Source organism: Lacibacter sp. (genome assembly GCF_057361365.1).
In genome coordinates, this window is the sequence record NZ_JBMQSG010000010.1 from 57,672 (window position 1) to 115,342 (window position 57,671).

Consider the following 57,671-nt stretch of genomic DNA (forward strand, 5'->3'; position numbering starts at 1 on the left):
ATACAACACTTTACCCAATGTCGAAACAGTTGCCTGAAATATTTGTTCCAAAAGATTCTATTGCTGCTGCATTTCCAAGAACAAATGGTGCAACCGATCAACGATTTGGTGTTGATCCCAACACAGTGCAGCAGGTAATTTATACCAACTACTTTGAAAACTATAATGCAGCAGTTCCTGTGTTTAAAAAGATTAGAGTGGTTGATGGCAATGTAGGGAACACGGGACAGTTTGCAGTATTCAATTCGTCCATTGTATTTACACGTCTTGAAGAAATAAAATTATTGCGTGCCGAAGCATTAGCAGTGTTAGGAGAAACCGATGCTTCTTACCAGGAATTAAATGGTATCAGAACCAACCGTGGTCTTGCATCTATTTCACCATCGCCTTCAAGAGATCTGCTTTCAGAAGTGTTTGCTGAAAGAAGAAGAGAATTAATGGGTGAAGGATGGAGATGGTACGACCTCGTTCGCTTCAACAGGTTAAAACGTACGAATCCTGCTTTCAATCAATTGATCGATAGAGGCGGTATTTACTGGCCAATTGCACAGGAAGTGTTGAACAGGAATTCAAAGATCACGCAAAACACTTATTGGCATTAAGCAGGAAGTTGAAACCAAAAACTTTTTCAAAAAAGAAAAATTGCACAGAATGAGTTTTATAAGAAAAAATTATTTGTTGCTGGCTGCAGGGGTGTTGATGGCAGTTGCATTAATGAGCTGCAGCAAGACCGACAAAACTTATTACGACTACAACAACACTGCAGGTACATTCAAGGGAACTACTTACGATTACCTTACTGCCCAAACTGGCTTGTATGATTCGTTGTTGTTTGTTGCAAATCGTTTAACGGGCCTTGCCGAAGCATTAAAGACGGGCAACATTACGTTGTTTGCTGCCAATAACAGGAGTTTTGAACTGGCACTGTTTAACATTAACCAGGCACGCAAAGATTCTATTCCTGTAATGCCGCAGGTTTCATTGGCAACAATTGATTCGGCAGTGCTGGATTCATTCGTTTGCCGCTATTTTATTCCGGGTGTACAACATACCGACAGTCTTAAAGGATTTACCGATGGCAAGCTGTATGCATCGTATCGCTACGGTTACAACATGCAGTTGCAATATGTAGCAACAAACGCTTCGGGTTATTTAGGCGGAGGACCTAAAGCTATTACATTCAGCGATCCACGTAATTCAATTTTCACACGTAACTGGGTAAGAGTAAATACTATCACAGTTGATATAAAAACATCAAACGGTATGCTGCACCTGTTACCCGCCGGCCACGACTTTGGATTTGGAAACGATTTTATTAAACGAGTGAATAAACGATAAGGTTTATTGATCCTGTCATTTCTTATAAAAGAAGATAACGATGAATATGAGCATTAAAAAAATAGTACACAGTCGCCGTTACTACCTCATTGCCGCATTGGCGGTGTTGGCAGTGAGCGCTTGTAAAAAATATTTACCTAAAGAAAGGGAAACAGTTGGTGCCGATTCGCAATACACGATCGATACCTATCAACCCGTATTAGGTCGCACTACTTTCTTTACCGATAATTTTTACCAGGGAAGCACAACCTATCCCTCTGATTTTAAAATTGTAAATCCACGCAGAAGGAATGGTGATCCTGCTCCGGAGCTGACAGATGTTTTTCCCGTGATGGTTTGGAAAAAGGCCTACGATGGTAATGAAAAATCAGTTGCTGAAATTGAAGCCAAACGTGAAAAACAATATCGCACTTTATTTGAAATAGGACCACACTCAGGTGCATTTACATTATGGGCCGAAGCAAAAACTGCGTTCATCAGATCTCAACCCGATTCAGGTTATTTGTTTGATGTAGAGTTATCGAATTCAGGTGGCCGCCGCTTTTATCGCAACCTGAAGTTAATGCCGGTGAAAGAGCGTCAGTATGAACCATCTAATTACAATGCTTCAACAGGGCAACCAACAAGCAACGGTGTTTTCCCAACCTTGATCTCAGGCATTAAAGGGCAAAATACTAACCGTTATCTCTCTTATAATGATGTTGATGTGTATATCCGCAAGATTTTAAAAGTAGGCGTACCTGCAACTAACACATTAACCTTTCGTTTCCTCGATACATTATACAATCCCATCGACCCTGCAAAATTTGTTGAAACTGATTGGAACAATCTTGTGCATGGTTTTGATAAAGTGATGACGGCAACAGGTGTTACTTATAAGATGGCTTATCCGGTTCCAGCAGTTGAAGTGCCCACACGCTTTACATCATCTGATGGCCGCCGTGCAAAAACCCGCTTCGTTTATTCACGCCTTGGTTTTAACGGTGGACGAGAAACTGCGGTGCTGGGGCTCGACTTCGCTATTTATGAACCCGGCGATTGGGAAATAGTGTTTGCGTTCAAAAACGATAATCCAAAATTTACCAACGATTAACACAGGGAAAACATGTTTAGTATAAAAACAAAAAAACTAACGGCAATGAAATGGTTACCCTATATCGGGATGCTATCCCTTACGCTATTTTTATTTGCTAGTAGCTATGCGCAAAATAAAATAACGGTAAAGGGTGTTGTGAAAGATAATGCACAGCAAACGGCTATGCAGGGCGTAACAGTATCAACAAGCAAGCCTTCAAAAACAATTGCAACCACTGATGGCAACGGAGCTTTTTCAGTAACTATCGATGCTGGAACTGAACTTGTTTTTACACACTCTGGTTACACAGCTATCCGCAGAACTTTTTTATCAAGCAATTCATCAGTTAGTATATCACTTTCTGTAAAGGATAACACCATGCAGGAAGTAGTGATCCAGGGTTTCCGTCAAAAAACAAAAGAAACGGCGACAGGATCAAGTACCGTTGTAACCGGTAAAGCATTGCAGGATGTGCCTGTATCGAACGTTGTTGAATTATTGCAAGGTAAAGTGGCTGGGTTAAACGTACAGAATAACTCTGGTTCACCTGGTGGTATGGGTACCATCAACCTGCGTGGTATTTCAAACATCAACATCAGCAGCGATGGATTCTTAACACCAACATCTCCTTTGTTTGTAATTGATGGTGTGCCGGTAGATTTAAATACAAACTACGAATACGGATTCCAGGGTGGGGGTGCAGGTATTAATCCATTGGCATTGATTCCACCGGAAGATATTGAGCAAATGGAAGTATTGCGTGATGCGGCTGCAACATCAGTATATGGTGCAAGAGCTGCTTACGGTGTTATCATTGTTACAACAAGAAGAGGTAAATCAAAAGTACCTATTGTACAATACTCTACTAACTTCTTTGTAAAAGCGCCGCCTCGCCTGCGTGATGTTATTGGTGGAAAGGAGGAGCGTTTGTTCCGCATCAATACGATTCTTAATTACGATACATCTTATTCGGCAGCACAGGCCTTAATAAACCAAACCCCGTTTTTATCCGATAGCCTTAATCCTTATTATAATAATTCAACCAACTGGCAGGATTATTTTTACCGCACCACCTACAACCAGCAACATAACCTGAGTATTCGTGGTGGTGACGACAGGTTTAACTATAAAACCAACATTAACTATTACCAGGAAAATGGTATTGTGCAAAATACCGGCTTTAAACGCTATGGTCTTAGCATGAATGCACAATATGCTCCCACCAACCAGTTGCGTGTGCAAATGAACCTGGCAAGCCAGTTAGGTCAAAAACAAAATGGTAGTGGTGTTGGCTTAATACAAACTGGTGTAGCAAGCGGAGGTTCATCTTCTTCTTTATTGCCATCGCCTTCCATGTTCTCTGAAAACAACAGTGCGTTGGCTGCGGCGAGAGTTACCAATAATAACAAGACCGCAAATATTTCTACCAGTATTGATTTTTCATACGAACCAGTGAAGGGTTTGCGTCTTGGCAATTTGTTGAGCTACAATTTCACTTCAGGTACGGCCGACAGGTTTACCCCTTCTTTCCTCAGTGGTGGATCATCAGAATCGTATAGCTATAATGACAGAACGTACACGTTGTACAATCGGTCATTAATCAACTATACAAAAACTTTATACAACCTGCACAACTTTAATGCATATGTGTTTAATGAAATTAACACCTACGGTTTCCGTGCAAATGCTGTAACACTCGACCGCACCGCTAACGACCAGATAACTGGGCCCATCGGTTATGGCTGGGGATCATCACGTGGGGGCACATTAAATAATATTCGTGAAACAAGACAGCACGGTTATGGCGGAGCTATATCCTACAACTTCGATCGTAAGTATGTACTTGATTTCAATTTCCGTTTCGATGGTTTGTCAACAACAGGATCTAAACAACCTTATTCACAAAACCCATCAATGAGTGCACGCTGGAACTTTAACCGTGAAAAATGGCTGGAGAAAGTGAGCTGGCTAAGTTATGGTTCTGCAAGAGTATCATGGGGTCGTAATATCAAACCTACAGGTACCATCTTCGATACCTACGGTCGTTACATAGTTGGTTTGCCTTATAACAACAATCCAACCGTTGCCATTGATTATGGTGTTGTACCCAATGAAAACTTTTTACCGGAGACACAAACCCAAACAAATGCCGGTATAGAGGTAGGTCTTTTCAACAATGCATTACAACTCACTTACGAAACGTATTATCGATCTATCGATAACCAGATCATGAAAATAAAGTTGGCTAACACCAGCGGTTTTTCTGAGTTGCAAACAAATGCAGTGAGCCTGGTGAACTATGGTATGGAGTGGTCGTTGATGATGCGTATGTTCAAACAAACTAAACCGTTTCAATGGACGCTTTCTGTAAATGGTGCATTGAACCGTGAAACGCTTACAAAGCTGCCCGATAATCTTCGCCAGATGCGGAGGGAAGTTTCAGATGGAGGAAGTAACGTACCGGTTATTTATAGAATTGGTCGCAACGCAATTTCTAATCTTATTTTTCACACACAAGGGGTATATGCAAGTACATCGGATGTGCCTGTAAACATTACAACAGGCAAGCGCCAGCAATACCTTTCAGGATTTGGTAATTATTTCCAGGGTGGCGATCCCCGTTGGACAGATGTGAATGGTGATTACATCATTGATGAAAAAGATCTGTTACCAATTGGTAACCCCATACCAAAAGTAACAGGTGGTATTCTATCGCAAATGCAATACAGAAATTTCCAGTTGAACATCAACGCATCTTACACGCTGTTTCGTGATTTGCTGAATGCATCGTTATCACAAACAATGCAAAATTTCAGTAATCCAACTGCTATGGGTGCATTGGTGCCAATTGATCAATACAATTATTGGAAACCATCAGCAACCGATAAAGGAATAGGAACTGTAAATGCGCAGTACCCAAATCCATTTGATTTCAGAAGAGCAGGAGTGATGGCACCTTTCCGTAACAACCAAACCTTGTTCCTTGAAGATGGCTCTTACTGGAAAATAAACAATATCGTATTAGCCTATAATCTCGACAGAAAATTGATCAGCAGGTTTAGAATGACCTCATGCCGCTTTACTTTAACTGTAAATAACGTGTATACATTTTCAAACTACAGCGGACCCGATCCTGAACTGGTTACACAGTTGGGAAGAGATAACTCAGGTGGTTATCCCAATGCGAGAAGTTATGCTGTTGGTTTAAATGTTCAGTTTTAATTGGTAACGCAACGAAAAATATTTAGTGATGAAACGAATCGTAAGCCTGCTTCTAATAACAACACTGTTACTGTTTGGCAGTGGTTGTAAAAAGTTTTTGAGTCTTGATCCCCCAAATGCATTGTCGGGAAATAATTTCTGGAAAACAAGAAACGATGTAGAGAACTACACCAATGGTATGTATGAGCTGTTGCGCAAATCTGTAGCAAGACTTGATATGAAAGCGGATGCTGGATCATTCAACTTTCCCTTCTTTGCGTTCTCAGGTGACCTAAGAGGAGGCATGGCAAAAGAAAATACAGAAATTGGATGGGGACGTACTTATGTAGCCAACTTATCGAGCAACAACATTAAAGCACTCTTTGTTGATGCAACCAGCGGTGGCAACAACTGGTATCGTGTATTCAATATGATTCGTTTTAGTCAATGGGATCAGTTTTATAAAGTAATTGCTGCAGCCAATATCGCTGTTGATCGTATTGACGGTGTTCCCGATCCTTCATTAAGTGGTGCCGATAAAAAACAATACAAGGCAGAAGCAATTTTTATCCGAAACATGGCTTATTTCCTCATGGTGCGTCAATGGGGTGATGTTGCGTATTACACCGATGCCTATCATAGTGCGCCGTTGAAACGTATGCCAATGGTGGAAGTGCTGCAAAAATGCCGTGAAGATTTAATGGCGGTGAAAGATGATCTTCCTTGGACATATAAAGACCCGGTATTTGTAGCTGTTCGTGGTATGCGTGGATCGGCTCTTGCTTTGTTAATGCATATCAATATGTGGCTTGCAGGTTTCGATACCGGTAATGAGAAAGGATATTATGAAGAGGTAAATAAATTAGGTGACGAGTTGTACAATGACAATGAAGGATCTTATGATTTGTTGCCTTTAGAGCGTAATGGTGAAATTTTTAAAGGTCGTTCAAAAGAAGGTTTGTTTGAAGTGCCGCAGAATGCAAACTATGGCGAGTCATTTGGGTGGTCTTACTATTACGATCTGGTTTATTATAATCGTCTTGCTCCTGATCCAACACATCCATACATCAGTTATGATACAAAATTTATGGAAACGATTTATCCGGTTGGGCAAGCTGATAAACGAACCGATTATTGGTTCGATGTGTCTACCATGTACAGTGGCAACAGGACGTTTAAAATGTTGAAATTTTTCGTAAACCGTGATCCCAATTCGGTAGATGGTACTTCATTTGATGCAAGCCAGATCATCTTCCGCTATACAGATGCGATTTTGTTACATGCTGAAGCATTAGCAAATCTCGGTAATGATGCTAAAGCACTGGAGAAAGTGAATATTGTAAGAGCCCGTGCAGCAGCAGCTCCTTTAACTAGCACAGGGGGCGATTTGAAGAATGATATTTTTTATGAACGCTGCAGGGAATTATTGGGCGAAGGACATTATTGGTTTGATGTGGTTAGGACAAAACGCATCATCGATCCATCTTACAAATTCGGATACCATTGCACAGTTGAACAATTTAAAGCAGGTGCATGGACATGGCCTATTCATCAATCGGCATTAGTGAATAACCCGGGCATGACATTAAACACGTACTGGCAATAACATAAAACATGAAGCAGATGAAATATATGAACCGCTCCATCATCATCGCTGTGACCATAGCAGCCATAACAGTTGGTTGCCAGAAAAAAGATTACTTCACCAATACAGGTAAGCACACGCCTAATTACCAGGGTACGGCACTTGATTATTTAAAATCAAAACCGCAGATGTGGGATTCATTACTGAAAGTAATTCGATTGGCCGGAATGGAAGATGTATTTAAAAATGAGAAGATCACTTTTTTCGCTCCAGCAGATTCATGCATCACACGCACCATTACCGCTTTGAATATTTATTTAGATGAAAAAGGAAAGCAGCGTGTTACAAGGCTTGATCAGATTAAACCCGAAGTGTGGAAAAAACAATTGTGCAGGTATTTATTCAAAGATGCCCGTTCAATGAACGACTATCCCCAACTCGATCCGGGCAATCTATCGGCCTATCCCGGTCAGATCTATAGTTCTTATTTGGGCGACATTATGAATATCGGTGTTATTTATAACGATGCCGGTGGTGTAAAGTATGCTGGGTACAGGCAATTGAGAATTTCATTTATTCCCTCCGTATCAGCCCCACGAGATTATAACAGTTGGTTTTCTGCAGTAGTAGCAACCGTAAATGTAGCGCCCACTAACGGGTACGTGCATGTGCTGAATTACCCGAATCACAATTTCGGGTTTTCCACCAGCCAGTTTATTGAAGATGTAGTTGACAAAGGAATTATCTATTGAGTATAAAAAGTGTTAGCTGTTTATGATAAAGCAAACGAGTAAAATAGTTTTAGCAATGACAAAAAACAACAGGCCAGTAAGCTTTGCGCTAATCAGTTGTTTTCTTGTGACTGTGCTTCTTGCTGCATGCACAAAGAAAGACGTAGAACCTGTGGATGTTTATCCTGATCCTCCTCCGGTATTAGTAAAATTTCTTGACGGTGGACCTTTCCCTTCCATTGGAAGTGAGGGCTCCGTTGTAAAGTTTAATGTCAATGGTTTAAAAGGGAAGGAAGGTCAATTTAAATTCTTTGTGCATCTTACCGAAGCTGAAATAATATCAGTTGAAGAAAATGCAGTTACTGTGAAAGTTCCGTTGGGAGCAAGTACAGGCGCTGCAAATGTGTTGATCAATGGACAATATTATTTCGGCCCCACGTTCGTCATTAAAGGAAAGCTTTCCATCGATGCATCTTTTAATACCGATGCATATATTTCAAATGGGGAGATCAAAGGAATTTTTCTTCGTTCAGATAACACATCTTACTTCCTGTACGGACGTTTCAGCAATTACCAGAACGGTGCCACTGTAGCTAATCCTATTACTAACATGGCAATAGTTGATTTGAATGGGGCATACAAAGCAGTTGCGGATCAAATGAAAGTTGGTAAGTCAGGAGTGGCTGGAAATTTAACCAGTGTGATTCAGCAATCTTCAGGTCAATATCTCATCGCTGGTTCTTTTGGCAGTTACGACACAACAAATGGAATCAATAATATCACCCGCTTAACAGCAGCAGGCGCATTGGAAACGCAGGTGGTTGATCTCATCAATCCTGATCCGGTTAATTTCCCCAACGACGGACAAGCAACTGTAGCTGCATTTAACGGAGGTACATCGGGCGGTGGCATCAGTAAAATGTTTTTAAATCAATCAACAGGCGATGTGACTGTAGTTGGCAATTTCGCCAGCCATGCAAGTACATTTTATGAGCGCTCAACAAAAACGGGTCCGTTCATTGATCTTGTAAAAGTGCGCCAGCTTATTCGTATGAAATCAACAGGTGCATTTGATTCTTCATTCAATTTCAATTTTGCAACAAAAGAAGGATACGAGGGTGGCAACGGTTTTATTTACGATGCCGTGCAATTAAACGATGGTAAAATTATTATAGTGGGAAACTTCACTACTTATAATGGTACAGCTGCAAATTATATAGTACGCATCAACTCAACCAACGGACTTGTTGATGCTACGTTCAACCCCGGTGGTGCAGGAGCCGACGGACCCATTAACAAAATCAGGTATAACGCAACTAACAACAAAGTATTACTGGTAGGCGATTTTAAAAAATATAACGGGCAGGATGCAAATGGTGTGGTAATGATCAATGCCAATGGATCAACCGATACAAACTTTCACTTTGGAAAAACACAAGGTGGCATTCCAACTTTTGCGGCGCAATTAAACAACGGAAAAATTTTGGTTGCAGGAAGCTTTAGTCATTACAACTACAATTATTTAACCACACCCGACAAGTATGTGGTTCGTCCCGGTTTTATGGTGCTTGAAAGTAACGGTTCTCTTGCGCTCGGTTACAACAACACAGGTTTATTCAGGGGAGTGATCAACGATCTCGTGCAGATCACTATTAATGGCACACCGGGTGTAATTCTGGTGGGCGATTTCGATCGGTTTGATGGAAAGACGGTTGGTGATATTGTAAAACTCCGCATGGAAAACTAATTGGCTTAAAAAAATTAATTGAAAAGATTATGATACGTCTGAACTATCTGAAGGTTTTATTCCTCTTTGCAGGTTCCGGATTTTTAGCAGCAAGCTGCAATAAATCTTTTCCAAATCCTTTGGAAGCAAATACAGGTGGCAGCTCTACAACAGTTATTAATCCAAAAACATTGGTAATAGTTGTTGATGGGGCGGTAGGTACTCAGGTGCAGGTGGCGAACCCGCCAGTACTCAACAGCCTTGTGGATTATTCTGTTTTTTCATGGGATGCGTTGAGTGATTACGATAACGTGAATGTTACTAACACACTTGGTTGGTCGAACTTACTCACCGGTGTGAAAGTGAACAAGCACAATGTTACCGGCGCAGATTTTAGTGGAAATAAATTTGCAGAATATCCTTCCTTGTTTACCCGTCTTAAACAACAGCGTGCAGGTATGCGCACCGCTGCATTCTTTTCATCAAATGGAATTGCAAATGTGCTTACTGCTGATGCAACAAAATCAGAATCGTTCAATGAAAATGATGCAGCAGTAAAAGATGCGGTGAAAGCGGAACTCACTTCGCAAAATCCTGACTTTGTGCTGGCGCAGTTTCATGATGTTGATAAAGCTGGTTCATCATCGTCTTACACAATTAATTCAACAACGTATAAAGATGCTATTTTAAAAACCGACGCATTCATTGGCGAAATATTAACTGCATTGAGAAGCCGCTCTACATTTAAATCGGAAAACTGGATGGTGATCATCACATCAAACAAAGGAAGTAATACTGTTTATAATCCTTCAGGATCATGGTCGGCATTTGAAGACACAAGGCATAACACTTTTTTCTTTTGCTTTAATCCACGCTTTAATAGCAAAGGCTTAACAAGACCAGGTTCAATTATTCCTTATACCGGAACGGCTCCGCTTTACAACTTTGCTGCTTCTGCAAATACAAGAGCAAAAGTAACAGGTGGCGGCACACTTTACGATTTAGGAACAAGTGCAGAAATGACGATTCAATGTAAAGTGAAATTTCCTACAAACGATGTTAACTATCCTGCATTTCTTTCAAAACGTGCGTCTTTCACCGGAGGAACTGTTGGCTGGGTATTTTTCAGAGAGGGTAATTACTGGCAAATCAACTTTGGACAAACGGGTTTTGGTAATCGCCAGCTTCGTGGTTTCGCTGTTGCCGATAATCAATGGCATACATTGACAGTGGTGGTGCGCAAAGAAGGAGCTGCCAGAAAGGTTTACACGTATACCGACGGGTTGGCTTATCCTTCAGCTGCAAGTCCGACATCAATTGATATTACTGATATGGGAAATCTTAATAGCCCACAACCGTTGACAATTGGAAATCTTACAGGCGACAACAACACTAATGTTCCGGGGTATTTAATAACCGATGTACGTTACTATAATGTGGCATTGCCTGCTGCTTATATTGCCAATACTTATTGTACAACAAGTATTGAACCATCAAATCAGTATTATAATAATCTGGTTGGTTTCTGGCCCGGCTTCCCTGTTATTATCGAGAATGGTGCATTTAAGCTGAAGGATTTAAGTCCGTTCGGTCGTGACTTCACACTAGAGTCTTATTCGCCCGGCAGTTTCAATGATCTTAATGCAAACATTTGCCCACCCATAACAGAGCCTGTTTATAAAACAGTTCCTAATTCAGTTGATGTTGCGGTGCAAGTGTATGCCTGGATGGGCATCACCGTCCCTACATTATGGAAACTCGATGGTAAAAATTGGATTCCCACATACAGCGATGTTAGCGGAGGTTAAAAAAGTAAACGATTATTTAAACCAGTTACAATAAAAAGAACAAGCATGAATTCTGTTATTCTTGTTAAACGATTATCGGTTTGTATGTTATTGCTTTCGGTGGTAGTAACGGCATGCAGAAAAAAATATGCCTACGATTTTGAAGATGGTACACCGGGCAATGGTTCAGGCGCACCGGCTATTACGATCGATACGAGTATAAAAAACGTAGATGCAAGTAAGTACGCACAGGCAAGAGTATTTCCCGGTTTGGTTTGTGCTTCGGAGCCAAGAACCAAAGTGGATCTTGCAATGAATTTAAGTTATAACCAGGTGCAGGATGAATTACGTATTTCAGTTCCGCCAAGTCCACAATTCAGCACAGGTCTTTATGCTGCTCCTGGTGAATTGGTTATTATTGATGTACCTGGTAATGAATATTCACTTTCGGTGCAAATAGGTGCCTGGACAGATAATCTTTCATCTATCCAAAATTCTCCACGTGATCCCATTATTTATTCCCGTAGCCAGTTAACGCCTGGCCGTAATTACTTACGCAATTTATATGGGGGTCATATTTACATTTTTGCAGGCCGTTCAATTTCAACACCTGTTAATTTATCATTCACCAATGTTGTAAAGTCTCCTGATTTTGTGTTAGGTGTTACAGATAAAAACGAGTGGCAGAATCAGATTCGTTCATCATGTGTGCCATGGCTTGAGTTAAGAAGTGCGAATATGATCTTTGTTGTTCCTCGTCAATATTGTATCGATCGTCCATTTGCTGACATTCAAAAAGCAATGCAGGATTGGGATGATATTATCAACTTCGACTATTACCAATGGGAAGGCTTAAGTGCAAACCCTGTTGAAGCAGTTGATAAAGCACCGCTTCTACCATGGCGAGTGGTAATGGATATTAAACCAGTTGTTGGTTATGGTCATTCTGGTTTTCCTATTGTTGTTCAAAACGATTACAGTTGGTTCGATGGTATTGGAAACGTAACTGCTATTAATGGTGGCGGTAACTGGGGTGTGTTCCATGAAGTGGGACATAATAATCAGCAAGGCACTTACTGGAGCTGGAGTACATTGGGCGAAACAACCTGTAACTTCTTTTCTTTTAAAGTAGCGAATCGTTTAAGTGCTACCACGCCATCGGCATGGCCACCGAAACATCCTGCATTAGCAACTGCAATACCTGCCGCTATTACATGGGCTTCATCGGCAATTGGTTCAAGAAATTTTGATGGTACAGATGCAGCCATCAATGATCCGTTTGCACGCTTAACACCTTTTGTACAGATCATGACAAAGATACCTGCTAACTGGGGTTATCCCGGTCAGCCCGATGGATGGAGTTTTGTAACTGAGCTATACAAAAAAGCGAGACGTTCAAATCGTATTTCACTAACGGACCAGAACAAACGTGATTTTGTGTACGAAGCATTATGCGAGTTTACACACCGTGATATGCGACTATTTTTCAGAGCCTGGGGAATTACCATCAGTACAATTGCGCTAAACAAAATGGCGGGTGTTTATCCTTTGTCATTCCAGGAAATATGGAAGTATAATCCACTTACAAAAATGGATGGCGATACACAAGCACCAGAGCGCTTACTTTGGACTGTTACGGCCAACTCGACGCAATCGAATGAAGGAAGCATTGCCGCAATGACTGATAATAATGCGGCGACCTACTGGCACTCGCAATATTCACCTTCGAATATTCAGCCGCCGCATATTATAACTATCGACATGGTTGTGCCGCAGGATATCAAAGGATTTAAAATAACTCAGCGCCAGGGGGCAGCACGCAATATTAAAAATCTTACAGTTGAAGTAAGTAATGATGGTACTAACTGGACCGCCGTAACAGGAAGCCCGTTTGCATTAACACAAACAAATGCACAGCAGTTGCTTAATCTTCCATCAACAATTAAAACAAGGTACTTCCGCTTATCTGCATTAACGCTTGCTGACCTTTGGTCGCCGCCCAACGCAAGTCTTGCTGAGGTTGATGTTATCAAGCCTTAAAAAAGAAAGCGATTGCATAATCTAGAGATGAAATAATTTCAAATAAACGAACATGAAGATAATAGTAAGATACAGGCTGGTTACAGCATTGATGGCGATTTTGCTTATTGGAACCATTGCTTCCTGTAAACGCTACACTGATCCTGCTCCCTATTTTGAAGAGCCAGGCGATACTACTAAACCTGCAGCAAGAAAAGTATTGCTTATTGGTATTGATGGAGCTGCTGCTGCGGAATACAAGAAAATGAGCTTACCTGTATTACAAGGTATGCTTACAAAAAGTAAATACACATGGGAAGGTGTATCGGATGAAGTGAGCACCGATGCTGCTTCATGGAAAACATTAATGACGGGCGTTTCTTATTCCAGACATAAGATCAAAGACAGTTCATTTATCTATTCGCAAAGCATTAGCGATCCTCAACATTCATCTGTTCCTAATTTTCCATCCGTGTTCTCTTATATTTTATCATCGCCTAAAAATGATATGCGTACTGTGGTGATATCGCCATGGCGAACGATGGTGGAAAAATTAGTACCCGAGGCACTTGATCCTGTTATGGCTGCCGATGATCTTGCTGTAAAAGATTCTGCACTTAAACGCATTAAAACCGGCAACCCCGATTTTATGGTTTTGAATTTTAACTCAGTAGCCATTGCAGGAAAAGCAGGCGCATTCCTTGCAGAGAATGCAGGTTATAAAGATGCCGCTCTGAAAGTGGATGCGTATATAGGTGAATTGCTGACCGCCATAAAGTCAAGAGCAGGTTACGAAAAAACAGAAGAGTGGTTGGTGATTGTTACCAGTACACATGGCGGTTCCGGTAACAGCTATGGCGGACCAACAGCAAGTGAGGTAAACAGTTTCTCCGTTTTCTACCACGAAAAATTTAAACAACTTGAATTTGTACGCTCAGGTTTTACAGGAATAGCAATGAAAGGAACGGGAAGTTCTGTAATACGTGCACGCATACCAGATGATGGAGGTTTGTATAATCCTGGAACGGGTCAGCAAACAATTTCAGTAAAAATGAAATCGCCAACGAAGACACAGTATCCACATTTCTTTTCTAAAATGGAAAGGTTTGCAAATACTCCCGGTTGGTCATTGTTTACAAACAGTAGCGGAATTTGGTGTCTTACCATTATCGGTTCAGGTGAATCAAGAATACAGGGAACAACGCCGGTTGTGTTTGATGACAAGTGGCATACTGTTACGTTTAAATTTATGGACAGTGCAAGTAAGCGTTGGGCTGTACGTTATACCGATGGACAACGAATAGATCATACAGACATAACTTCTCGTGGCACAGTGACAACAACATCAGCTCTTACAATGGGGTGGGCAACAGATCAAGGCATGGGAGCCGTTACAGTTAGCTTTGCTGATTGTATGATTTTTAATACAGCTCTTTCCGATGCGGAAGTAAAAGCATTGTCTTGCGCAATGGATATTACTCAACATCCAAAGTATGCCAATCTTATTGGATACTGGCCTTGCAACGACGGATTCGGAGGTCGTTTCCTTAATAAAGCACCGGGTGTTATAAATAAAGATTTCGTTATGCAGGGAGCATTTACATGGGATAATTATACTGATCTTCCATGTACAACGGCACCTTTCCAGGCAACTCCCGGCAAAGCACCATTGTTTATAAAGTCTGTTGATGTTACAATGACAAGTTTATATTGGTTGAAGATGAATATTCTGCCCGTGTGGAGTTTGGAAGGAAGTAAATGGCTTGAACCATATGAGCAGGAATTTGTAAAACTATAATTGATCAAATGATATTTTGAAAAGCCTTTCGCATAAGCGAAAGGCTTTTTTATTATTAAGTTGCACCAAATAAAAAGCGGCGTTGAATTTTTCAACGCCGCTTTAACTATTAACGAAAGTTCAATTATGGTTCAACTGTATCATTCAAATCAGCATCAACAAGAATGCGACCGCAGTTTTCACACACAATGATCTTTTTGTGTTGTTTAATTTCGCTCTGGCGTTGAGGAGGGATGGTGTTGAAACAACCACCACAGCTTTCACGCTCAATAGGCACTACCGATAAACCATTGCGATAGCTGTTACGAATGCGATCAAAGCTTGCAAGTAAACGATCTTCAACCGCTTCTCTTGCACCATTCACCAAAGAACGTAATTGATCTTCTTCTTTCTGCGTATCAGCAACAATCTTATCTAACTCGCCTTTTTTATGTTCAAGATTTTTTTCTTTCACAGCAATGGCCTTCTTTGCTTTTTCAAGCACTTCACTCTTTTCAATCAACTCTTCGTTTGCATCACGAATATGCTTTTCAGAAAGTTTGATCTCCAAACCCTGCATCTCAATTTCTTTATTGATCGCTTCAAACTCACGGTTATTTTTTACGTTCTCACTTTGCTTTTCGTATTTGATCAGCAACGCCTGCGATTCAGTAATTGCATCTTTTTTGCTTTGCACGAAATCCTGGATACCGTTGATCTCTTCTTCGATGCGGTTCTTACGTGCATTCAAACCTTCAATTTCATCTTCCAGGTCTTTTACCTCCATTGGTAATTCACCTTTCAGGATCTGGATCTCATCCAGTTTGCTTTCGATCTTTTGCACACGAATGAGTGCCTTCAGTTTTTCTTCTACAGAATACTCTTTTGTAGTAGCCATATTTGTGTTTGAAGTTTTTTGTTTTTTGTACCGGCGTTCGGGCCTTGCTCATCACTTGTTGTGTCACTCACTTGTACGTTTGTATTTCAGATCATCTGAAATACTCGACAGGATTCGTTTTCACAGCAGTTTTGAGGACGGCAAAGGTAGGGAATTTTGTGCTCAAATGATCGGCGAGTAAATCGATGGTGAACTGTTCACTCTCCCAATGACCAATGTCGGCCAGCAGCAACCTGTTTTCGGCATCAAAGAATTCGTGGTATTTCACATCACCCGTAACAAAAGCCTGAGCACCTGCCGCAAGTGCCGCCTTAGTGAGAAAGCTTCCGGCCCCACCGCAAAGCGCCACTTTATGAACAGCCTGGGCCGGGGGAGTTGTATGCCTAATTACGCTTAATTGAAATTGATTCTTAAGGAGTTGAAGGAAGTCAGTGGGCGTTTTGGCCTCAGGTAATTCTCCAATCAATCCTGAACCGACAGTATTCCATTCATTTGAAAGCTGGATGATATCGTAAGCAGGTTCTTCGTACGGATGATGTTTCAGCATAGCAGAAACAATACTTTTCTCTAGCCATGCCGGGAAGATCACTTCAACCTTTAGTTCTTCCTCTTCATGGCGTTTGCCCGGTTCGCCTACAAAAGGCGTCGTGGCGGGAGCTCCTTTAAATGTTCCCTTTCCTAGGGCATTAAAACTGCATTCGCTGTAATCACCAATATGTCCGCCACCGGCTTCAAAAATAGCAGTGCGAACGATTTCTGCGTGTGAAACCGGTACAAAACTGAACAGTTTGCGAAGCTGGGCCGTCTTTGGTTGCAGAATTTTACAATTTAACAGGCCAAGACGTTCAGCCATTTTTGCATTTACGCCGGTAATTACATTATCAAGATTTGTGTGGATGGCATAAATAGCAATATCATATTTAATGGAAGCAATTACAGCCCGCTCCACATAGGTTTTGCCGTTGATTTTTTTTAGTCCGCTGAAAACGATGGGATGGTGTGCCACTACCATGTTAAGACCTTTCTCTTTTGCATCCAGAATAACTTCTTCCGTTGCATCAAGACTTACCAGTACACCTGTGCATTCCCATATGGGTGAACCGGTGAGTAACCCGGCATTGTCGTAGCTCTCTTGCAAAGAGGGTGGGGCAAGGGTTTCCAGGAAACGAACAATATCTCCGATTTGCATTTAGTAAAAATAAGATTTTTCGTTTGCCAACGTTTTAAACTAAGAAATTGAAAACCCGACCATTGGAACGTTGCGTATTTATACTGCAGTTGTTCACAAAAACAAATTGTAATTTCATTGCCTGTTAATTCAAAATCTATGAAGCAGTTATTTATTCTTTTCCTGGGTTTGTTTTTACTTGTTGGCTGTAAAAAAGCCATCAAGAAAACACGTGAACAAATTGCCGAAACTTTAATTGTTAAAGCCATCACTGATGGCCGATGGACAGTTAGCGTTTATAAAAACGATACAGAAGATTTTAAAGCTGAATTCGATGGCTACGAATTTCAATTCAAGACCGACCGTTTTGTTGATGCTATTAAGAATTCCGTCAAAGAATCCACCGGCACCTGGAATGAAGACAAAGTAAATATCGCCATCATTGCCGATTACCCTACTACCGCAACAACTACTTTACAACGTCTCGATGGTAATTGGAAATTAAAAGACAGTAACTGGACATGGGTAAAAGCGCAGCAAACCATTAATGGAAAGTTGGTGACGCTGGAGCTGACGAAGAAACCTTAGTACTTCATCATTTCATCTGCTTCTTGATCATCTCCGTAAAAACAATTGCAGCTTTCTTTCTATAACTTTCTTTCGGCCATGTAATCGAAGCCTGGCTGATGATGTTCAAGCCTTTGATAGGAATGGTCTTTAATGTTTGTCTGCCTTTGGCAGCAGCAACCGTCATAATAGTACACCAGTTACCTGTTTCAACCAATTGTAGCAATGTATTAATATCATTCAGCTCCATCTTAATATTCGGCTGTACATTGTTTTGTGCCAATGCTTCATTTAAAAAATGTCTTGTATGAAAACCTTTTGCTGGTAACACCAGCGGAATATCTTTCAGGTCTTTTATTACGATAGACTTTTTCTCTGCAACAGGATTTGATGGATGCACCACCAACGTCAACGGCGATTCGTACAAACGTTGGGATATAAACATATCGTTATCCTGCAGCTCCAAAAACGATAATAGAAAATCAACACGTGTTGATTTCAGTTTGTCCAACAGATCTTCCGATGTACCGAACTCAACAATAATTTTTACTTCAGGGTATTGGGCCGAAAACTGCACCAGTACCGGTGTAAGCAAGGTTGATAAACCATAAGTAACCCCGATTCGCAATTCACCGGTCTTCAATCCTTTCAGATCGTCAATAACGGCACGGCCGCCTTCTGCATCCGAAACTGTGAGTCGGGCAAAAGGTAAAAACTGGCTTCCGGCTTCCGTCAACCGCACCCGCTTACCAATCCGGTCGAACAGTGGCATGCCCAGTTCATCTTCCAGTTGCTTGATCTGCTGACTAAGCGTACTCTGGCTGATGTACAGGCTGTGAGCTGCCTCGGTAAAGTTGAGCAGCTCTGCCGATTTAATAAAATAACGCAACTGACGAAGTTCCATGTTTCTAAATCGGTTTTATCAATGGATGTAATAGAAAAATACGGTTATACAAATTTAGGGAATCAAACTACATTTGAACCCTCATCGGCAAATGCCTGTAGCGATTGCTGCTCCTGCGCCGGTTTTTATCAACTATTCAAATTCAAAGAATATGAGTCATACGCCAACAACATTATTCGATAAGGTTTGGGATTCGCATGTAGTCCGCAAAATCGAAGATGGTCCCGATGTATTTTTTATCGATCGTCATTTTATTCACGAAGTAACCAGCCCGGTTGCATTTCTTGGTTTGGAAAATCGTGGATTGAAAGTGATGTATTCTGAAAAAACATTTGCAACTGCCGATCACAACACGCCAACTATCAACCAGCATTTACCTGTGCAGGATCCGCTTTCTGCCAACCAGTTGAAAGCACTTGAAACAAACTCTGCGAAGTATGGTATTTCGCATTGGGGTTTGGGTAATCCAAAAAATGGTATTGTGCATGTGGTAGGTCCTGAGAATGGTATCACACTTCCGGGTATGACAATTGTGTGTGGTGATTCGCATACATCAACACATGGTGCGTTTGGTGCAATTGCATTTGGTATTGGTACAAGTGAAGTGGAAATGGTGTTGAGTTCGCAATGTATCATGCAGCCGAAACCAAAGAAAATGCGTATCACCATCAATGGTAAATTAGGTAAAGGTGTTGTTCCGAAAGATGTTCCTTTATTTATCTTATCACAGATTTCTGCAAGTGGTGCAACAGGTTATTTTATTGAGTTTGCCGGTGAAGTGTTTGAGAACATGAGTATGGAAGGACGTATGACGGTTTGTAACCTGTCGATTGAAATGGGTGCACGTGGCGGTATGGTTGCTCCCGATGAAACGACATTCAATTATTTAAAAGGAAGAGACCTTACACCAAAAGGAGAAGCATGGGAGAAAGGCCTGGCTTATTGGAAAACATTAAAGACAGATGCTGATGCGAAGTTTGATCTTGAATTGAATTTTACAGCCGATCAGATCGAACCACAAATTACTTACGGAACAAATCCTGGCTTGGGTACAGGTATCACACATGCAATTCCTGTTGCATCACAAGTAAAAGATGGTGAAGCTTCTTATAAAAAATCATTGGCCTATATGGGCTTTGCTGAAAATGAAAAGATCATTGGTAAGCAGGTTGATTATGTGTTCTTAGGAAGTTGTACCAACGGACGTATTGAGGATTTCAGAGCGTTTGCAAGTATTGTGAAAGGCAGAAAGAAAGCCGATAACATTACCGCATGGTTGGTACCCGGTTCGCACATTGTTGAACAGCAGATTAAAGAAGAAGGTATTCTTGATGTATTAACGGAAGCTGGTTTTCAGTTACGTCAGCCCGGTTGTTCTGCATGTTTGGCAATGAATGATGATAAAATTCCAGCAGGTAAATATGCAGTAAGCACCAGTAACAGAAACTTCGAAGGTCGCCAGGGACCTGGTGCAAGAACATTGCTCGCAAGTCCGTTGGTAGCTGCTGCTGCTGCTGTTACAGGCGTAGTAACAGATCCGAGAGAGCTCATGAATTGATGGCTGATGTAGGATGGCGGATTTCTGATTTAGGATGTCTGTCAACCGATCAACCATTATAACATATCAGGATCAAACAAATCATAAATCAGACATCATAAATCATACATCAAAATGGCCTACGATAAATTTACAGTCCTCACCAGCACAGCGGTTCCAATGCCGATTGAGAATGTGGACACCGATCAAATTATTCCTGCACGTTTCTTAAAAGCAACAAAGCGTGAAGGTTTTGGTGATAACCTTTTCCGTGACTGGCGTTATAACGGTGACGATACACCTAAACAGGATTTCGTATTGAACAATCCGATCTACTCCGGTAAAATTTTAGTAGGTGGTAAAAATTTCGGCAGTGGCAGCAGTCGTGAACATGCTGCATGGGCTATTTACGATTACGGTTTCCGTTGTGTAATATCCAGCTTCTTTGCTGATATTTTCAAAGGAAATGCATTGAACATCGGCATCTTACCGGTAACAGTAAGTCCTGAGTTCCTCGATAAAATTTTCAAAGCAATTGAAGCCGATCCAAAAGCAGAACTGGAAGTAAATCTTCCTGAGCAAACGATCAGCATTGTTGCAACGGGCGAAAAAGAATCGTTCGATATTAACGGGTATAAAAAACATAACATGATAAACGGTTTCGATGATATCGATTACCTGCAATCAATGAAAGAAGAGATCAAAGCTTTTGCATCAAACAGCTTATACTAAGCTATCCAAAACAAACATGCCCCAGACCAAGCGTTACATTGAAATAATGGATACCACACTGCGTGATGGTGAACAAACCAGCGGTGTGTCTTTTTCTGCCTCAGAGAAATTAACGATTGCACAACTGTTGTTGACAGATGTAAAAGTGGATCGTATAGAAATTGCTTCTGCACGGGTATCGGAAGGAGAATTTGATGCAGTGAGAAAAATTACGAAGTGGGCCAAGGCAAATGATTTGTTGAACAGGGTGGAAGTGCTCACATTTGTTGATGGAACAGTATCGGTTGACTGGATGATCAAAGCAGGTGCAAAGGTGGCTAACCTGTTAACCAAAGGTTCGCTCAATCATCTTACACACCAGCTAAAGAAAAAACCCGAGCAGCATTTTGCAGAAATTGCAGAAGTGATCAAGCTTGCAAAAAAGAAAGGCATTGAAACAAATGTATATCTCGAAGACTGGAGCAATGGTATGCGACATTCAAAAGAGTATGTTTTTCAATACCTCGATTTTATTGTGAAGCAACCGGTGAAGCGTGTGATGTTGCCCGATACACTCGGCATCTTAACACCATCAGAAGTATTTGATTTTGTTTCTGAAATTGTACAACGTTATCCCGGTACACATTTCGATTTTCATGGTCATAACGATTACGATCTGGGTACGGCTAACGTAATGGAAGCTTTGCGTGCAGGTGCACATGGTTTGCATTTAACGGTGAATGGAATGGGCGAACGTGCAGGTAATGCGCCATTAGCAAGTGCCATTGCAGTGATGCACGATTTTATGCCAAACATTAAATCATCGGTGGTTGAAAAATCATTGTATGGTGCAAGTAAGTTGGTAGAAACATTTTCGGGTATCCGTATTCCGGCCAACAAACCTGTTGTGGGTGAAAATGTGTTTACACAAACAGCCGGTATTCATGCCGATGGAGATAAGAAGAATAAATTGTATTTCAGTGATCTGATGCCAGAGCGATTTGGTCGCCAGCGCAAATATGCATTGGGCAAAACAAGCGGTAAAGCAAACATTGAAAATAATCTTGCGCAGTTAGGTATTCAGCTTGGTGATGAAGATTTGAAAAAAGTAACGCAACGAATCATTGAGTTGGGCGATCGCAAAGAAGTGGTTACGCCTGCCGATTTGCCATACATTCTTTCTGATGTGCTCGATAGTAATTCCATCCAGGATAAAGTAAAGGTGGAGAATTATGTATTGACGCACTCAAAGAATCTTCGTCCTTCCGTTACACTTCATCTGAACATTAATGGAGAAACTTTTGAAGAACACGCGCAAGGCGATGGACAGTACGATGCCTTCATGAATGCGTTGAAGAAAATTTATAAACAAAAGAAAATAGAATTACCGCAGCTTACTGATTATGCAGTGCGTATTCCTCCCGGTGGTAAGAGTGACGCCTTGTGCGAAACCATTATTACCTGGGCACACAATAACAAAGAATTTAAAACACGTGGTCTTGATAGTGATCAAACAGTATCGGCTATTAAGGCAACGCAAAAAATGTTGAATATAATAGTGAGTGGAGAGTAGTGGATGGTGAGTGGGAAAAGCCACCTGATGGATTGCGATTCACGATTCACGCCTTACGACCACGTTTCTCAAATACAAACAAGTTCAAGCAGAATAACAATGGCAACAAAACACATTTTAATTGTTCCGGGCGATGGTATCGGACAGGAAGTTACAGCAGTTGGTAAAAAAGTATTGGATAAGATCGCTGCAAAGTTTGGTCACACATTTACATATGACGAAGCATTGATCGGTCATGTGGCAATAGAAGCAACAGGTGTTCCTTTACCTGATGAGTCGTTAGAAAAAATGCGCAATTCAGATGCAGTGTTGTTTGGCGCTGTTGGTCATCCGAAATACGATAATGATCCTTCTGCAAAAGTTCGCCCTGAACAAGGTTTGCTGAAGATGCGTAAGGAACTTGGACTGTATGCCAATCTTCGTCCGATTAAATTATTCGATGAGTTGTTAGGTGCATCCAGCATCAAACCGGAGATTTTAAAAGGTGCAGACATTTTGTTCTTCCGTGAGTTGACCGGTGATATTTACTTCGGCGAAAAAGGACGTAAGAACGATGGCGATACTGCTTACGATATTGCTGAATACAGCCGTTACGAAGTAGAGCGTATTGCACGCAAAGCATTTGAGGCAGCACGCACACGTGGAAAAAAATTATGTTCGGTTGACAAAGCCAATGTAATTGAAACATCACGTTTGTGGAGAGAAGTTGTGCAGAAGGTAGCATTAGAATATCCTGATGTGCAAGTAGAACATCAGTTTGTTGATGCTACAGCCATGTTGTTGATCAAAGATCCACGCCGTTTTGATGTGGTGGTAACAGCGAATTTGTTTGGCGACATTTTAACCGATGAAGCTTCGCAGATTGCTGGTTCAATGGGTATGCTGGCGAGTGCATCTATAGGTGATGGCACTGGTGTATATGAACCTATTCATGGCTCGGCACATGATATTACCGGTAAAGGCGTAGCTAATCCGTTGGCTTCAGTTCTTTCTGCCGCATTACTGTTAGATATTTCTTTCGGAATGAAAGCCGAATCGGAAGCGGTGATCAATGCTGTTGATAAAGTATTAAAAGATGGTTACCGTTCTCGTGATATCGCCGATGCTACAACGCCGGCCGATAAAATTCTTGGAACGGACGCTATGGGTGAGCAGGTTCTGCAACATATATAAAAGCAAACTGAAGATTATAAAAGAGAAGCATTTTTACAGTGCTTCTCTTTTTGTTTAACAAATTTGCAAAACGGTTGTTATAGCAATAATTAAAAAACAAAAGCATGAATATTAAAATTGGACAGAAGGCCCCGGAATTTTCGCTTTTTGATACGGAAAGAAAAAAGGTGAACCTTTCGGATTTTAGAGGCAAGAATGTGTTGATCCTTTTCTACCCACAGGCATTCTCCAGTACATGTACAAAGGAGCTTTGTTCGGTTAGAGACGATATTGGCCGATATAATAATGCAAATGCAGAGGTGTTAGGCATTTCAGTTGATTCTGTGTTTACCCTGAAACGTTATAAAGAGGAGCAGGGGTATAACTTTCCACTGCTGAGCGATTTTAATAAAGAGGTTTCAGCGGCATACGATTCGTTATACGAAAACTGGATACTGGAGATGAAAGGCGTTTCTAAAAGAAGTGCTTTTATTGTTGATAAGGAGGGTATTATTCAGTATACCGAATTAGTGGAGGAAAAGGATGCGGTGCCTGATTTTGAAGCAATTAACCAAAAGCTCGAATCTCTCAACTAATTCATTGTCTGTATTATAGGTGGGCAACCCCTGACTAAGGGTTTGCCCTTTCTTTTTTAAGAAATGTGAGAAAAAGCTTGTAAATTGCAGATAATAAAACTAAGTTTGTTTCGTTGAAACGGATTTTTACCATATTCGCCTGTATCCTTTTGATAACCACAGCAACCGCCCAGACGGACAGAACACCTGCTGGAAACGCTGAAAATGTGGTTAAGGTTGTCCGTTTTTATCCCAATCCAGCTTCTTCCTTTATTAATTTTGAATTTAAAGAAACACGTCTTGCAGATTTCTCTTTCAAGGTGTTCAATTTTATTGGCAAGAAAGTTCTAGAGATCAATAATCTTACTCCACGTACAGTTGTAAACCTCAACGACTATTTCCGTGGTGTTTATATTTTCCAGTTAACCGACCGCAGCGGTAAAGTTGTAGAGAGCGGTAAGTTCCAGGTGGTGAAATAAATTTCCCTACTTGCTAGATTTTTATTGCGAGGCTCAGACGAGTCTTTTTTTATGCCTTTACTTTCTAAGATAAGTCAGATATTCTTATATAAAAAAAACTCCATCAACAAAAGCGATGGAGTTCCTGTCTCGTACTTCTTACTTCGTAATTTTAAAACACCTGTACTATCAAGAACTTCAGGTAATGTGTATTTTCCCAACCCCAAATGATTGGATGATCGGAGCTTTGTGTCTGAAAAGTGACTTGTCTCAAATGTCTTCTTGCATCTTTCGCCGCCATTTGAATGATCTCTAAAAATAAGTCGGGCTGTACAAGGTTGGTACAGGAAGAAGTAACCAGGAAGCCTCCGGGTTTTACCAGTTTCATTCCACGCAGATTGATTTCTTTATAACCTGTGATCGCTTTTTGAATAGTTGCTCTAGATTTGGTGAACGATGGCGGATCGAGCATCACTACATCATATTGCTTGCCTTCTTTCACCCATGTTTTTAACACATCAAATGCATTCACACATTCAAATTTGCATTTATCAGCAACGCCATTTAACTCCGCATTTTTATTACACATCGCAATGGCACTTTCCGAAATATCCAAACCATGCACACTCTTTGCTCCATACTTTGCTGCATGAATTTCAAATGTGCCGGTGTAAGTAAATGCGCCTAACACTTCTGCATCTTTTACAATATGCTGAATAAACCTGCGGTTATCCTGCTGATCGAGAAAGTAACCCGTCTTTTGACCATTAGCGATATCAACATGAAACTTCAATCCATTTTCATTGATGATGATATTGGTATCGAAAGACTCGCTTAAGAAACCTTTTTTCTGCTCCATGCCTTCAAGTTCACGAATAGGCACATCGTTACGTTCGTAAATGCCTTTTGGTTGAAAGATCTGGTTGATGGCTTTGACAATAGCATCTTTCCAAATGTCGATCCCAAGCGCAAGTGTTTGGATAACAAAATGATCGTTGAATTTATCAATGATTAACTGCGGCAATCCGTCTGCTTCACCGAAGATGAGCCTACAGTTTTCTTTATAACCCATTTGCTGGCGTTGCTTCCAGGCCTCATTCAACTTGCGTAAAAAGAAATCATCATTTATCTCTTCGTTCTTCTTTCTCGTAAGAATGCGGACCAAAATCTGCGACTTCGGATTGAAATAACCCCTTCCTAAAAACTTATCGTCATGCGTATGAACATCAACAATAGCCCCGGCTTCAGCATTTCCATCAACACGGTTTACTTCATTTGCAAATACCCAAGGATGCCCGTTTGCTACACGTTGAGAAATCTTCCTGTTTAACGTCACTTTTGTCATAGCCGGCAAAGATAACGGTAAGTACGAAGGGTAACCCACAGTATGTACTAAAAAGCTATTATCAACCCTCAGCCGACAATTTGTCCCAATTCATCCATTGGCAATATTCTTGACCAGCTTACCTTTGCCGACAATTTTACCTTTTATGGAAGAAAAGATGAACGAAATGACAGAACAAAACGCCGAAGACCTGAATAACACAGCGTTTAGTGCCGATATTAACACCGATGAAAATATTGCGGGAGTTAATCACCTGAACGAGCAAATTGCTGAAGAAACCGAGTTTGAAAAACTGAAAAATGTGGTGGAGGAAGAGAAGAAAAAATACTTGTATCTCATGGCCGAGTTCGACAATTTTCGCCGCCGCACGGCCAAAGAACGTGTTGAGCAAATGCAAACAGCGGGAAAAGAGGTGATTATTTCCATGCTGGAAGTATTGGACGATGCCGACCGTGCAGAAGCTGAGCTCACCAAAAACGGTGCGGTGGATGAAGGTGTGAAACTGGTGTTTCATAAACTCCGTTCAACCCTGCAAAGCCGTGGGTTAAAACCAATGGAAGCAAAGGGCCAGGATTTTGATGCCGATAAACATGAAGCAATTACTGAAATTCCGGTTCCCGACGAAAAACTGAAAGGAAAAGTGATCGATGAAATTGAAAAAGGATATTTACTCAACGATAAAATCATACGTTTTGCGAAAGTGGTAGTAGGGAAATAAGCTGCCAGCCGCAAGCCACTAGCTGCAAGCTGGTTTGCGTTTTGCTAAAAGCTGCAGCTAAAAGCTATTAGCTAATATGTCAACAAAAAGAGATTTTTACGAAATACTGGGTGTAACAAAAACTGCTTCTGCGGATGAGATCAAAAAGGCTTACCGTAAAGTGGCTATGCAATATCACCCCGACCGTAACCCTGGAAACAAAGAAGCCGAAGAAAAATTTAAAGAAGCGGCAGAAGCGTACGAGATTTTAAGTGATGCAGATAAGAAATCGCAATACGATCGCTATGGACATGCAGGTGTAAGTGGAAATGGTCGTGGAGGATTTGGCGGCGGTCAGAACATGAACATGGATGATATCTTCAGCCAGTTTGGAGATATTTTCGGTGATGATGTATTCGGTAGTTTCTTTGGTGGCGGCGGTCAGCGCAGAGGCGGTGGCGGAAGAGCAAGAGGAGTTCGGGGAAGTAATCTCCGTGTTCGTATCAAATTAAATTACGAAGAGATTGCGAAAGGCGCCAGCAAAACAATCAAAGTAAAAAAATACGTTAGCTGTAATACATGCGGGGGCACCGGCGCAAAAGATAAAAGTAGTATGCAAACCTGCGGCACCTGCGGTGGTAGTGGCCAGGTAAGGCGTGTACAAAATACGTTCCTCGGACAAATGCAGACAGTTACAACCTGTCCGACCTGTAATGGCGAAGGTTCAACAATTGCCCATAAGTGTACAGCGTGTAAAGGTGAAGGACGTGTGTATGGCGAAGAAAATATCACCATCGATATACCTGCAGGCGTACAGGAAGGTATGCAGCTGAATGTAAGTGGCAAGGGAAATATGGGTGAGCGTGGTGGAGCACCGGGTGATTTGATTGTATTAATTGAAGAAGAAGCACATGCTCATTTGCACCGTGATGGTTTGAATGTAGCGTATGATCTGCATATTTCATTTCCTGATGCCGTATTTGGCATCCAGGCTGAGGTGCCAACCATCGATGGCCGAGCAAAAATCAAAATACCTCCGGGTACGCAAAGTGGTAAGGTGTTCCGTTTAAAAGGGAAGGGATTTCCGTCTGTTCAGAGTTATGAAAAGGGCGATCAACTTATTTATGTAAATGTGTGGACACCCCAACATCTTACATCGGAAGAAAAATCGATGCTGGAAAAATTACAGCAAGGACAAAACTTTCAACCTAAACCCGAAAAAGGCGATAAAGGTTTCTTTGAAAGGGTGAGGGAAATGTTTAGTTAGCTAAGGCACGTGGAAAATAGTTAGTGGCGGGTATATAACCCGCCATTTTTTTTATGCTTATTTGAAGTTTTCATCTAAAAAATATAAACTTCAATTGAAATAAATCTCGATAACCGCTCGAGATCAAAACAGTCCTTCGACCATGCTCAGGATTATCACGCATCCATCAACACATTTCTTATTTTTACTTTTTACCAACTAACTAATATGAGCGATCATCATTCAATCTATTCAATACCCGCACGCTTTCGACGCATTGAAAATCTGCACATACTTTTATGGTTGATCAAAGATGCTTGCTGGGCACTTAATTTTCGTTTGCCCGGAATGATTATGATTGTTCCAACGGTGCTGGCCGCATTGGTGATTGCATGGCAGACCCGCAAAATTGTATCGGAGCTTGTGCACAATCTTGCGGTGGTATTCTGGATTATTGCCAACTGCACCTGGATGGTGGGTGAATTTTATGGTTGGGATGAAGGTGCTTTTGGATTACGTCGGTTTGCACTAGTTCCGTTTGGTATAGGGCTGTTGATACTTGGAATTTACTATCTGCTCTACTATAGCAATCGGAATTTCAGGGAAAAGATCATAGCACAAACAGAAGATGTGTTAAGCAAGGAAAGAGGTTTCCAACCTAAAGAAAAATGAACCGGACTCGACTTCGGCTGGTTGCGGCTCAATAGTTATCTTTGCGCACCTTAGCAAACCGTTTAGGTTGAAGATGTGGAGTTTGGGTGAAACCTTCTTTCATTTTCAACGTTCAATTTTAAATTTTACTATGTATCGTTCTCATACCTGTGGCGAATTAAGAAGTAATCATGTTGGATCAACTGTAACCCTTGCAGGCTGGGTGCAAACTGTGAGAAAGCTGGGAACGGCTATTACCTTTGTTGATCTGCGTGACCGTTATGGTATCACCCAGTTATTAATAGGCGAAGATCTTTCCGGTCAGCTCGATGAAAATCCACTTGGTCGTGAGTTTGTGTTACAGGCAACCGGTACCGTTAGTGAACGCAGTAACAAAAACGCCAACATTGCTACAGGCGATATTGAGATAGTAGTAACTGAGTTTAAAATTCTAAATAAGTCGGCAGTTCCTCCTTTTACTATCCAGGATGATACAGATGGTGGAGATGATCTACGTATTAAATATCGTTTTCTTGATTTGCGTCGTAATGCGGTGAAAAGAAATCTTGAATTGCGTTATGCTGTGAACCGTGCTGCAAGAAACTATTTGCATGGCAATGGCTTTATGGATATTGAAACACCTTTCCTTATTAAATCAACTCCCGAAGGGGCAAGAGATTTTGTGGTACCAAGCCGCATGAATCCCGGACAGTTTTATGCGCTTCCGCAATCGCCACAAACATTTAAGCAATTGCTGATGGTAAGTGGTTACGATCGTTACTATCAAATTGTAAAATGTTTTCGTGATGAAGATCTGCGTGCCGATCGTCAGCCGGAGTTTACACAGATCGATTGTGAGATGGCTTTTGTTGAGCAGGAAGATATTCTCAACATGTTTGAAGGCATGATTAAATCGATCTTCAAAGATGTGAAGAATATTGATTACACCGAAGCTGTTGAACGCATGACATGGGAAGAAGCCATGTGGCAATATGGAAACGATAAGCCCGATATCCGTTTCGGTATGAAGGTTTGCAACATCAAATTCCCGGCACATACATTCACAACAAAAGCTAGTCAAAGTGCATTGATCGATGGCGTGGATTTTAAAGTGTTTGATGAAGCAGAAACTGTTGTTGCAATTGCCGTGCCCGGCTGCAGTGAATATACACGCAAACAAACCGATGAATTAACGGAGTGGGTGAAGCGTCCGCAGATCGGTATGAAAGGTTTAGTGTTCATCAAATGCAATGCAGATGGTACATACAAAAGCAGCGTAGATAAGTTTTACAGCGAAGACAAATTAAAAGCAATTGCGGATGCTGCAAATGCAAAAGCAGGCGATCTTGTTTTAATACTTGCAGGTTCGGAAGAACGTACCCGTAAAGCCATCAGTGAACTGCGTTTGGAAATGGGTAAGCGTTTGGGTTTAAGAAAAGAAAATGAATTCAAATTATTGTGGGTACTTGATTTTCCATTGTTTGAATTTGCATTAGAAGACCAGGATGGCGGCGGTGCCGGCCGTTGGGTAGCAAGACACCATCCGTTTACAAGTCCCAAGCCATCGCACATTGATATGATGATCAACAACAGTCCGAAAGTTGATGATCTTGATAAGTATCTTGAACATCCTTACGCCAACATTAAAGCTAATGCATACGATATGGTGTTGAATGGAAATGAAATTGGTGGTGGTTCTATTCGTATCTATCAACGTGAGCTACAGGAAAAAATGTTTGCAGCGTTGGGAATGGATGCAGAAGAACAGCAACACAAGTTTGGTTTCTTATTGGGTGCTTTTGAATATGGTGCGCCACCTCATGGCGGTATTGCATTTGGTTTCGACCGTTTGTGTTCCATACTAGGCGGCAGTGAAAGTATCCGTGATTTTATTGCCTTCCCAAAAAATAATTCAGGAAGAGATGTAATGCTCGATGCGCCAAGTGAAATTGCCAACAAACAGTTCGATGAATTGCAGATTAAACTTAACTTAAAATAGTTTTTCTTTTATCGATGCTCTGCACAATTATGCTTTGTGCAGAGCATTCTTATTTATTAAGGTATGAAGTCGTTATTGCTCTATCGTATATTATCATATTTTCTTTTAATAATTGCTGCCATATTCGCTATTGCAGCTTTATTTGCATTATTGATCGCTTTGTCCAATCCAGCATTATTACTCAGCGTATTTGTGATTGTTGCAGTTGTGATCTATAGTATAGCCAGCTTTTTATTTCTGATTAATGGAATTAATGGCAATCGTCAACTTCAACCAAAGCTGCGTGACTGGATAAAGGTAAATGCTTACGTTGCCCTTGTGTTTGTAATGATGAATATTTTTCAGTCAATTGCAGTGCTGCAAAACCCCGCCATTCTTTCCGAAGCTGTGAAACAGGTTTTGGATATGCAGAAATCAACATCTCCACTCTCAGCAGATTTTATGTTCCGCATCATGAAGGCTGTGGTTTGGTTTTTTCTATTTTATGCTATTTTGCTTGGTATTCATATCAGCATTACATTTCGTTACCTGAAACAATATGCTCATCTCTTTGGGCCAAAGGACAGTAGTTCACAGCGACTTTAACACAATTCATTTCTTTCTTCTTCGTTTCTTTATGCAAACAGATCTGCATGCGTACATTATTGGTTTGCTTTATATCATTGTTAGTGATCGCATCTTGTAAAAAGAAAGAAAATGCAAACGCTGCCAAAACCTTACTCAACGTAAAATATGGAGCTGATGCAAAACAGGCGATGGATATTTACCTGCCTGCCAATAGAAGCACCACTGCAACACCCGTGCTTATTCTAATTCACGGTGGCGGTTGGACGGACGGGGACCGCACTGATCTCAATGCATATGTGGATACACTCAAACGCCGGTCTCCGCAATATGCCATCTTCAATATCAGCTATCGCCTCGCAGCAAACGGACAGAATCTTTTCCCATCTCAAGAGCAGGATGTAAAAGCAGCTGTAGAATTTATTCATAGTAAAAGGGAAGAATATGGAGTATCCGATCGCTTCGGGTTAATAGGTGCAAGCGCCGGCGCACATTTGGCGTTGTTACAAGCTTATAAATACACATCACCCGTGAAAGCTAAAGTTGTTATTTCGTTTTTCGGCCCAACAGAATTAGTGCAGATGTATAACAATCCGCCCAATCCATTAGTGCCCTTATTGCTGGCTTCGGTTACTGGCGGAACACCTACTTCTAATCCTGCTATCTATCAACAATCCTCTCCATTTAATTTTGTAGTGAACAGCAGCGCACCAACATTACTCCTGCATGGTGATAATGACATCGTCGTTCCCTATTCACAATCTACCCTATTGCAAAACAAGCTGAACAGCGTAGGTGTTTCCAACCAATATGTATTATATCCTGGTGGTGGTCACGGCGATTGGTCTCCCCAAATCTATTTCGATGCGTTCAATAAAATTGATGCATTTCTAAAACTTCATCATCCATAAACGGGTAACGCCGTTTCTAATTTTCTCAGCTTCTGAATTTCGATAATTGATCTAACTTGCCTGCATGCAGGCACCATTAGCAGAACGTTTACGGCCTCAGCAATTAAATGATCTTGTGGGTCAGCAGCACCTTACAGGACAAGGCGGTATTCTGCAAAAAGCAATTGCCAGTGGCAACATTCCAAGTATGATTTTATGGGGGCCACCGGGTGTCGGTAAAACAACCATCGCAAATGTTATTGCTCATAATGTAGATGCTAAATATTACCAGTTAAGTGCAATCAGCAGCGGCGTAAAAGATGTTCGTGAGGTTATTGAACAAGCAAAACATGAAACAAAAGCCATTTTATTTATTGATGAGATTCATCGTTTCAACAAAGGCCAGCAAGATGCATTGCTTGGAGCAGTTGAGAAAGGAATCATCACATTGATTGGTGCCACAACCGAAAATCCATCTTTTGAAGTGAATAGTGCCTTGCTTAGTCGTTGCCAGGTATTTGTGTTAAAGGCATTGGATGAGAACGACCTTGTTCAGTTATTGCAAAAAGCAATTAGCGATGATGTGGTATTGAAAGAAAAAAATATCGAATTAAAAGAAACAGACGCACTCATTCGGTTAAGTGGTGGCGATGCCAGAAAGTTGTTGAATTTATTGGAATTGGTGTCCGACGATTCACAAATACAAGAGCAGTTAATAATTACCGATGAATTAGTGTTACAAACTGTTCAGCAGAAAATGGCGTTGTACGATAAAAGTGGGGAACAGCATTATGATATTATTTCAGCTTTTATTAAATCCATTCGTGGCAGCGATCCTAATGCAGCTGTTTATTGGTTGGCAAGAATGATTGAGGGGGGAGAAGATGTAAAATTCATTGCACGTCGTTTACTCATTCTTGCAAGTGAAGATATTGGGAATGCAAATCCCAATGCATTGTTATTGGCGAATGCAACTTTTGATGCAGTGAATAAGATTGGTTACCCTGAATCGCAACTTATCTTATCACAATGTGTCATCTATCTTGCTTCGAGTACAAAAAGTAATACTGCAACTGTTGCCATTGGAAGTGCAATGGCTGCTGTTAAACAATTTGGCGATTTATCTGTTCCTCTGCATATCCGTAATGCGCCAACAAAACTCATGAAGAATATGGATTATGGAAAAGGTTATGAGTATTCACACAGTTATGAAAATAATTTCTCTTTGCAGGAATATTTACCGGAGAAGATCATTGGAACAAAATTTTATGAACCCGGTAAAAATATAAGAGAAGAGGAGTTAAGAAGATTTTTAAAACAACTATGGAAAGAAAAATATAATTATTAACCAATGCATGGAATGAAGAATTTTATTTTATTGTTTGCTGTCACATTAATGACGACCTCTGCTTTTTCTCAAACCACTATTCATCGTGATCCTGAAATTGAAAAAATGGTGAAAGAAATTTCACCCGATTCATTAAAGGCGCATATTCTCAAAATGGTGAGTTTTGGAACAAGGCATACAATGAGTACTGTCACCGATCAAAAGAAGGGCATTGGGGCAGCACGTGAATGGGTGGTTGCAAAATTTAAAGAATTCGCCAAACAATCAAACGGAAGGATGACTGCTTTTGTTGATACAACAACTTTGCAACCCGATGGAAGACGCATCAACAAACCGGTGAATCTCGGCCATGCAATGGCAATCTTAAAAGGCACCAATCCTTCTGATCAACGAATTTTTGTTATCAGCGGTCATTTGGATAGCCGTGTTACAGACGTTATGAACGCCACGAGCGAAGCCCCCGGTGCCAATGACGATGCAAGTGGTGTTGCAGCAGTAATTGAATGTGCCCGCATCATGAGTAAGTATGAATTTTCTGCTACCATCATATTTGTGGCGGTAAGTGGAGAGGAGCAAGGCTTGCTGGGTGCAAATTTCCTGGCAGGAAAGGCGAAAGATCAGAACTGGTTCATTGAAGCAGTGTTGAACAATGATATCATGGGTTCAAACAACAGCAATGAAACCAATATCATCAACAATACAAAAGTGCGTGTGTTCAGTGAAGGGTTACCTGCTTATGAATTAGATAAAGCTGCTGCTAACATACGCAACCTTGGTTTAGAGAATGATGGTAAATCGAGGCAGTTGGCTCGTTACGTAAAAGAGATCGGGGAGCGTTATGTTGATAATCTTGAAGTGGTGATGGTGTATCGCAACGATCGCTTCTTGCGTGGAGGTGACCACACCCCGTTTATTCAAAAAGGATTCGCTGCCGTTCGTATAACTGAGATGAACGAAAATTTCAATCATCAGCACCAGGATATACGTACGGACAATGGAATTCAGTATGGCGATTTGCCCGAGTTTATGGATTTTGTTTATTTGGCTAAGAACACGGGAATCAATCTTGCGTCATTGGCGAATCTTGCGAAAGCCCCATCAACACCATTAGAAGTTAAAATCGAAACAAGAAGTTTGACCAACTATTCCCTTCTTAACTGGAAGCAACCTGCAGTTGGAAATGTAAAAGGATATTATGTATTGTTGCGTGAAACAACAAGTTCAGTTTGGCAGAAGAAAATTTTCACTAGAGAAACCAACGTAAAATTGCCTTATTCAAAGGATAATTATTTTTTCGCTGTACAATCGGTAAATGAAAACGGGAATGAAAGTTTACCTGTTGTACCAATACCTGGAAGAGAATGAAATTGAATTGGAATGTAAAAAAATTTGATGCGTTAACACCATACGAGTTATACAATATCATGTGGCTGCGTAATGAAGTATTTGTAGTGGAACAGAACTGCGTTTACCAGGATGCTGATTATAAAGATCAGAAGGGTTGGCATTTAATGGGGGCAGATGAAGAAGGAAAGTTGATGGCTTATGTGCGGCTATTACCACCCGGAGTATCTTATAAAGAACCGTCTATTGGCAGAGTGGTTACAAACCCTGCTGTACGGGGAACAGGAGCTGGAAGAGAATTAATGAATGTTGCAATTACACAATGTGAAGAGCTTTTTGGGAAACTTGATATCAAGATCGGTGCACAATATTACTTACTGAAATTTTATACTTCACTTGGATTTGAGCAAACTAGTGACATTTATCTTGAAGATGAAATTGAACACATAGAAATGATTCGGAATTGTGAAAAGTTATAGGTAATTTTACTTAACACCAGAAGTAAAACTGCTTAAAAGCCTATGTCAGTAAGGGTTTTCACCGAGTTAGTGAAAGAAAAAGTTTTGAAGTTCAAAATTTGTTTTCTAATATTGCCTTGTTGTATCCAATACACGAAGAACCAAATATCCAATTCTATGAAACAACGTACACAGCGCATCATTCTGTACGCTTTACTGCTTATTAGCTTTTGCAACCAAACGGTGCAAGCACAAATTGGATTATCCTCCGCAAATTCCCGTTTTGAAATTGGTTTAGATTTTGGCCCGATGAGTTTCCTTGGTGACCTTGGTGGTAACCGTGGAAGAGGAGGTTATGGTCCAAAGGACAATAATATTCCTGTTACAAATGCTATCATCGGTATTTCTGCTTCTTACTATCCAGCAGAATGGATTGGTTTTCGTGTTGCCGGCAACTATGGTAAAATGGAAGGCGATGATCGTTTGGTAAAACAAAAACAACCTGCCGATACATGGGAAGGTTCAAGAAAATACCGCAACCTAACATTCCGTTCTCCTTTATACGAAGCTTACGCAGCACTTGAAATATATCCAACAGCATTTATCAGTTTAAAGAACGGATCGGGGTTACCACGTTTCCGTCCATATGGTATTGTTGGTTTTGGTGTATTTAAATTTAATCCTCAAGGTTTATATAAAGATCCTGCAGGCAATGAATCATGGATCAATTTGAAACCACTTCGCTTAGAAGGACAAGGCATGGCAGAGACAAGTATTCCCGAGTATAGTTTAGTAAACTATGCTATACCAATGGGCGTGGGTCTTAAATATGATATTACAGAAAGAGTAACATTTGCAGTTGAATTAATACATCGCAAAACTGGTAGTGATTATATTGATGATGTGAGTAATAAGTTTATTGATCCTGCATTGTTCGATAAATACTTGACGCCAAGCCAGGCAACGTATGCTAAATACCTGGCAAATCCGAGTTCATTTTATCCCGGCTTTCCAGGATATACGCCGTACCGGGCTGGCAAAAAGAGAGGAAATCCATTAAAGAATGATTCTTATTTCTCCAGTACATTCAGACTAACCTGGAAAATCGGTGATGTTTACGCCGATTGGTTCAGGAATAAGAACTCAATGAAGTGCCCGCAGTATTTTTAGCGAATTAATTTTATCCATACCCATACCCAAATCCCTTTAAATGAAAACTGAAATCCCCAAATCAAAAGCACGAGCGCTTTCTAACAATCCTGAATTAGCCATCTGGTTACTTCGTATTGGATTAGTTACACTCTATGTTGTGCTCTACATCTTTAAGAAAAAACTTTATTTATAACTTCTTAAGCAAAGTATGCAATAAACGTTAGTCCGTACCCTTCTCATAATGTTCCAATCCTGTGAAAATCCGAATGAGAACCAGCGACCGATATTTATTTCACCATGCTTTGCTTATTTCCTTTAACTCATATACTATCTATATGTAAACTCTTTGAGCGAAGTATGCAATAAACGTTAATCCGTACCCCTTTTCTCAACTTTTTTTAATCTTGAGAAAAATGAAAAAGAGAACCACGATCGATATTTATTTTACCATGCTTCGTTCATTTTTTCCCAGTGTAAACCAAGACAATTCCTAATGATCTGGCAAAGTATGCAATAAACGTTCGTCTGCAACCTTTCTAAAGTTTCCAATCCTGTGAAAATCTAAAGAGAGAACCTGAGACTGATATTTATTTCACCATGCTTTGCTTTGTTTCTCTTGGTCCGTACTCTATCCTGTTGCCCCCCATTGGTTCGGGGGGCTTTTTTTTATCCCTGCAATTCAGCTTTTAAAAACTTTGCAGTGTGGCTTTCTTTACACTTCAATAATTCTTCCGGTGTGCCTTCAAACAAAATTTGCCCGCCACCATCGCCACCTTCAGGTCCAAGATCAATAATATGATCCGCAACTTTTATTACATCCATATTGTGTTCAATCACCAATACAGTATTGCCCCTGTCAGTTAATTTGTTCAATACATTTAGTAAGTGTTGAATGTCCTGGAAGTGTAAACCTGTTGTTGGTTCATCGAGAATATAAAATGTTTTACCTGTATCTTTTTTAGCAAGCTCCGTTGATAATTTTACACGTTGCGCCTCACCACCACTTAAGGTAACCGCACTTTGCCCAAGTGTGATATAACCAAGCCCAACATCTTCTAACACTTTTATTTTTCGATAGAGATAAGGCACAGCCTGAAAAAAATCAACTGCTTCTTCCACTGTCATATCCAATACATCGGCGATTGATTTTCCTTTGTAACGTATCTCCAGCGTTTCCCTGTTGTAACGTTTGCCATTACATTTTTCGCAATGCACATACACGTCGGGCAGGAAATTCATTTCAATAACACGCATCCCACCGCCTTCACAAACATCACACCTGCCCGTTTTTACATTGAATGAAAACCGACCTGCATTATAGCCCCTTATCTTCGCTTCAGGTACTGCAGCAAATAATGTTCTGATCTCAGTAAAGAATCCGCAATAGGTAGCCGGGTTACTTCTTGGCGTGCGACCAATAGGCGACTGATCAATTTCAATCACCTTATCAATATGCTCTAATCCTTTAATGCTTTTATACGGCATTGGATTGGCTTTTGAATCGTAACAATATTTGCTGAGAATTGGATATAACGTTTCGTTGATGAGTGTGCTCTTTCCGCTTCCGCTGACACCTGTAACAACAATTAACTTTCCCAACGGAAATTTTGCACTTACATTATTAAGGTTGTTTCCACTTGCTCCTTTTAATTCAATTAATTTACTATTTCCTTTTCTACGCTCGGCAGGAACGGCAATGTTTTTAATTCCATTGAGATAGCTGGCTGTATCACTGTTTGATTCAAGTACATCTTTTGGAGAACCTGCTGATACAATTGTTCCTCCATGTTTACCTGCTTGCGGTCCCACATCAATCAAATGATCAGCAGCAAGCATAATATCTTTATCATGCTCAACTACTAGTACACTATTACCCACATCACGCAGATTTTTTAATGCTTCTATCAAACGATGATTGTCACGTTGGTGCAAACCAATGCTGGGCTCATCTAAAATATAAGTGATACCTTGAAGTTGTGAACCGATTTGCGTTGCTAAACGTATACGCTGACTTTCACCACCACTTAAAGTTCTGCTGGAACGATTGAGTGTTAAATACGTTAAACCAACATTCAATAAAAACTGTAAACGCTCCCTGATCTCTTTTAATACATCTTTTGCAATGGCGGCTTGTTTATTACTGATGCGTAGTTCCAATCCATCAAACCAGGCAGCAAGATTATCAAGGTTCAATTCACTTAATTCAGAAATATTACGCTCTTCAATTTTAAACCAAAGACTTTCTTTTTTCAATCTTGCCCCGTTACAAGTGCCACAGGTTTGCAACGTCATGAACTGTGTTACCCAGTCACGCAATGCTTCCGTACTTTGTGCCGATACAAACCAACGCTTTAACATAGGAATGATACCTTCATAGCTGCCGGTGTACTCATGTGGCACCGTTTCATCACTTGCGTCTACTTCTAATGCAGAATTAATATTTTTATCACCAAACAATAAAAGATCGAGTTGTTCTTTCGGCAGATTTTTTACCGATACATCCAGTTTAATCTTATATTTTTTTGCAAAGGCAATCACTTGTTGAAATACACTTGCATCTCTTTCCTCACCCAATGGTGCAATACCACCTTCTTTCACAGTTTTCGTTTGATCAGGAAGCACCAACTCCATATCAATAGTGTACACATTTCCTAAACCCTTGCATGTTGGGCATGCGCCATATGGCGAGTTGAATGAAAAAGCATTAGGCGATGGTTCTTCATAACTCAATCCCGTGTCCTCACACATCAATTGTTTTGAATAAGATACAACGCCATTCTTTTCTGTTTCGATCAACATCAGATCTTTCCCGATCTTTAATGTTTGTTGCACACTTTGGCTGATGCGCACACGAAAATCATCACTCACTTTTAACCGGTCAACAACAACTTCAATGTCGTGTATTTTATAACGATCAACCTGCATCTTTGGAATGATATCTTGTATCTCTCCATCCACACGCACTTTTACAAATCCTTTTTTGCGAATGTCTTCAAACAGTTCACGGTAATGCCCTTTCCGTCCTCTCACTAATGGAGCAAGAAGTGAAATTTTTTGCCCATCAAAACGGGTGAAAATATTTTCAACAATTTCTTCTTCGCTCCACTTCACCATTTTTTTACCTGTGTTGTATGAGTAAGCTTCACTTGCTCTTGCATACAGCAAACGCAAAAAATCGTATACTTCGGTGATGGTACCTACTGTTGAGCGTGGATTTTTGTTCGTTGTTTTTTGTTCAATAGAAATAACGGGAGAGAGGCCGGTGATCTTATCTACATCGGGCCGTTCCATATCGCCCACAAATTGCCTGGCATATGCACCAAAGGTTTCCATATACCGTCTCTGACCTTCAGCATAAATAGTGTCAAACGCTAAAGATGATTTTCCACTTCCACTTATACCGGTAATCACCACCAATTTATTTTTTGGAATGCTTACATCAATATTCTTAAGGTTATGCACCCGGGCACCGGATACCTCAATTTGATCATTACTTGAATCGCTCATAATTTTTCTCCTGCTGCCTTTTAAAGCCAGACAGCGAATTTACCGTGAAATACTTTACTAAAGTTATTAGGTTTTTTAAAATTGTGAATAATGGTTTTCAGCAGGTTAGGAACCTGGTAAAGGACTGGCCCGAAATTAGATATGTTAGGTATAGCGGCGAGGCGCCATATTAAATAATTATGATGTGGAAAACTCCGCCAGTAATAGATTTTGATTTGGCCTGCTTCATGCTACCTTATAGTTGAATTAGAACGGCCTATTAAACGCAAAAACTTACAATCATGGGTATACCAGTTTACAATGATGTTCCGATGATTCTGAAAGATGGTCAGAAAGAACATCGCTTCACCTTAAAATTAAGTCCCGCTACGGAAAGTTTCCGAATTGAAAGCGGGGTAATAAAGCGGAGTATTTTTATTGGAAAACGAATGTTTAATCGATTGTTCCAATTTGTACGGAATGAGTATGGTTACACGCTTGGTAAAATTCAGTACGATGATGAGCAAATGAAACAAGGATCAGCCGTTACTGAAGAGCATGACCAGTTTCGCTTTACCATTAACGAACAGGATAATATTGAAGTAATGCTCGAGAATGAAGCTGTTCCGGAGAAAAAAGTATCGGCTTCCATTCCATTACATTATTCAAATGAAACTGAGAAAAAGGCTCAACTGCATGCGCTCATTCCTTCGGTGCTTGCTGCATTGATCCTCACAAGAGAAATACATCCTGCATTATAACAACTGTTAGTCAAAGAAATTTTGCAGTTTGCTGTTTTTGCTGCTAAATTTGCAGCAGTTCTTTTAACAGCAGTAGTAAAATACTGCTTCGCTTATCAAGAAAGGCAGAGGGTAATGGCCCAATGAAGCCTTGGCAACCTCTCTCAATTTTTACAATTGAAAGAAAGGTGCCAATTCCATCCTGAAAAGGGTAGATAAGTCAGATTTAAAGCTTAAAACAGTTAATTTAAATAACGAAGCTCATCTGATATTATCGGATGAGCTTTTTTGTTTTTGAACAAGTTTGTTCGAACAAATGCTCACCGGTGAAATGTTTCTTGGCAAGGTTAAAAGAGATGAAAGCTAAACAGAAAGCAGATGAAACAAACAACCGTTATTGGAAGCATTGACAAAACTTTTGCAAATGAGCATTTGCAAAAATCAATAAAGCCCACTATTTTTGTCGGGTATTCATACTACATGATCAACAACAACAATACAAACTTCTCTTTAACTGCAGCTATGCAGTGTTGTTGTATTTGTTGTATGCCGTAAGGCATACATATCTTTTCCGACCCTGCCTGTCAGGGAGGTAACACACACTTCTTCATTTTTTACTTCATTCCTCAATCATTAAATGTTTTTTATGAGCACACCATTACGTTTCGAAACACTACAGTTACATGCCGGCCAGCAAATCGATCCTACAACAAAATCACGTGCAGTACCGATTTATCAAACCACTTCTTACGGTTTTGATAACAGCGAACATGCTGCCGATCTTTTTGGCTTAAGAGCATTTGGAAATATTTATACTCGTATTATGAACCCTACAACTGATGTGTTTGAGCAACGCATTGCTGCTCTTGAAGGGGGCGTTGCAGCGTTGGCAGTTGGTAGCGGACAAGCATCTCAATTTCTTGCACTCAATAATATTTTACAGGCAGGCGATAATTTCGTTACCACTACTTACTTATATGGTGGCACTTATAACCAGTTTAAAGTGGCGTTCAAACGTTTAGGTATTGAAGCTCGCTTTGCTGATGGTGATGATGCAGAAAGTTTTGTTAAGCATATTGATAAGAACACGAAAGCCATTTATCTCGAAACAATTGGTAACCCACGTTTAAACATTCCTGACTTTAAAAAGTTTGCTGACCTGGCAAAGGAATATGATCTGCCATTGATCGTTGATAATACATTTGGTGCGGGTGGTTATTTGTTCCGCCCCATTGAGCATGGTGCAAACATTGTGGTTGAGAGCGCTACTAAATGGATCGGTGGACATGGTACAACAATCGGGGGTGTAATTGTTGATGGCGGAAACTACAACTGGGGTAACGGCAAATTCCCTCAGTTCACTGAACCGAGTGAAGGTTATCATGGCTTAAAATTCTGGGATGTGTTTGGCGAAGGCAATCCACTTGGATTACCAAACATTGCATTCATCATTCGTGCAAGAGTAGAGGGTTTGCGTGATTTCGGCTCTGCGCAAAGTCCGTTCAATTCATTCTTATTGTTGCAAGGTTTGGAAACATTGTCGCTTAGAGTACAACGCCATGTTGATAATGCACAGAAATTAGCAGAATGGCTGGAACAACATCCTTCAGTTGAATATGTATTGTATCCAGGTTTGAAAAGTAATCCATATTATGAATTGGCGAAAAAATATCTCACCAATGGCTATGGTGGTGTATTGCAAGTGGCCATTAAAGGTGGAAAAGAAAATGCTGCAAAATTTATCAATTCTTTGAAGCTGATCAGTCATTTGGCAAATGTGGGCGATGCAAAAACATTGGCTATTCATCCTGCAAGTACAACACACGAACAATTAGGTGAAGCAGAGCAGATCGCAGCAGGTGTTGCTCCAAACCTTGTTCGTTTAAGCGTGGGTATTGAACACATCGATGATATTAAAGCAGATTTGGAACAGGCTTTTCAAAAAGTATTTGAAAAAGAATTGGTAGGATAAATTTTGGTGACCAACGCAGGTGCTATCATGCGTCTGCGTTGTGTCACTCACTTATACGCTTTGTTCTTTTTTCAGCTGACTGAAATACAGAACGATGCAGTGAGTGACACAACAACAGCTGATCCAATATTCAAAAAGATGATAAAATAAAAATGTCGACACAAATTTTTACATACAATAAACCATTCAGACTTGAGTCAGGAGCATTGCTCAATCAATATCATTTGGCCTATACAACATTGGGTCAATTGAATGAAGCAAAGGACAATACAGTTTGGATTTTTCATGCGTTAACTGCTAACAGCGATCCTTCCGAGTGGTGGAGTGGCTTAGTAGGCGAAGGCAAGTTGTTTGATCCTGCAAAATATTTTATTGTATGCGTAAACATGCCGGGCAGTGCATATGGAAGTATTGGCCCTTTGGATATTGATCCGTTAACAAATGCACCCTACTACCATGACTTTCCGTGGTTTACTACAAGGGACATGATCCGTGCTTATGATCCTCTTCGCAAGTTTTTAGGCATCGAAAAAATATACATTGGCATAGGTGGCAGCATGGGCGGGCAGCAGTTGTTGGAGTGGGCTATTGAAGAACCACAATTGTTCGAGCACATTATTCCTATTGCAACCAATGCATATCATTCAGCATGGGGCATTGCATTCAATGCGTCACAACGTTTGGCCATTGAAGCTGATTCAACCTGGAAAAATAAAGCAGAAGATGCTGGCACTGATGGATTGAAAGCTGCAAGAAGTATTGCTCTTTTATCGTATCGTCATTATGATGCTTACGGCATAAGCCAGATTGAAGAAAGCAATGATGTATTGGAATCATTTAAAAGTGAATCATACCAGCGTTACCAGGGCGATAAATTAGTAAGGCGCTATAATGCGTTCAGTTATTATTTCCTCAGCAAAGGAATGGACTCGCACAACGTGGGCCGTAGCCGCATTTCCATTGAAGGAGCGTTAAAAGAAATTACTGCAAGAACATTGGTGATCGGCATCAGTAATGATGTGTTATTTCCCGTAAGTGAGCAGCAGTTCCTTGCGAATACGATCAGCGGAGCAAGCTTTAAAAGCATTGAATCGTTTTATGGTCATGATGGATTCTTGCTGGAGTACGACCAAATCAATAAAGCCATCAATCATTTTTTGCAACAAACACAGAAATCAGATTTTAAAAAACAATTAATCAATTAATATGTCGTCGGATAAACAATTAGTAATCGGTCTTTTTGGCTTTGGCGTTGTAGGCGAAGGGTTATACAAAGTGTTACATCAAACCGAATCGTTGAATGCGAAAATTAAAAAAGTTTGTATTAAAAATCCCAATAAGAAGCGTAATGCTCCTGATGAATTATTTACAACAGACAGAGATGTGTTGCTGAATGATCCTGAGATCAATGTAATTGTGGAAGTGATCAACGAAAGCGAACCGGCTTTCTACATTGTATCAACTGCTTTAAAAAATGGGAAAGAAGTAGTAAGTGCCAGCAAAAAAATGATCGCTGAACATTTGCCTGAGTTGTTGAAACTGCAAACTGAAACAGGACTTTCTTTCCTCTACGAAGCATCTGCTTGTGCGTCGATCCCGGTTATCCGCAACCTGGAAGAGTATTATGATAACGATTTGCTGCATGGCATACGTGGAATTGTAAACGGAAGCACCAACTATATTCTGACGAAGATGTTTGAAGAGAAGCTCGATTTCAAACAGGCGTTGTTACAGGCGCAACAATTAGGTTTTGCAGAAGCTGATCCAACATTGGATGTGGATGGTTGGGATGCGGCACATAAATGGGTAATCCTGTTATTGCACGCATATGGTGTTGTGTCGAAAGTAGACGATATACTCTTCACCGGTATCCAAAATATTCAGGGTTCTGATGCAACTGTTGGCAGAGAGAAAAATTTAGAAATACGTTTAGTGGGCCAGGCAAAGAAATTGCAGAATGGAAAAGTGGCTGCGTTTTTATTGCCACAATTTGTAAAGCAGGATGACCATCTCAGTTTTGTAAAGAACGAATACAACGGTGCCGTTGTGGAAAGTTCGTTTGCTGATAAGCAATTCTTCTACGGTAAAGGTGCAGGTTCGTTCCCGACCGCTTCTGCTGTATTGAGCGATATCTCTGCGTTGCGATACGATTATAAGTATGAGTACAAAAAACTCTACTATCATCAACCAAACGAACTCACTAATGATTACTACCTGAAAGTGTATCTCAGCTTCGATGATTGGAATTATATTCCTAAAGATAAATTTGAATGGATCGAAGAATGGCATGCAGAAAGCGATCGTAAATATCTAGTGGGCGTATTACATGCTAATGAACTGAAACAAAATAATTGGTGGCGTGAGAATGGCACTTCGCTAATTCTTTCTCCTGAACCAATCATTGAAGATGTGGAAGTACGTAAACTGAAGAAGAAAAGTCTCGAACTTGCAGGTTTAAATTTTAATTGATCATGAGTTTACCACAACAAATAATAGTACTGGAAAGTCTGCTGCAGGATAAAAGTCCTGGAGAGGCTCTTCGTTTGCTCAGCGATAAATTTAAAGGCAGCATTGTTTTTTCAACCAGCTTTGGATTGGAAGATCAGGCCATCAGTCATTTGATCTTTAAGGAACAATTGCCCATTGATGTGTTTACGCTTGATACTGGTCGTATGTTCACTGAAACATACAGCACCTGGCGTTCAACATTGGAAGCATATAATCAGCCCATTCACGCATATTATCCAAATGCCGAAAAGTTGCAATCTTTTGTAACCGAAAAAGGTCCGAATTCTTTTTATGAATCAACCGATAACCGAAAAGAATGTTGCGGCATCCGTAAAGTGGAACCATTAAAACGTGCATTAAAGGGCAAACAGATTTGGATTACGGGTTTAAGGGCCGAGCAAAGTCCTGATCGTCAGTCAACTTCTCAACTCGAATGGGACGAAGGTAACCAAGTCATCAAATATCACCCCATCCTGCATTGGACTTGGGATGAACTGAACCTGTTCATCCGAGAAAACCATGTTCCATACAATTCTTTGCATGATAAAGGTTTTGTAAGTATTGGTTGCGCTCCCTGTACAAGAGCCATCCGCCCCGGCGAAGATTTCCGTGCCGGCCGCTGGTGGTGGGAGGATAAAAGCAACAAAGAATGTGGGCTGCACGTACATACAGATGTAAGCAAAACGTCAAATTCCTGAACAGCGCAAATGTTTGCGTAATTATAAACAAATGTTAGGCACTTTGAGCCGTATATTTGCCCACAACTATAACCCTACTCAGCGAGTAGGATAATAAGCAGATCATGAGTCAATATCGTTTAGATTATTTAGAGCAATTGGAAGCGGAAAGTATCCAGATTTTCCGTGAGGTGGCGGCACAGTTTGAAAAACCAGCCCTTTTATTCAGTGGTGGAAAAGATTCCATCGTAATGGTTCACCTTGCCAGAAAAGCTTTCGCTCCAGGTAAAATTCCTTTCCCGTTAGTACATATCGATACGGGACATAATTTCCCCGAAGCATTGGAGTTTCGTGATTGGTTAGCAAATCAAGTCGGTGCTACGCTTGTTGTGCGTAAGGTAGAAGATACCATTAAGCAACGCAGCTTAACCGAGCCAAAAGGAAAATTCCCCAGCCGTAACTGGTTACAAACTTATACGTTACTCGATACCATTGAAGAGTTTGCTTTTGATGCATGTATCGGCGGCGCTCGTCGTGATGAAGAAAAAGCACGTGCAAAAGAGCGCATCTTCTCAGTGCGTGATGAATTTGGTCAATGGAATCCAAAATTGCAACGCCCTGAATTGTGGAATATTTATAACGGCCGTATTCACAAAGGTGAGAATGTACGTGTGTTCCCGATCAGTAACTGGACAGAATTAGATATCTGGAATTATATCCGCAGTGAAAAAATTGATCTGCCTTCTATTTATTTCGCACACGACCGTGAAGTGATTGAACATGAAGGGCAGTTGGTAGCAATGAGTGAGCATGTACAAACAACTGCTGAAGATAAGATCATCACCAAACGTGTGCGTTACCGTACTGTTGGTGATATGACGTGTACTGCAGCTGTTGAATCAACTGCATCCAACTTAGATGAAGTAATTGAAGAGATCATTGCAACACGCATCAGCGAACGTGGTGAAACACGTATCGATGATAAGGTTACCGAAGCTGCAATGGAAGACAGGAAGAAGAATGGATATTTCTAGAAAGCAAGTGGTGAGTAGTAAGTGGCAAGTATCTATTCACAATTCACCATTGACTATTCACAAATTTTTGATTTAAACTTTTTTAAGATAACATGGACTTATTACGTTTTATAACCGCAGGTAGTGTAGATGATGGCAAAAGCACATTGATCGGTCGTTTGTTATACGACAGCAAAAACATTCTCATCGATCAACTGGAAGCCTTGGAAAAATCAACCAAGAACCGCACAGATGGTTCTGTGGATCTGGCGTTGTTAACTGATGGTCTGCGTGCAGAAAGAGAACAAGGGATCACCATTGATGTTGCCTATCGTTATTTCACAACACCAAAGCGTAAGTTCATTATTGCTGATGCTCCGGGACATGTGCAGTACACAAGAAACATGATCACTGGTGCAAGTAATGCCAACCTCATTATCATTTTGGTTGATGCAAGACAAGGTGTAGTTGAACAAACACGTCGTCACTCCATCATTGCGTCGTTGCTCAAGATCAAACACGTTGTGGTAGCGATCAACAAAATGGACTTGGTTGAATATTCGCAGGATGTGTATAACAACATCGTAATTGATTATGCAGACGTAGCAAATCAATTAGGGCTGAAAGATGTCACTTATATTCCAATCAGTGCATTGAACGGTGATAACATCGTTGATAAATCAGAAATTATAACCTGGTACGATGGCAAACCATTGCTTGAATTTCTTGAAGCAGTTGAAATTGATAACGACATCAACTTAACTGATCCTCGTTTCCAGGTGCAGTTGGTTATTCGTCCGCAAACAGAAGACCTGCACGATTACCGTGGCTATGCCGGACAGGTAACAAGTGGTATTTATAAAGTGGGCGATAAGGTAACTGTCTTGCCCGCAGGCATTGAAACAACTATCAGCACATTGGAAGTTGGTGGCAAGTCGGTTGATGAAGTATTTGCACCGCAGAGTGTAACCATTCAATTGGCAGATGATATCGATATCAGCCGTGGCGATTCAATTGTAAAATCAGATAATCAACCGCAGGTAAGCAATGAGCTTGAAGTGATCCTTTGCTGGATGGATGATAAGCCATTGATCCCCGGAAACAAATATTACCTGCAACATGGCAGCCGTTTAGTTCGCTCGGTTGTAAAGCAGGTAGAATATAAACTGGATGTAAATAGTTTACAGCAACAACCTGTTGAAGGCAATGTGAAATTGAATGAAGTAGTAAAAGCAGTTATCAAAACGGCTTCACCGGTTGTGTTTGATTCTTATGGTAGAATTAGTGAAAACGGAAATGCTGTCTTGATCGATGAAACAAGCAACAGCACTGTGGCGGCAGTTTTAATACAATAAAAACCGAAAGGTTTTTTTATGACCAAAAACCCTACTCACAGAGTAGAATAATAAAACGAAGAAACGACATGTCAAACCAACTTCATACAGCAAACGGCAAAGTGATCATTGCAGGAGCGGGGCCCGGTGATGCAGATCTCATTACTGTGAAACTGCAGCAACGTCTTGCAGAGGCAGATGTAATTATTGTTGATCGACTGGTAAATCCGGAGATCATTGATTTGTATGCACGTCCTGATGCATTGGTATTGATGACAGGTAAGCAAGGTTATCATGATGGATCTGTTGCGCAGGAAGATATTAATAAGCTGTTGGTTGGTCATGCAAAGAATGGTAAAACAGTTTTGCGTTTGAAAGGCGGAGATGTAGCTTTCTTCAGCAATGTGCTGGATGAGTTACAAAGTCTACAGGAAGCGGAAATTCCGTTTGAAATTATTCCTGGCATTACGGCTGCATCAGGTGCATCGGCTTATGCAGGTATTCCGTTAACAGCAAGAGGTTATGCCAAAGCTGTACAGTTCATCACATTTAATCCTTGCAGTTTTTACAGCCGTGAGCAATGGAAAACATGGGCGGCTTCAAATGATACATTGGTGTTTTATATGGCGGCACGTAACCTGGAAGGTTTAACAGAGTTGTTGTTGCGTCATTCTAAAAAACCAAACACTCCGCTTGCTGTGATTGAGCAGGCTACAACAAAATTTCAACAGGTCCATATAACAACAGTTAGCGATTGCGCCATCGATTTTGCTGATAAGAAGTTCAGTTCACCTTCACTGGTCATCATTGGTGATGTAGTAAAACTGCATGAACAATTCAATTGGTACAAGGCCAGCAAAGCAGGTTCTGTTTTTCACGAATTAGTGACTGTTAAATAAAGCATTTTATGATTGGCGATTTACGATTAAAGAAATTACACGAGTTTTTCGAAGACTATTCCAAAGAAGAATTGATTTGGGTGAATGGTTATTTGTCGGGGCTTGTAAGCAATGGAAAGGTGAATGGGAATGCTGATACAAATGGCCAGGATCATAAAGCAGTGTCAACAAAAAAGATCACACTCGCTTTTGGCACTGAAACAGGCAATTCAAAAAAACTTGCTACACAATTAGCTGCAGCTGGTAAAAAACATGGCGTGATCGTAAAGCTTACTGATCTTAGCCAATACCGTGTTGCTGATCTTCCAAAAGAAGAATTCTTTTTTGTAGTGATCAGTACACAGGGTGAAGGTGAACCACCGATCCCCGCCAAAAAGTTTTATGATTATATTCATGAAAATGAACTGTCTCTTCCAAATTTAAAATTCAGTGTGCTGGCATTGGGCGATACTTCTTACCCGATGTTTTGCAAAACGGGTGAAGATGTTGATGCACGCTTCAAAGCATTTGGTGCAAAAGAAGTAGTGCCTATTCAGAAATGCGATGTGGATTATGAAGAAGATGCACAAGCCTGGTTTAATAAAGTTTTACAGACAGTAGAAAATCAAACTGCAGTTGCTACGGTTGTTGCTGAACCTGCAGCTGCTGTTAAAAAACCAACAGGAAAAAAACATTACCACGGTACTATTCTTACGAATATAAATTTAAACGATCGTGGTTCAAGAAAAGCAACCTATCATATTGAAATAGGAACGGATGAACCGATTGCTTATGAACCCGGCGATACAATTGGAATTGTTCCTAACAACAGAAACGATGTTGTAGAGCGCATACTATCGCTTACTGGTATTGCTGCTGATAAAGTGATTGTAACTGCAAAATCGGAAGGAACAGTAAAAGAGTTGCTGTTGCATAATCTGAATATCTGTTACCTGTTGACTTCAACCATAAAAAAATACGCAACACTTACTCAACAGGAAATTCCTGATACAAGAATGGATCTTGTGGATCTGTTGCGTATCTATCCTGTGAAGGATGCAATCCAGTTTGAAGATGTAGTGAAAATATTAATGCCGATTGCGCCACGTTTGTATTCGGTGTCTTCTTCACCAGCAGCGCATGGTGAAAATGAAATTCATATTACTGTAGCAAAGAATGCATTTTTATCGCAGGATGAACAACGTTGGGGTTTGTGCAGTGAGTTTCTTGGTGATTTACCTGTAGGTTCGCCAATTACATTCTATGTGCACAAGGATAAAAATTTCAAATTACCCGCTGCTGATAAAGATGTGATCATGATCGGCCCCGGCACAGGTGTGGCACCTTTCCGTTCATTCTTAGCAGAAAGAGATGCAACCGGAGCAAACGGAAGAAACTGGTTCTTCTTTGGCGAGCAACATTTCACAACTGACTTTCTGTATCAAACAGAAATGCAGAATTATGTGGAGACAGGTGTGTTGACGAATATTAGTCTTGCTTTTTCAAGAGATCAGCAGGAGAAAGTATATGTGCAGCATCGAATCAAAGAAAAAGCCGCTGAGTTTTTTCAATGGATCGATGGTGGAGCATCTGTTTACATCAGCGGTACGAAAGATCCGATGAGTAAAGATGTGGAGCATACGTTGTTGCAGGTAATTGAAGAGCATGGAAAGAAAACAAGCGAAGAAGCGCATCAATACCTGGAGCAATTGAAGAAAGAAGGCAGGTATGAAAAGGATGTTTATTAAGAAGTCCTGAGCGCAGTCGAAGGACGGCATAGTCAATCGAGCGATAGTCGAGATTGACGTGGAATAAAACAACAAACAATCGAATTAAGTTATACACTGAAATGGCGGAGCAAGTAAAAAATAAAGAGAAGGTAGCATTGTCACCGGTTGAGCGGATCAAAACTGCAAGCGAAGGCTTAAGAGGAACGTTGAAAGAAAGTTTAACGAACCAACTCACTGGTGCATTGTATGAAGATGATCAATCGCTGATCAAGTTTCATGGCATGTATCAGCAGGATGATCGTGACAGGAGAGAAGAGCGGACTGCAAAGAAATTGGAATGGTTGTTTTCGTATATGATTCGTTTACGTTTGCCAGGTGGTTTCTTATCGCCTGAGCAATGGGTGGCGCTGCACGAAGTGGCAGGTGAACATTCAACAGGAACGATTAAGATCACTACTCGTCAAACAGTGCAGCTGCATGGTATTTTAAAATCGCACATCAAACCCACTATTTCTGATTTCAATATTGCCAGGCTCGATTCTATTGCAGCTTGTGGCGATATAAATCGTAACGTTACCTGCAGTGCACATCCGAACGAATCAGCAATTCATGAAGAGGTATTTGCTTTTGCTGATAAGATCAGTGTAATGGCATTGCCAAAAACAAGATCGTATTACGAAATATGGCTCGATGAAGAAAAGCTGGTCGAGAAAACAGAAGACGACCCATTATATCAAGAGCGCTACTTGCCACGTAAGTTCAAGATCGGTATTGCTATTCCGCCAAATAATGATGTGGATGTATTGACAAATGATGTTGGTCTTATTGCAGTAATTGAAAATAATAAACTCATTGGTTTCAATATTGCTGCCGGTGGTGGTTTAAGTTCTACTCATGGTAATCCAAATACGTATGCACGTTTAGCAACGGTGTTGGGATTTGTAACGGTTGAACAAACTTTGAAAGCAGTATATGAAGTGATCACTATTCAACGTGATTATGGTAATAGAAGTGATCGTAAATTGGCCCGTTTAAAATATACCATCGATCGTTTAACGGTTGAAGGATTAAAAGAAGAACTGGAAAAACGTTGTGGTTTTGAACTGGGTGAAATAAAACCTTACAGCTTCACTTCACGCAAAGATCATTATGGCTGGAAAAAGAATCACCAGGGCAAATGGTATTTCACACTGTTTGTAGAAAATGGTCGTGTGCTGGATGATGAGCAGGTGGCAATGAAAACAGCCTTGCTTGAAATTGCAAAAACCGGGAAAGCAAATTTCCGTTTTACGGGCAACCAGAATGTGATCATTGCAGATGTGCTTGAAGCAGATAAGCCAGCCATTGAAAAATTATTGAAAGAATTTAAACTGGATGAACATACTGCAAATGCAGGAGCACTTCGTAAGAATGCAATTGCCTGTGTAGCGTTCAATACATGCCCATTGGCATTGGCAGAAGCCCAGCGTTATTTGCCAACGCTTATTGATAAGATCGAGCCACTACTGTCGAAGCATGGTTTACAGGATGATGAAATTATTCTGCGTATGACCGGTTGTCCTAACGGTTGCGGACGTTCACCTGCAGCAGAGATCGGATTTGTTGGTACAGCGTATGGACAATACAATCTACATATTGGTGGTGATAGGGAAGGAGAGCGTTTGAATACAAAATATAAAGACAGTTTGAACGAAGAAGAAATACTTACAACACTTGATGAGTTGTTTGAAGTGTATTCAAAAGAACGCAACAGTGGCGAAACGTTTGGCGATTTTTCACAGCGTAAATGGATATTGAACTAAAGTGAAATTATTGCTTACTATAGCAGTGTTTTTCACTTGTATGGTTTCTCATGCACAAGATCCTGCTGCAGAAGTTTGGATGAGTGTATCGGTTCCTGTGTTCTTTGGAAAAAATGGTTCATGGCAATGGCATAACGATGCCGGCTATCGCACAAACGGGATGAGTGTACTACCTCATCAGTATTTGTTTCGTTCAGGTGTGCGTAAATATTTTAACAGTAGATGGAATGCTGCAGTTGGCGGTGCGTTGTTTTTTACACGTGCCACTTATAACAAAGAAGATGAGTTTGGTCAAGAGGACAGACTTTGGCAGGAAGTCGTCAACATTACAAAAATTGCAGAGAAGAGCAGCCTGCATACACGTTTCAGAGCGGAAGAGCGGTTTTTTAAATCGGTGGAGGATAAGGAAGCTTATGATGCAATGCGTTTCCGTTTACGTACAGCCTTTGTTCAAACAGTGAATAAGCAGTGGCAGTTCCAGGTGGCTGAAGAATATATGCAACAATTGGCCAATCATAATTTCCGCTTTAATACAAACAGGGTAACAGCGGCAGTGATTAGGAGTTGGGAAGGACAATCGCAGTTGCAAATAACATATATATTACAAACAAGAAAGAATAGTGAACAAAGCATCATAGCGCTTTCATTTCAAAAAAGCATTGGTTCAAATGGAAACAACTAATACCGTTTCGGTAAAAAATAATTTATACCCGGTTTTTTTGAAACTGGAAGAGTTGCGTGTGCTGTTGGTTGGCGCTGGAAATGTTGGTTTAGAAAAACTACATTCATTGCTTGCAAATTCTCCAAACGCAACGGTTACGATTGTTGCACCAACTGTGAAGGAAGAAGTTCGTCGCCTTGTTTGGAAACATCCTTCATGCGAAATTTTACAAAAGTCATTTGAAGATGCTGATCTTGAAAACAAGGAACTGGTTATTTTAGCAACTGATGATCGTAAACTCCATGAAGATGTTCGGGTATTGGCAAAAGCAAAAGGCTTACTGGTAAATGTTGCAGACACCCCCGATCTCTGCGATTTTTATTTGGGGAGCATTGTACAAAAAGGAAATTTAAAAGTTGCCATTTCAACAAATGGTAAATCACCAACTGCTGCAAAGCGTATTAAAGAAGTGTTGCATGATGCGTTGCCAGATGAATTAGATGAAGTAATTGAAAACCTGCACAAGGTTCGAAATAAACTTAACGGCAATTTCGAGTCTAAAGTAAAAAAGCTTAACTCTATTACAAAAGTGCTCGTGGAGAATGATCGCATCGGCACAGAAAAAAAATGGAAAAAAATTGCGACGTATTCGTTGATCGCATTTGCTTTGATGCTGGTTGGCCATTTTGTTTTTTCCTATATCCCGTTCGGACAAATTGCAACCGATACTGTAGCATGGTATAAAACATTGGATAAGAATTTTCATTGGTTAGTGCTTGCAGGTTTTCTTGCACAGCTTGTTGATGGTGCGCTAGGCATGGGTTATGGTGTAACCAGTGCAACAGTATTACTTTCGGCCGGTGTTAGCCCCGCTGCTATTAGTGGTGCGGTGCACACAGCGGAGGTTTTTTCAAGTGCTGCTTCCGGTTACAGCCATTATAAGTTTGGTAACGTAAATAAGAAACTATTTAAAGCATTGGTAATACCGGGTGTGATCGGGGCCATCTTGGGTGCTGTGTTACTTACGTGGTTAGGTAATGCAAATGCTACCTGGTTGAGAGCATTGCTTGCAACGTACACCATGTTTCTTGGTGTGAAGTTTTTGATCAACGCCTTTCGTGAGCAACGTCGTCAGAAAAAATTCAAGCATTATAGTGCATTAGCTGGCGCCGGCGGTTTTCTTGATTCATTTGGTGGTGGTGGATGGGGCCCATTGGTAACTACAACACTTATTAATAAAGGCAGAAGTCCCAAATACGTGATTGGTTCAGTGAGTTTAACTGAATTCTTTGTTACACTTGCAAGTGCCTTTACTTTCTTTACATTGTTGGGTGTAAGTCACTGGCAGATCATTGCAGCGTTAATGATCGGTGGATTTATTGCTGCTCCTATTGCTGCTAAGCTGGTGGGTAAAATGCCAAGGAAAACGGCTTACATCTTGTTAGGTATCCTTGTTATTGTCTGGAGCCTTCGCATCCTGGTAAAAGTATTCTAATAATATTTTTTACAACATCTTATTAGGTTACACAATTCTGCTTCGGCATTTGTGTAACCTTTTTGCTTTCTGTACTTGGAAAAATAAATTCTAAAATATAAGTCTATTAATTTGGTAGGATATGTATACTCTACTATTTTTGTAGGGTAAATGAATAAAATCAATTTTCTACACATTCACATGGTCATGCGATTCAACTCTGCTACACGATGTTGTATGCGGACCTGTTAATCATTTGCTCCTCCATATAAACTTTTCATTTTTTCGCTCTTGTAGCGATGTCACTTATTTATTTAAAAACTAATCATGATGGGAAAGCGTTTTCTTTTTGTTTCATTGCTAAGCGTAATTACGTTGGCTTCTTTTGGCCAAAGCACGTTAAAGGGATTAATTAAAGATGGCAAAGGACAGCCTGTTGAGGCTGCAAGTATCAAAGTAAAAGGATCTGCCACTGCAACAGTTGCTGATGGCAAAGGACATTTTACTATTCCTGCACCTAAAGAGTTACCATTTACACTACTTATTTCTTCAGCAGGATATTACCCTAGCGAAGTGCCGGTTACTGAATTAAAAGATTCAGTGCTGAACATTGTATTAATTGACAACAACCAGTTATCAGAAGTTGTGATTACTTCACGCAGAAGAATAGAAACAGCACAAAATGTTCCTATTGCTATATCTGTAATTGGCGGCTCACAGGTGGAAAATGCGGGTGCGTTTAATGTAAATCGTTTAAAGGAATTGATACCAAGTGTACAACTCTATACATCAAACCCACGTAATACCGGTATCAATATTCGTGGCTTGGGTTCTCCATTTGGTCTTACAAATGATGGTCTCGATCCGGGTGTAGGTTTTTATGTGGATGGCGTTTACTTTGCCCGCCCTGCAGCTGCTACACTTGATTTTATTGATATTGAACAGATAGAAGTATTGCGTGGTCCGCAAGGAACATTGTTTGGTAAGAATACCACTTCAGGTGCATTCAACATCACTACCCGTAAACCAAGTTTTAATCCTGGTGCTAATTTTGAAGTGAGCTATGGTAACTATGGATATATACAAGCGAAGAGTTCAGTTACGGGCGCTTTAACAAAGAAAATTGCAGGTCGTCTTTCTTTTTCAGGTACGCAACGTAATGGATTAATTGAAAATGTAAAAACAGGAAAGTACACGAACGATATCAATAACCTGGGCTTTCGTGGACAGTTATTGTTCAAGCCAACCACCAACACATCAATTACAGTTGCCGGTGATTTATCACGCCAGACTCCTGATGGTTATGCGCAGGTAGTAGCAGGTGTGGTGCAAACAAAGCGTGCGGCATATCGTCAATTCAATGCCATCATCGCTGATCTTAATTACACATTGCCAAGTTCAAATGCCTTTGATCGTAAAATTGATCATGATGTTCCCTGGAATTCAGGAAATGATTTAGGTGGCGCATCATTAAATATTGAACAAAAAATTGGCGCAGGTACACTTACTGCTACCACTGCATGGCGTTACTGGAATTGGGATCCTTCAAATGATAGAGATTTTACAGGATTGCAAGCATTGGCAAAATCGCAGAACCCTGCTAAACATCAAAACTGGTCGCAGGAAGTTCGCTATGCCGGACAAATATCTCCACGCTTAAGTGGTGTTATCGGTTTATTCTACATCGACCAGGAAGTGAAGATCAATGGTACTGAAGAATCCGGCTCAGCACAATGGCGTTTCTCACAAAGCTCAACAAGTAATCTCTGGCAAACACCGGGTTTGTTCGAAGGTTTTGGAATTAATACCAAGGCTTCTATCAAATCTCAAAGCGCTGCGGTATTTACAAACATTGATTGGGAAGTGGCTGAAGGATTTCACATCCTGCCAGGTTTGCGTTATAACTACGATAAGAAAGATGTTGTTTACAATCGTATAGCATATGGTGGATTAGATACGGCAACTTATAATGGCACTACAGCACAAAAAACTACATTGCAAGGTTTTAAAAATGGCGTGTATACCAGCCAGGCATATGTTGCTAATGCTGATGAAAATAATCTTACTTATCAACTTACACTTTCTTACAGGGCCAATAAACATATCAATGCATTTGCAACATACTCTACAAGTTTTAAACCAGTTGGTGTAAATGTTGCCGGTTTGCCAACTGTTAATGGAGCTGCTGCAACTGATCTTGCAGTAATTAAACCGGAAGATGTGCGCCATTTTGAATTAGGTGTTAAAACAAATCCTACTGACAATTTTATTTTCAACGCTGTTTTTCATAACACGAACATTAAAAATTATCAAACCAACGTACAATCTGCAGAGTTAGGCGTTAACCGTGGTTACATTGCCAATGCAGAAGAGGTAAATGTGAAAGGTGTTGAAGTTGACGCAAACTATCGTGTAAATACCAATTTTTTATTCTATGGTGCTTTGGCATATACTGATGCCCGTTATGTAAAGTTTACAAATGCTCCGTTGCCTCTTGAAGAAACAGGGTTGACTGAAAACGGTGTGCAGAAAGCTTTTAAAGATATTTCAGGTGGCGTACTACCAGGCATTTCAAAATGGTCGGGTTCATTAGGTGGTGAGTTTACTACGCCGGCCACCTTTTTAAACAAACCTTCGAAATTCTTTGTGGCGTTGGAAAGTTTTTATCGCTCATCTTTTTCTTCGAGTCCCTCACCTTCAGCGTACCTGAACATCAATGGCTATACTCTTGTTAACGGCCGACTTGGTTTCCGTGCAGTTAATACAGGGTTTTCCGCTTTCGTTTGGGGTAGAAATATTTTTAATAAAAATTATTACGAGCAACTTTTACCTGCTGGTGGTAACGCAGGACAATATGGAGCTGTTCTTGGAGACCAGGCCACGTATGGTATAACCTTACGTTACTCTCTCTAAGAAATTT

The 57,671-nt window shown here is 40.6% G+C and carries 46 protein-coding genes and 1 riboswitch (1 of these 47 only partly in view); of the genes, 41 read left to right on the forward strand and 5 right to left on the reverse strand.

Going from position 1 to position 57,671, the window contains the following annotated elements:
* The 10 genes in view from ACO1QW_RS08740 to ACO1QW_RS08785 are tightly spaced (at most 55 nt apart) and all read left to right on the forward strand, a layout consistent with a single transcriptional unit that may run on beyond the window.
* Positions 1-602: the 3' portion of a RagB/SusD family nutrient uptake outer membrane protein gene (locus ACO1QW_RS08740; protein ID WP_486257620.1), read on the forward strand. The gene continues 967 nt to the left of window position 1, outside the view; the window shows 602 of its 1,569 coding nt (coding positions 968-1,569); its start codon lies off the left edge, out of view; the stop codon is at positions 600-602.
* A 49-nt stretch (positions 603-651) separates the two neighbouring features.
* Positions 652-1,338, forward strand: a complete 687-nt coding sequence (locus ACO1QW_RS08745) for a hypothetical protein (protein WP_486257622.1) — start codon at positions 652-654, stop codon at positions 1,336-1,338.
* A 46-nt stretch (positions 1,339-1,384) separates the two neighbouring features.
* The gene (locus tag ACO1QW_RS08750) at positions 1,385-2,431 is read left to right on the forward strand and encodes a DUF5007 domain-containing protein (RefSeq protein ID WP_486257624.1); all 1,047 of its coding nucleotides are present in this window, start codon (positions 1,385-1,387) and stop codon (positions 2,429-2,431) included.
* A gap of 45 nt (positions 2,432-2,476) precedes the next feature.
* Positions 2,477-5,635 carry a SusC/RagA family TonB-linked outer membrane protein gene (locus ACO1QW_RS08755; protein ID WP_486257626.1) on the forward strand — a complete coding sequence of 1,053 codons (3,159 nt, stop codon included), beginning with the start codon at positions 2,477-2,479 and terminating at the stop codon, positions 5,633-5,635.
* A gap of 28 nt (positions 5,636-5,663) precedes the next feature.
* Positions 5,664-7,220: a RagB/SusD family nutrient uptake outer membrane protein gene (locus ACO1QW_RS08760; protein WP_486257628.1), complete on the forward strand. Its 1,557-nt coding sequence runs from the start codon at positions 5,664-5,666 to the stop codon at positions 7,218-7,220.
* An 8-nt stretch (positions 7,221-7,228) separates the two neighbouring features.
* Positions 7,229-7,951, forward strand: a complete 723-nt coding sequence (locus tag ACO1QW_RS08765) for a hypothetical protein (protein WP_486257630.1) — start codon at positions 7,229-7,231, stop codon at positions 7,949-7,951.
* Between the two features lie 55 nt (positions 7,952-8,006).
* On the forward strand, positions 8,007-9,677 hold the full coding sequence (locus tag ACO1QW_RS08770) for a hypothetical protein (RefSeq protein ID WP_486257632.1): 1,671 nt from the start codon (positions 8,007-8,009) through the stop codon (positions 9,675-9,677).
* Positions 9,678-9,706: 29 nt separating this feature from the next.
* On the forward strand, positions 9,707-11,464 hold the full coding sequence (locus tag ACO1QW_RS08775; protein ID WP_486257633.1) for a DUF4983 domain-containing protein: 1,758 nt from the start codon (positions 9,707-9,709) through the stop codon (positions 11,462-11,464).
* Between the two features lie 45 nt (positions 11,465-11,509).
* Positions 11,510-13,483: a M60 family metallopeptidase gene (locus tag ACO1QW_RS08780; protein ID WP_486257635.1), complete on the forward strand. Its 1,974-nt coding sequence runs from the start codon at positions 11,510-11,512 to the stop codon at positions 13,481-13,483.
* 52 nt (positions 13,484-13,535) lie between these two features.
* Positions 13,536-15,260 carry an alkaline phosphatase family protein gene (locus ACO1QW_RS08785; protein WP_486257637.1) on the forward strand — a complete coding sequence of 575 codons (1,725 nt, stop codon included), beginning with the start codon at positions 13,536-13,538 and terminating at the stop codon, positions 15,258-15,260.
* Positions 15,261-15,384: 124 nt separating this feature from the next.
* On the opposite strand, the gene ACO1QW_RS08790 is transcribed toward ACO1QW_RS08785, so the two are convergent.
* Together ACO1QW_RS08790 and ACO1QW_RS08795 are read right to left on the reverse strand one after the other, a co-directional pair.
* Positions 15,385-16,137, reverse strand: coding sequence for a zinc ribbon domain-containing protein (locus tag ACO1QW_RS08790; RefSeq protein WP_486257639.1), 753 nt, complete (start codon positions 16,135-16,137; stop codon positions 15,385-15,387).
* Between the two features lie 91 nt (positions 16,138-16,228).
* Positions 16,229-17,326: a Nif3-like dinuclear metal center hexameric protein gene (locus ACO1QW_RS08795; RefSeq protein ID WP_486257640.1), complete on the reverse strand. Its 1,098-nt coding sequence runs from the start codon at positions 17,324-17,326 to the stop codon at positions 16,229-16,231.
* A 138-nt stretch (positions 17,327-17,464) separates the two neighbouring features.
* Between ACO1QW_RS08795 and ACO1QW_RS08800 the strand changes: the two genes are divergently transcribed.
* Positions 17,465-17,893 carry a hypothetical protein gene (locus tag ACO1QW_RS08800; protein WP_486257642.1) on the forward strand — a complete coding sequence of 143 codons (429 nt, stop codon included), beginning with the start codon at positions 17,465-17,467 and terminating at the stop codon, positions 17,891-17,893.
* Positions 17,894-17,900: 7 nt separating this feature from the next.
* On the opposite strand, the gene ACO1QW_RS08805 is transcribed toward ACO1QW_RS08800, so the two are convergent.
* Entirely contained in the window at positions 17,901-18,776 is an 876-nt protein-coding gene (locus ACO1QW_RS08805) for a LysR substrate-binding domain-containing protein (RefSeq protein ID WP_486257644.1), read from the reverse strand.
* 91 nt (positions 18,777-18,867) lie between these two features.
* Between ACO1QW_RS08805 and leuC the strand changes: the two genes are divergently transcribed.
* The 6 genes from leuC (at position 18,868) to ACO1QW_RS08835 (ending at position 24,803) form a co-directional block, all read left to right on the forward strand.
* On the forward strand, positions 18,868-20,334 hold the full coding sequence (gene leuC, locus ACO1QW_RS08810; protein WP_486257646.1) for a 3-isopropylmalate dehydratase large subunit: 1,467 nt from the start codon (positions 18,868-18,870) through the stop codon (positions 20,332-20,334).
* A gap of 114 nt (positions 20,335-20,448) precedes the next feature.
* Positions 20,449-21,045, forward strand: coding sequence for a 3-isopropylmalate dehydratase small subunit (gene leuD, locus ACO1QW_RS08815; RefSeq protein ID WP_486257648.1), 597 nt, complete (start codon positions 20,449-20,451; stop codon positions 21,043-21,045).
* Positions 21,046-21,061: 16 nt separating this feature from the next.
* A complete protein-coding gene (locus ACO1QW_RS08820) occupies positions 21,062-22,597 on the forward strand; it encodes an alpha-isopropylmalate synthase regulatory domain-containing protein (RefSeq protein WP_486257650.1) in 1,536 nt (511 codons plus the stop codon).
* 99 nt (positions 22,598-22,696) lie between these two features.
* Positions 22,697-23,770, forward strand: coding sequence for a 3-isopropylmalate dehydrogenase (gene leuB / locus ACO1QW_RS08825; RefSeq protein ID WP_486257652.1), 1,074 nt, complete (start codon positions 22,697-22,699; stop codon positions 23,768-23,770).
* Positions 23,771-23,874: 104 nt separating this feature from the next.
* A complete protein-coding gene (locus tag ACO1QW_RS08830) occupies positions 23,875-24,345 on the forward strand; it encodes a peroxiredoxin (RefSeq protein WP_486257654.1) in 471 nt (156 codons plus the stop codon).
* A gap of 206 nt (positions 24,346-24,551) precedes the next feature.
* The gene (locus tag ACO1QW_RS08835) at positions 24,552-24,803 is read left to right on the forward strand and encodes a T9SS type A sorting domain-containing protein (protein ID WP_182805048.1); all 252 of its coding nucleotides are present in this window, start codon (positions 24,552-24,554) and stop codon (positions 24,801-24,803) included.
* Positions 24,804-24,954: 151 nt separating this feature from the next.
* Here ACO1QW_RS08835 and ACO1QW_RS08840 read toward each other — a convergent pair whose 3' ends face one another.
* Positions 24,955-26,127 carry a class I SAM-dependent rRNA methyltransferase gene (locus ACO1QW_RS08840; RefSeq protein ID WP_486257657.1) on the reverse strand — a complete coding sequence of 391 codons (1,173 nt, stop codon included), beginning with the start codon at positions 26,125-26,127 and terminating at the stop codon, positions 24,955-24,957.
* Between the two features lie 166 nt (positions 26,128-26,293).
* Between ACO1QW_RS08840 and ACO1QW_RS08845 the strand changes: the two genes are divergently transcribed.
* From ACO1QW_RS08845 to ACO1QW_RS08895, 11 genes are all read left to right on the forward strand, one after another.
* Positions 26,294-26,845, forward strand: coding sequence for a nucleotide exchange factor GrpE (locus tag ACO1QW_RS08845; protein WP_486257659.1), 552 nt, complete (start codon positions 26,294-26,296; stop codon positions 26,843-26,845).
* Positions 26,846-26,921: 76 nt separating this feature from the next.
* Positions 26,922-28,091: a molecular chaperone DnaJ gene (dnaJ, locus tag ACO1QW_RS08850; protein WP_486257661.1), complete on the forward strand. Its 1,170-nt coding sequence runs from the start codon at positions 26,922-26,924 to the stop codon at positions 28,089-28,091.
* Between the two features lie 207 nt (positions 28,092-28,298).
* On the forward strand, positions 28,299-28,742 hold the full coding sequence (locus ACO1QW_RS08855; protein WP_486257662.1) for a hypothetical protein: 444 nt from the start codon (positions 28,299-28,301) through the stop codon (positions 28,740-28,742).
* A 130-nt stretch (positions 28,743-28,872) separates the two neighbouring features.
* Positions 28,873-30,720: an aspartate--tRNA ligase gene (gene aspS, locus ACO1QW_RS08860; protein WP_486257664.1), complete on the forward strand. Its 1,848-nt coding sequence runs from the start codon at positions 28,873-28,875 to the stop codon at positions 30,718-30,720.
* Positions 30,721-30,783: 63 nt separating this feature from the next.
* Positions 30,784-31,305 (forward strand): hypothetical protein, encoded by a 522-nt coding sequence (locus ACO1QW_RS08865; RefSeq protein ID WP_486257665.1) that lies wholly within the window; start codon positions 30,784-30,786, stop codon positions 31,303-31,305.
* A gap of 47 nt (positions 31,306-31,352) precedes the next feature.
* Positions 31,353-32,195: a prolyl oligopeptidase family serine peptidase gene (locus tag ACO1QW_RS08870; protein WP_486257666.1), complete on the forward strand. Its 843-nt coding sequence runs from the start codon at positions 31,353-31,355 to the stop codon at positions 32,193-32,195.
* A 64-nt stretch (positions 32,196-32,259) separates the two neighbouring features.
* Positions 32,260-33,522, forward strand: coding sequence for a replication-associated recombination protein A (locus ACO1QW_RS08875; protein WP_486257668.1), 1,263 nt, complete (start codon positions 32,260-32,262; stop codon positions 33,520-33,522).
* A 12-nt stretch (positions 33,523-33,534) separates the two neighbouring features.
* The gene (locus ACO1QW_RS08880) at positions 33,535-34,887 is read left to right on the forward strand and encodes a M28 family metallopeptidase (RefSeq protein WP_486257670.1); all 1,353 of its coding nucleotides are present in this window, start codon (positions 33,535-33,537) and stop codon (positions 34,885-34,887) included.
* Positions 34,884-35,345: a GNAT family N-acetyltransferase gene (locus tag ACO1QW_RS08885; protein WP_486257672.1), complete on the forward strand. Its 462-nt coding sequence runs from the start codon at positions 34,884-34,886 to the stop codon at positions 35,343-35,345. The genes ACO1QW_RS08880 and ACO1QW_RS08885 overlap by 4 nt, the downstream gene beginning before the upstream one ends.
* A 156-nt stretch (positions 35,346-35,501) precedes the next feature.
* The gene (locus ACO1QW_RS08890; protein WP_486257673.1) at positions 35,502-36,494 is read left to right on the forward strand and encodes a hypothetical protein; all 993 of its coding nucleotides are present in this window, start codon (positions 35,502-35,504) and stop codon (positions 36,492-36,494) included.
* Between the two features lie 40 nt (positions 36,495-36,534).
* Entirely contained in the window at positions 36,535-36,669 is a 135-nt protein-coding gene (locus ACO1QW_RS08895; RefSeq protein ID WP_486257675.1) for a hypothetical protein, read from the forward strand.
* Positions 36,670-37,142: 473 nt separating this feature from the next.
* Here the strand turns inward: ACO1QW_RS08895 and uvrA are convergent, their stop codons facing one another.
* Positions 37,143-39,983, reverse strand: coding sequence for an excinuclease ABC subunit UvrA (gene uvrA / locus ACO1QW_RS08900; protein ID WP_486257678.1), 2,841 nt, complete (start codon positions 39,981-39,983; stop codon positions 37,143-37,145).
* A 281-nt stretch (positions 39,984-40,264) separates the two neighbouring features.
* Between uvrA and ACO1QW_RS08905 the strand changes: the two genes are divergently transcribed.
* From ACO1QW_RS08905 to ACO1QW_RS08965, 13 genes are all read left to right on the forward strand, one after another.
* A complete protein-coding gene (locus tag ACO1QW_RS08905; protein WP_486257680.1) occupies positions 40,265-40,723 on the forward strand; it encodes a hypothetical protein in 459 nt (152 codons plus the stop codon).
* A gap of 89 nt (positions 40,724-40,812) precedes the next feature.
* A riboswitch (SAM riboswitch) is annotated at positions 40,813-40,924 on the forward strand.
* Between the two features lie 424 nt (positions 40,925-41,348).
* The gene (locus tag ACO1QW_RS08910; RefSeq protein ID WP_486257682.1) at positions 41,349-42,674 is read left to right on the forward strand and encodes an O-acetylhomoserine aminocarboxypropyltransferase/cysteine synthase family protein; all 1,326 of its coding nucleotides are present in this window, start codon (positions 41,349-41,351) and stop codon (positions 42,672-42,674) included.
* A 152-nt stretch (positions 42,675-42,826) separates the two neighbouring features.
* Positions 42,827-43,879, forward strand: coding sequence for a homoserine O-acetyltransferase family protein (locus ACO1QW_RS08915; protein WP_486257684.1), 1,053 nt, complete (start codon positions 42,827-42,829; stop codon positions 43,877-43,879).
* A 1-nt stretch (position 43,880) separates the two neighbouring features.
* Entirely contained in the window at positions 43,881-45,143 is a 1,263-nt protein-coding gene (locus ACO1QW_RS08920; RefSeq protein ID WP_486257685.1) for a homoserine dehydrogenase, read from the forward strand.
* Positions 45,144-45,145: 2 nt separating this feature from the next.
* Positions 45,146-45,880: a phosphoadenylyl-sulfate reductase gene (locus ACO1QW_RS08925; protein WP_486257687.1), complete on the forward strand. Its 735-nt coding sequence runs from the start codon at positions 45,146-45,148 to the stop codon at positions 45,878-45,880.
* A 104-nt stretch (positions 45,881-45,984) separates the two neighbouring features.
* Positions 45,985-46,893, forward strand: coding sequence for a sulfate adenylyltransferase subunit CysD (gene cysD / locus ACO1QW_RS08930; protein ID WP_486257689.1), 909 nt, complete (start codon positions 45,985-45,987; stop codon positions 46,891-46,893).
* 92 nt (positions 46,894-46,985) lie between these two features.
* A complete protein-coding gene (locus ACO1QW_RS08935) occupies positions 46,986-48,227 on the forward strand; it encodes a sulfate adenylyltransferase subunit 1 (RefSeq protein WP_486257691.1) in 1,242 nt (413 codons plus the stop codon).
* A 68-nt stretch (positions 48,228-48,295) separates the two neighbouring features.
* Positions 48,296-49,105, forward strand: coding sequence for a uroporphyrinogen-III C-methyltransferase (cobA, locus tag ACO1QW_RS08940; RefSeq protein WP_486257693.1), 810 nt, complete (start codon positions 48,296-48,298; stop codon positions 49,103-49,105).
* A gap of 8 nt (positions 49,106-49,113) precedes the next feature.
* Positions 49,114-50,832 (forward strand): diflavin oxidoreductase, encoded by a 1,719-nt coding sequence (locus tag ACO1QW_RS08945; RefSeq protein ID WP_486257694.1) that lies wholly within the window; start codon positions 49,114-49,116, stop codon positions 50,830-50,832.
* A 101-nt stretch (positions 50,833-50,933) separates the two neighbouring features.
* On the forward strand, positions 50,934-52,616 hold the full coding sequence (gene cysI, locus ACO1QW_RS08950) for an assimilatory sulfite reductase (NADPH) hemoprotein subunit (protein ID WP_486257696.1): 1,683 nt from the start codon (positions 50,934-50,936) through the stop codon (positions 52,614-52,616).
* A 1-nt stretch (position 52,617) separates the two neighbouring features.
* A complete protein-coding gene (locus tag ACO1QW_RS08955; RefSeq protein WP_486257698.1) occupies positions 52,618-53,298 on the forward strand; it encodes a DUF2490 domain-containing protein in 681 nt (226 codons plus the stop codon).
* Positions 53,285-54,772, forward strand: a complete 1,488-nt coding sequence (locus ACO1QW_RS08960; protein WP_486257699.1) for a TSUP family transporter — start codon at positions 53,285-53,287, stop codon at positions 54,770-54,772. The genes ACO1QW_RS08955 and ACO1QW_RS08960 overlap by 14 nt, the downstream gene beginning before the upstream one ends.
* A gap of 309 nt (positions 54,773-55,081) precedes the next feature.
* On the forward strand, positions 55,082-57,664 hold the full coding sequence (locus ACO1QW_RS08965; protein WP_486257701.1) for a TonB-dependent receptor: 2,583 nt from the start codon (positions 55,082-55,084) through the stop codon (positions 57,662-57,664).
* The last annotated feature ends 7 nt before the right edge of the window (positions 57,665-57,671 follow it).

What these genes read in the sequence shown, in the direction of transcription:
- ACO1QW_RS08895 (WP_486257675.1), top strand. Translation starts at nt 36,535, where the DNA reads ATGAAAACTGAAATCCCCAAATCAAAAGCACGAGCGCTTTCTAACAAT.
- leuC (WP_486257646.1), top strand. Translation starts at nt 18,868, where the DNA reads ATGCCTGTAGCGATTGCTGCTCCTGCGCCGGTTTTTATCAACTATTCA.
- ACO1QW_RS08840 (WP_486257657.1), bottom strand. Translation starts at nt 26,127, where the DNA reads ATGACAAAAGTGACGTTAAACAGGAAGATTTCTCAACGTGTAGCAAAC.
- ACO1QW_RS08770 (WP_486257632.1), top strand. Translation starts at nt 8,007, where the DNA reads ATGACAAAAAACAACAGGCCAGTAAGCTTTGCGCTAATCAGTTGTTTT.
- ACO1QW_RS08845 (WP_486257659.1), top strand. Translation starts at nt 26,294, where the DNA reads ATGACAGAACAAAACGCCGAAGACCTGAATAACACAGCGTTTAGTGCC.
- ACO1QW_RS08960 (WP_486257699.1), top strand. Translation starts at nt 53,285, where the DNA reads ATGGAAACAACTAATACCGTTTCGGTAAAAAATAATTTATACCCGGTT.
- uvrA (WP_486257678.1), bottom strand. Translation starts at nt 39,983, where the DNA reads ATGAGCGATTCAAGTAATGATCAAATTGAGGTATCCGGTGCCCGGGTG.
- ACO1QW_RS08855 (WP_486257662.1), top strand. Translation starts at nt 28,299, where the DNA reads ATGAGCGATCATCATTCAATCTATTCAATACCCGCACGCTTTCGACGC.
- dnaJ (WP_486257661.1), top strand. Translation starts at nt 26,922, where the DNA reads ATGTCAACAAAAAGAGATTTTTACGAAATACTGGGTGTAACAAAAACT.
- ACO1QW_RS08790 (WP_486257639.1), bottom strand. Translation starts at nt 16,137, where the DNA reads ATGGCTACTACAAAAGAGTATTCTGTAGAAGAAAAACTGAAGGCACTC.
- cysI (WP_486257696.1), top strand. Translation starts at nt 50,934, where the DNA reads ATGGCGGAGCAAGTAAAAAATAAAGAGAAGGTAGCATTGTCACCGGTT.
- ACO1QW_RS08745 (WP_486257622.1), top strand. Translation starts at nt 652, where the DNA reads ATGAGTTTTATAAGAAAAAATTATTTGTTGCTGGCTGCAGGGGTGTTG.
- ACO1QW_RS08920 (WP_486257685.1), top strand. Translation starts at nt 43,881, where the DNA reads ATGTCGTCGGATAAACAATTAGTAATCGGTCTTTTTGGCTTTGGCGTT.
- ACO1QW_RS08795 (WP_486257640.1), bottom strand. Translation starts at nt 17,326, where the DNA reads ATGCAAATCGGAGATATTGTTCGTTTCCTGGAAACCCTTGCCCCACCC.
- leuB (WP_486257652.1), top strand. Translation starts at nt 22,697, where the DNA reads ATGGCAACAAAACACATTTTAATTGTTCCGGGCGATGGTATCGGACAG.
- ACO1QW_RS08755 (WP_486257626.1), top strand. Translation starts at nt 2,477, where the DNA reads ATGAAATGGTTACCCTATATCGGGATGCTATCCCTTACGCTATTTTTA.
- ACO1QW_RS08925 (WP_486257687.1), top strand. Translation starts at nt 45,146, where the DNA reads ATGAGTTTACCACAACAAATAATAGTACTGGAAAGTCTGCTGCAGGAT.
- ACO1QW_RS08890 (WP_486257673.1), top strand. Translation starts at nt 35,502, where the DNA reads ATGAAACAACGTACACAGCGCATCATTCTGTACGCTTTACTGCTTATT.
- ACO1QW_RS08830 (WP_486257654.1), top strand. Translation starts at nt 23,875, where the DNA reads ATGAATATTAAAATTGGACAGAAGGCCCCGGAATTTTCGCTTTTTGAT.
- ACO1QW_RS08765 (WP_486257630.1), top strand. Translation starts at nt 7,229, where the DNA reads ATGAAGCAGATGAAATATATGAACCGCTCCATCATCATCGCTGTGACC.
- ACO1QW_RS08865 (WP_486257665.1), top strand. Translation starts at nt 30,784, where the DNA reads ATGAAGTCGTTATTGCTCTATCGTATATTATCATATTTTCTTTTAATA.
- ACO1QW_RS08805 (WP_486257644.1), bottom strand. Translation starts at nt 18,776, where the DNA reads ATGGAACTTCGTCAGTTGCGTTATTTTATTAAATCGGCAGAGCTGCTC.
- ACO1QW_RS08915 (WP_486257684.1), top strand. Translation starts at nt 42,827, where the DNA reads ATGTCGACACAAATTTTTACATACAATAAACCATTCAGACTTGAGTCA.
- ACO1QW_RS08750 (WP_486257624.1), top strand. Translation starts at nt 1,385, where the DNA reads ATGAGCATTAAAAAAATAGTACACAGTCGCCGTTACTACCTCATTGCC.
- cysD (WP_486257689.1), top strand. Translation starts at nt 45,985, where the DNA reads ATGAGTCAATATCGTTTAGATTATTTAGAGCAATTGGAAGCGGAAAGT.
- ACO1QW_RS08775 (WP_486257633.1), top strand. Translation starts at nt 9,707, where the DNA reads ATGATACGTCTGAACTATCTGAAGGTTTTATTCCTCTTTGCAGGTTCC.
- ACO1QW_RS08910 (WP_486257682.1), top strand. Translation starts at nt 41,349, where the DNA reads ATGAGCACACCATTACGTTTCGAAACACTACAGTTACATGCCGGCCAG.
- ACO1QW_RS08870 (WP_486257666.1), top strand. Translation starts at nt 31,353, where the DNA reads ATGCGTACATTATTGGTTTGCTTTATATCATTGTTAGTGATCGCATCT.
- ACO1QW_RS08820 (WP_486257650.1), top strand. Translation starts at nt 21,062, where the DNA reads ATGCCCCAGACCAAGCGTTACATTGAAATAATGGATACCACACTGCGT.
- ACO1QW_RS08800 (WP_486257642.1), top strand. Translation starts at nt 17,465, where the DNA reads ATGAAGCAGTTATTTATTCTTTTCCTGGGTTTGTTTTTACTTGTTGGC.
- ACO1QW_RS08785 (WP_486257637.1), top strand. Translation starts at nt 13,536, where the DNA reads ATGAAGATAATAGTAAGATACAGGCTGGTTACAGCATTGATGGCGATT.
- leuD (WP_486257648.1), top strand. Translation starts at nt 20,449, where the DNA reads ATGGCCTACGATAAATTTACAGTCCTCACCAGCACAGCGGTTCCAATG.
- ACO1QW_RS08885 (WP_486257672.1), top strand. Translation starts at nt 34,884, where the DNA reads ATGAAATTGAATTGGAATGTAAAAAAATTTGATGCGTTAACACCATAC.
- ACO1QW_RS08780 (WP_486257635.1), top strand. Translation starts at nt 11,510, where the DNA reads ATGAATTCTGTTATTCTTGTTAAACGATTATCGGTTTGTATGTTATTG.
- ACO1QW_RS08965 (WP_486257701.1), top strand. Translation starts at nt 55,082, where the DNA reads ATGGGAAAGCGTTTTCTTTTTGTTTCATTGCTAAGCGTAATTACGTTG.
- cobA (WP_486257693.1), top strand. Translation starts at nt 48,296, where the DNA reads ATGTCAAACCAACTTCATACAGCAAACGGCAAAGTGATCATTGCAGGA.
- ACO1QW_RS08880 (WP_486257670.1), top strand. Translation starts at nt 33,535, where the DNA reads ATGAAGAATTTTATTTTATTGTTTGCTGTCACATTAATGACGACCTCT.
- ACO1QW_RS08905 (WP_486257680.1), top strand. Translation starts at nt 40,265, where the DNA reads ATGGGTATACCAGTTTACAATGATGTTCCGATGATTCTGAAAGATGGT.
- ACO1QW_RS08935 (WP_486257691.1), top strand. Translation starts at nt 46,986, where the DNA reads ATGGACTTATTACGTTTTATAACCGCAGGTAGTGTAGATGATGGCAAA.
- aspS (WP_486257664.1), top strand. Translation starts at nt 28,873, where the DNA reads ATGTATCGTTCTCATACCTGTGGCGAATTAAGAAGTAATCATGTTGGA.
- ACO1QW_RS08875 (WP_486257668.1), top strand. Translation starts at nt 32,260, where the DNA reads ATGCAGGCACCATTAGCAGAACGTTTACGGCCTCAGCAATTAAATGAT.
- ACO1QW_RS08945 (WP_486257694.1), top strand. Translation starts at nt 49,114, where the DNA reads ATGATTGGCGATTTACGATTAAAGAAATTACACGAGTTTTTCGAAGAC.
- ACO1QW_RS08760 (WP_486257628.1), top strand. Translation starts at nt 5,664, where the DNA reads ATGAAACGAATCGTAAGCCTGCTTCTAATAACAACACTGTTACTGTTT.